At 62.2% G+C, this 41437-nt stretch carries 38 protein-coding genes and 1 pseudogene; 20 read left to right on the top strand and 19 right to left on the bottom strand.

Features of this window, described 5'->3' with window-relative positions; all coding sequences use genetic code 11:
* Positions 1 to 544: 544 nt before the first annotated feature.
* On the top strand, positions 545 to 904 hold the full coding sequence (gene arsC, locus KHO23_RS33185; RefSeq protein ID WP_211617096.1) for an arsenate reductase (glutaredoxin): 360 nt from the start codon (positions 545 to 547) through the stop codon (positions 902 to 904).
* A 26-nt stretch (positions 905 to 930) separates the two neighbouring features.
* Here arsC and KHO23_RS33190 read toward each other — a convergent pair whose 3' ends face one another.
* The gene (locus KHO23_RS33190; protein ID WP_211617098.1) at positions 931 to 1914 is read right to left on the bottom strand and encodes a sulfonate ABC transporter substrate-binding protein; all 984 of its coding nucleotides are present in this window, start codon (positions 1912 to 1914) and stop codon (positions 931 to 933) included.
* Between the two features lie 248 nt (positions 1915 to 2162).
* Here KHO23_RS33190 and KHO23_RS33195 point away from each other — a divergent pair, with 248 nt between their 5' ends.
* Together KHO23_RS33195 and KHO23_RS33200 are read left to right on the top strand one after the other, a co-directional pair.
* Positions 2163 to 3539 (top strand): GntT/GntP/DsdX family permease, encoded by a 1377-nt coding sequence (locus KHO23_RS33195; protein ID WP_211617100.1) that lies wholly within the window; start codon positions 2163 to 2165, stop codon positions 3537 to 3539.
* A gap of 138 nt (positions 3540 to 3677) precedes the next feature.
* Entirely contained in the window at positions 3678 to 3968 is a 291-nt protein-coding gene (locus KHO23_RS33200) for a DUF1272 domain-containing protein (RefSeq protein WP_211617102.1), read from the top strand.
* 96 nt (positions 3969 to 4064) lie between these two features.
* On the opposite strand, the gene KHO23_RS33205 is transcribed toward KHO23_RS33200, so the two are convergent.
* Both KHO23_RS33205 and KHO23_RS33210 read right to left on the bottom strand, forming a co-directional pair.
* Positions 4065 to 4268 carry a zf-HC2 domain-containing protein gene (locus KHO23_RS33205; RefSeq protein ID WP_211617104.1) on the bottom strand — a complete coding sequence of 68 codons (204 nt, stop codon included), beginning with the start codon at positions 4266 to 4268 and terminating at the stop codon, positions 4065 to 4067.
* Positions 4255 to 4863, bottom strand: coding sequence for an RNA polymerase factor sigma-70 (locus KHO23_RS33210; protein ID WP_211617106.1), 609 nt, complete (start codon positions 4861 to 4863; stop codon positions 4255 to 4257). The genes KHO23_RS33205 and KHO23_RS33210 overlap by 14 nt, the downstream gene beginning before the upstream one ends.
* Before the next feature lie 450 nt (positions 4864 to 5313).
* Here KHO23_RS33210 and KHO23_RS35515 point away from each other — a divergent pair, with 450 nt between their 5' ends.
* Positions 5314 to 5445: a hypothetical protein gene (locus KHO23_RS35515; RefSeq protein WP_256390494.1), complete on the top strand. Its 132-nt coding sequence runs from the start codon at positions 5314 to 5316 to the stop codon at positions 5443 to 5445.
* 487 nt (positions 5446 to 5932) lie between these two features.
* A complete protein-coding gene (locus KHO23_RS33215; RefSeq protein WP_211617108.1) occupies positions 5933 to 6487 on the top strand; it encodes an NADPH-dependent FMN reductase in 555 nt (184 codons plus the stop codon).
* Positions 6488 to 6569: 82 nt separating this feature from the next.
* Here KHO23_RS33215 and KHO23_RS33220 read toward each other — a convergent pair whose 3' ends face one another.
* The 3 genes from KHO23_RS33220 to KHO23_RS33230 form a co-directional block, all read right to left on the bottom strand.
* Positions 6570 to 7589: a hypothetical protein gene (locus KHO23_RS33220; RefSeq protein WP_211617110.1), complete on the bottom strand. Its 1020-nt coding sequence runs from the start codon at positions 7587 to 7589 to the stop codon at positions 6570 to 6572.
* A 239-nt stretch (positions 7590 to 7828) separates the two neighbouring features.
* The gene (locus KHO23_RS33225; RefSeq protein WP_211617112.1) at positions 7829 to 10117 is read right to left on the bottom strand and encodes a hybrid sensor histidine kinase/response regulator; all 2289 of its coding nucleotides are present in this window, start codon (positions 10115 to 10117) and stop codon (positions 7829 to 7831) included.
* 129 nt (positions 10118 to 10246) lie between these two features.
* On the bottom strand, positions 10247 to 10558 hold the full coding sequence (locus KHO23_RS33230; RefSeq protein WP_211617114.1) for a hypothetical protein: 312 nt from the start codon (positions 10556 to 10558) through the stop codon (positions 10247 to 10249).
* A 238-nt stretch (positions 10559 to 10796) separates the two neighbouring features.
* Here KHO23_RS33230 and KHO23_RS33235 point away from each other — a divergent pair, with 238 nt between their 5' ends.
* The 7 genes from KHO23_RS33235 to KHO23_RS33265 all read left to right on the top strand — a co-directional run bounded on the left by KHO23_RS33235 (position 10797) and on the right by KHO23_RS33265 (position 17874).
* On the top strand, positions 10797 to 11165 hold the full coding sequence (locus KHO23_RS33235) for a response regulator (protein WP_211617116.1): 369 nt from the start codon (positions 10797 to 10799) through the stop codon (positions 11163 to 11165).
* Positions 11158 to 11781, top strand: coding sequence for a chemotaxis protein CheC (locus KHO23_RS33240; protein ID WP_211617118.1), 624 nt, complete (start codon positions 11158 to 11160; stop codon positions 11779 to 11781). The genes KHO23_RS33235 and KHO23_RS33240 overlap by 8 nt, the downstream gene beginning before the upstream one ends.
* Positions 11778 to 12716: a sensor domain-containing diguanylate cyclase gene (locus KHO23_RS33245; protein WP_211617120.1), complete on the top strand. Its 939-nt coding sequence runs from the start codon at positions 11778 to 11780 to the stop codon at positions 12714 to 12716. Before KHO23_RS33240 ends, KHO23_RS33245 begins: the two co-directional genes overlap by 4 nt.
* 247 nt (positions 12717 to 12963) lie before the next feature.
* The gene (gene hpnD / locus KHO23_RS33250; RefSeq protein ID WP_211617122.1) at positions 12964 to 13812 is read left to right on the top strand and encodes a presqualene diphosphate synthase HpnD; all 849 of its coding nucleotides are present in this window, start codon (positions 12964 to 12966) and stop codon (positions 13810 to 13812) included.
* A gap of 4 nt (positions 13813 to 13816) precedes the next feature.
* Positions 13817 to 15094, top strand: a complete 1278-nt coding sequence (gene hpnE / locus KHO23_RS33255) for a hydroxysqualene dehydroxylase HpnE (RefSeq protein ID WP_211617124.1) — start codon at positions 13817 to 13819, stop codon at positions 15092 to 15094.
* Complete coding sequence (gene shc / locus KHO23_RS33260) at positions 15091 to 17139, top strand: squalene--hopene cyclase (protein ID WP_211617126.1); 2049 nt, start codon at positions 15091 to 15093, stop codon at positions 17137 to 17139. Before hpnE ends, shc begins: the two co-directional genes overlap by 4 nt.
* A 3-nt stretch (positions 17140 to 17142) precedes the next feature.
* The gene (locus KHO23_RS33265) at positions 17143 to 17874 is read left to right on the top strand and encodes a phosphorylase (protein ID WP_211617128.1); all 732 of its coding nucleotides are present in this window, start codon (positions 17143 to 17145) and stop codon (positions 17872 to 17874) included.
* Between the two features lie 391 nt (positions 17875 to 18265).
* Here KHO23_RS33265 and KHO23_RS33270 read toward each other — a convergent pair whose 3' ends face one another.
* Both KHO23_RS33270 and hpnN read right to left on the bottom strand, forming a co-directional pair.
* The gene (locus KHO23_RS33270) at positions 18266 to 19240 is read right to left on the bottom strand and encodes an MlaA family lipoprotein (protein ID WP_211617130.1); all 975 of its coding nucleotides are present in this window, start codon (positions 19238 to 19240) and stop codon (positions 18266 to 18268) included.
* Between the two features lie 2 nt (positions 19241 to 19242).
* On the bottom strand, positions 19243 to 21858 hold the full coding sequence (gene hpnN / locus KHO23_RS33275) for a hopanoid transporter HpnN (protein WP_211617132.1): 2616 nt from the start codon (positions 21856 to 21858) through the stop codon (positions 19243 to 19245).
* A gap of 212 nt (positions 21859 to 22070) precedes the next feature.
* On the opposite strand from hpnN, the gene KHO23_RS33280 reads away from it, so the two are divergent.
* Positions 22071 to 22676 carry an MlaC/ttg2D family ABC transporter substrate-binding protein gene (locus KHO23_RS33280; RefSeq protein ID WP_211617134.1) on the top strand — a complete coding sequence of 202 codons (606 nt, stop codon included), beginning with the start codon at positions 22071 to 22073 and terminating at the stop codon, positions 22674 to 22676.
* A gap of 99 nt (positions 22677 to 22775) precedes the next feature.
* Here the strand turns inward: KHO23_RS33280 and hpnH are convergent, their stop codons facing one another.
* Together hpnH and ispH are read right to left on the bottom strand one after the other, a co-directional pair.
* Positions 22776 to 23936, bottom strand: coding sequence for an adenosyl-hopene transferase HpnH (hpnH, locus tag KHO23_RS33285; RefSeq protein ID WP_211617136.1), 1161 nt, complete (start codon positions 23934 to 23936; stop codon positions 22776 to 22778).
* Positions 23937 to 23946: 10 nt separating this feature from the next.
* Entirely contained in the window at positions 23947 to 24891 is a 945-nt protein-coding gene (ispH, locus tag KHO23_RS33290) for a 4-hydroxy-3-methylbut-2-enyl diphosphate reductase (RefSeq protein WP_211617138.1), read from the bottom strand.
* Positions 24892 to 25289: 398 nt separating this feature from the next.
* Here ispH and KHO23_RS33295 point away from each other — a divergent pair, with 398 nt between their 5' ends.
* A complete protein-coding gene (locus KHO23_RS33295) occupies positions 25290 to 26462 on the top strand; it encodes a glycosyltransferase (protein WP_211617140.1) in 1173 nt (390 codons plus the stop codon).
* Between the two features lie 74 nt (positions 26463 to 26536).
* Here KHO23_RS33295 and KHO23_RS33300 read toward each other — a convergent pair whose 3' ends face one another.
* Entirely contained in the window at positions 26537 to 27106 is a 570-nt protein-coding gene (locus KHO23_RS33300; protein WP_211617142.1) for a hypothetical protein, read from the bottom strand.
* A gap of 142 nt (positions 27107 to 27248) precedes the next feature.
* The gene (gene hpnA, locus KHO23_RS33305) at positions 27249 to 28259 is read right to left on the bottom strand and encodes a hopanoid-associated sugar epimerase (RefSeq protein ID WP_211617144.1); all 1011 of its coding nucleotides are present in this window, start codon (positions 28257 to 28259) and stop codon (positions 27249 to 27251) included.
* A 176-nt stretch (positions 28260 to 28435) separates the two neighbouring features.
* On the opposite strand from hpnA, the gene KHO23_RS33310 reads away from it, so the two are divergent.
* Entirely contained in the window at positions 28436 to 28729 is a 294-nt protein-coding gene (locus tag KHO23_RS33310; RefSeq protein ID WP_120293712.1) for an acylphosphatase, read from the top strand.
* A 25-nt stretch (positions 28730 to 28754) separates the two neighbouring features.
* Here the strand turns inward: KHO23_RS33310 and egtD are convergent, their stop codons facing one another.
* Entirely contained in the window at positions 28755 to 29738 is a 984-nt protein-coding gene (gene egtD, locus KHO23_RS33315; protein ID WP_211617146.1) for an L-histidine N(alpha)-methyltransferase, read from the bottom strand.
* A 598-nt stretch (positions 29739 to 30336) separates the two neighbouring features.
* On the opposite strand from egtD, the gene rarD reads away from it, so the two are divergent.
* Entirely contained in the window at positions 30337 to 31233 is an 897-nt protein-coding gene (gene rarD, locus KHO23_RS33320; RefSeq protein ID WP_211617148.1) for an EamA family transporter RarD, read from the top strand.
* Between the two features lie 66 nt (positions 31234 to 31299).
* Here rarD and KHO23_RS33325 read toward each other — a convergent pair whose 3' ends face one another.
* Positions 31300 to 31839, bottom strand: coding sequence for an Mpo1 family 2-hydroxy fatty acid dioxygenase (locus KHO23_RS33325; RefSeq protein ID WP_211617150.1), 540 nt, complete (start codon positions 31837 to 31839; stop codon positions 31300 to 31302).
* 91 nt (positions 31840 to 31930) lie between these two features.
* On the opposite strand from KHO23_RS33325, the gene KHO23_RS33330 reads away from it, so the two are divergent.
* Entirely contained in the window at positions 31931 to 32653 is a 723-nt protein-coding gene (locus tag KHO23_RS33330; RefSeq protein ID WP_211617152.1) for a Crp/Fnr family transcriptional regulator, read from the top strand.
* A gap of 360 nt (positions 32654 to 33013) precedes the next feature.
* On the opposite strand, the gene KHO23_RS33335 is transcribed toward KHO23_RS33330, so the two are convergent.
* From KHO23_RS33335 to KHO23_RS33355, 5 genes are all read right to left on the bottom strand, one after another.
* Positions 33014 to 33898, bottom strand: a complete 885-nt coding sequence (locus tag KHO23_RS33335) for a 4-hydroxy-tetrahydrodipicolinate synthase family protein (protein ID WP_211617154.1) — start codon at positions 33896 to 33898, stop codon at positions 33014 to 33016.
* A 2-nt stretch (positions 33899 to 33900) separates the two neighbouring features.
* Positions 33901 to 34242, bottom strand: a complete 342-nt coding sequence (locus KHO23_RS33340; protein ID WP_211617156.1) for a hypothetical protein — start codon at positions 34240 to 34242, stop codon at positions 33901 to 33903.
* A gap of 195 nt (positions 34243 to 34437) precedes the next feature.
* Positions 34438 to 34809: a hypothetical protein gene (locus KHO23_RS33345; protein WP_211617158.1), complete on the bottom strand. Its 372-nt coding sequence runs from the start codon at positions 34807 to 34809 to the stop codon at positions 34438 to 34440.
* A 189-nt stretch (positions 34810 to 34998) separates the two neighbouring features.
* Positions 34999 to 36390, bottom strand: coding sequence for an aspartate aminotransferase family protein (locus KHO23_RS33350; RefSeq protein ID WP_211617159.1), 1392 nt, complete (start codon positions 36388 to 36390; stop codon positions 34999 to 35001).
* Between the two features lie 123 nt (positions 36391 to 36513).
* Positions 36514 to 37986, bottom strand: coding sequence for an aldehyde dehydrogenase (locus KHO23_RS33355; RefSeq protein WP_211617165.1), 1473 nt, complete (start codon positions 37984 to 37986; stop codon positions 36514 to 36516).
* A gap of 486 nt (positions 37987 to 38472) precedes the next feature.
* Between KHO23_RS33355 and KHO23_RS33360 the strand changes: the two genes are divergently transcribed.
* From KHO23_RS33360 to KHO23_RS33370, 3 genes and pseudogenes are all read left to right on the top strand, one after another.
* Entirely contained in the window at positions 38473 to 39807 is a 1335-nt protein-coding gene (locus KHO23_RS33360; RefSeq protein WP_211617161.1) for a glutamine synthetase family protein, read from the top strand.
* Between the two features lie 97 nt (positions 39808 to 39904).
* Positions 39905 to 41038, top strand: coding sequence for a polyamine ABC transporter substrate-binding protein (locus KHO23_RS33365; protein ID WP_211617163.1), 1134 nt, complete (start codon positions 39905 to 39907; stop codon positions 41036 to 41038).
* 219 nt (positions 41039 to 41257) lie between these two features.
* A pseudogene (locus KHO23_RS33370) lies at positions 41258 to 41437 on the top strand (polyamine ABC transporter ATP-binding protein); the annotation flags it as partial.

Genomic DNA, 41437 nt, shown 5'->3' on the forward strand with positions numbered 1-41437 from the left:
GCTCAGGATCGGGTTTCACTCGTTTGTTGCGTTTCGCTACGGTCATCGTCGCTCCTGTTACTGACAGTCTCCTGCCAAATGACCGTTTACACAAAACTAATTACACCCTCGACCACTCGCGAGCTCCACGAGTCATTTCCCGCAGACACCTTTATGCGCATAAACCCTTCGGGCCTTGTCGCATCGAGTCGCCGCCGCAGTGGTGAATTGACCACGTGGATGGTGATCCTGTCGGCACGGCACGGCACGGCACCCTGGGACTGGGACTGTCCCACGCTGGCACTGAGCAAGCTCCACACTATGAGCCGAAGCGTCTCGCAGAGTGACCGCGCCATCCCAGGTTACGTGGCGACAACCTCCCACAAGCGCTTTATGCGCATAAACCGAACGATCCCATCGCAAACAGACAAGGCCCAGTCTTCAACCAATCGAAACTTGATCGCCCTCCCATCTCGTCGGGGCACCCCACCCTATCCCCGACACCCGCTAAAATCCCCGCAAAATACCTCTGCAACCCAATACAAACATCGTCTACCCAATAACCATGATCACCATCTACCACAACCCCCGCTGTTCAAAATCGCGAGCGACGTGCGACCTGATCGACAGCACCTACAACAGCGCAAACGAACCAATAGAAATTGTCGAATACCTGAAGCAACCGCTCACGCTTGCGCAGTTAAAGCAACTCAACGCGCAGCTAGGCTGCACAGTCCGAGAAATGATCCGCGACACAGAAGCCGAGTACAAAGCACTCGAACTCTCCGACGTCACACTAAACGACGCTCAGTTATACGAAGCATTGGCAAAACACCCCGTCCTTTTGCAACGACCGATCGTCGTGCGAAATGGGCGAGCCGTGATTGGCCGCCCGCCGGAAAACGTCGAAGCCCTATTCAGGTAGGCGTCGAAACATCACGGCCTGCTGACCTAGGCCTTGGCAGGCAATGCTGCGTCCTTCGTCACGATCTTTGTCGGGATGATGCGCAGCTCGCTGAACGTGTCGGCAATACGTTGTTGTTCTGCAAGGACGTTCGCGTCGACGGGTTGGTAGATGTGCGCGTAGTGCCGCAAACCCGCTTCGATCACGCCTGCATCGAGCCCCTGGATCGGCGCGAGCTGTGCGGCTGCTTCGCCGTAGTGGCCGCGTACCCACGCCCCCTCTTTACCGACCTCGTCCATCACGGTCGCGAGCACGTCGCCATATTGCTGCGCAAACGGCCGCGCGCTCAGGAAGAATTGATGGTGACTCACGATACCTTCCGCGTCCGCAAGCAAGCGGGCATTCGACTGGCGTTTTGCCGCTTCAAGGAACGGGTCCCAGATCGCCCATGCGTCGATCGCACCGCGTTCGAAGGCCGCGCGCGCGTCGGCCGGCGCCAGAAAAACGGGTTGGATATCGCTGTATTTCACGTCGCTCTTCTGCAGTGCGGCGACCAGAAACCAGTGAACGTCCGAACCTTTATTGAGCGCGATTTTTTTGCCCTTCAGATCGGCGAGCGTTTTGATCGGCGCGTCCTGATGCACGAGGATGCCTTCGGCATGCGGCGTCGGCGTTTCGTAAGCGGTATAGACGAAGTTTGCGCCAGCCGCCTGCGCGAACACAGGCGGCGCCTCGCCGACATAACCGAAGTCGATCGCGCCCACATTCAATCCTTCGAGCAATTGCGGCCCGGCGGGAAACTCAGTCCACTTAACCGTTATTCCAAGCGGCGCGAGGCGCTTTTCGAGCGTGCCGTGCGCCTTCAGCAATACGAGCGTACTGGCCGCCTTCTGATAACCGATTCGAAATTCTTTCGCATGCGCATTCGCGGCGAAGACGGACGTGGAGACAACGGGCAAGGCCGCGGCGGCCAACGAGGCGCCCACGCCGGCGATAAACGCCCGGCGGTTGAGCAGCGGATGACGGGACATAAAAGTGCTCGTTAAAAGGACGGCCGCAAAACGGACCGATTGGCTTCGACAATAATTCGTCTGCAAGCCTGGACGAACCGATAAATTCGCATAAGCAAATCACGCTGGCAGGGACGGAACGGGACGGGATACGCACGGCACACACCGGCGTTCTTATCTGCGTATCTGGCTGCGTTAGGCCGTTGGCCCCCGCTACAATCCGTCATCCGCGCGCAGTCGCGGTTGCGTCAGTCGATCAAAGGGACATCGTGCATCTAACGACAACACTCGCGCCGTGGTCATCCCACGACACTCAACTGATCTTGTCGTGCGTGCTCGGGCTCGCACTGATCATCGTGTTTATCAGCGTGCTGAAACTCGCACCGTTTCTGTCGATTCTGGTCGGCACGTTCGCGGCGGGTTTTTCGGCCGGCCTGCCGCTGGAAGCAGTAGCCAGCGCATTCAGCAAAGGCGCGGGTGCATTGCTCGGCGACGTCGGCATCATCATCGCGCTTGGGGCGATGCTCGGTGCGCTGATGGCGGAGTCAGGGGCTGCCGACCGGCTCGTCTCGACCATCCTCAAACATTCCACGCCACGCACGCTGCCTTGGATGATGGCGCTGGTGGCGATCATTGTCGGCTTGCCGCTCTTCTTTGAAGTCGGTCTGGTGATGATGGTGCCGATCATCTTCGTCATGGCGCGCCGCGCGCAACAGCCGATCCTGCGGATTGCGATTCCCGCGCTCGCCGGTATGACCACGCTGCACGCACTGCTGCCGCCGCATCCGGGTCCGCTGATTGCGGTGAGTGCGCTGCATGCCGATCTCGGACTGACGCTCGGCCTCGGCCTGATCGTCGCGATTCCGGCGGTTATTCTCGCGGGCCCGGTCTACGGCATCTGGTTGTCGAAACGCATGCACGTGGTCGAGCCCGAAGAAATGGGCAAGCTTTTCACCTCGCATCAAACCACCGGCGAGCCGCCGAGCTTCGCGATTTCACTGATCACGATCCTGTTGCCCGTGGTGTTGATGCTGGGCCGCACGGTTGCCAAACTTCTGCTTCAACCCGAGACCTTCCTCTTCAACGCACTCAATTTTCTGGGTGAGCCATTGGTCGCGCTCGGCCTCACCGTGCTATTCGCGGTGGTGGCGCTGGGGTGGTCGCGTGGCATGGCGCGCGACCGGGTCGGCGGCATTCTGCGCAAGAGCCTGCCGCCAATCGCCGCGCTGCTGTTGACCATCGGCGCAGGCGGTGGCCTCAAGCAGGCGCTCGTGGTGGCCGGCATCAGCACGACGATCGGCAAGATCTCCGTCGGCGCGCACATGCCGCTGATTCTGCTGGCGTGGCTGATCGCCGTCGCGCTGCGGCAGGCCACCGGTTCCGCGACGGTTGCGACCACCACGACCGCAGGTATCGTCGCACCGGTCGTCGCGGGTCTCAGCACGACGCACAATTCGCTGATGGCGCTCGCGATCGGCGCTGGTTCCGTGTTCTTCTGCCACGTGAACGACGCGGGCTTCTGGATGGTCCGCGAGTACTTCGGGCTGCAATTGAAGCAGACGGTGATGGTCTGGTCGGTGCTGCAGACGATCGTATCCGTCGTCGGCCTGGTATTGACGTTCGTGTTGTGGACCGTCCTGACCTGAGTCCTGCAACGGGAATCGCAAACGGTGGCAGGAATTGACGCTTAGGTGTCAATTCCGCACAGCATTAGACGCTTACACTGCTTCGGCATGGGCGAGGAGCAGTCCCGCACCTCGCTCCCCTGCCAACGCGGAGCCACCATGCTTGAACTGAGACCGTCCTGCGAAGGATGCGGAAAATCACTGCCGCCGAACGCGCCCGACGCGATGATCTGCACGTACGAATGCACCTTCTGTGAAGTGTGTGCGCTCAGCACGCTGCGCAACGTGTGTCCGAATTGCGGCGGCAATTTCCAGCATCGGCCGATCCGCACGCGCGCGCAGCTGACCAAACATCCGGCTCGCGTCGAAGCGCATCCCGTCTCTATCGATGAAGCGTCGCACGCCGGCTTCTTCGAGCGTTACCGCAACACGCCGCCCGGCGAGCGCTAAAGCAGCCATTCGCAGCGTGGCGTCGTTCAAGGCGACGCGGTTCGCAGCAGGCCACAAGCCCACCGTCCGACGGCCCGCGCACCCCCCGACGCCACCTCAATCCTCGCTGCCGCCCGTTTCCGGTGTCGCAATCCCGCTCACCGTGCGCGCAGCCACGCGCAGCAGGCGAATCTGTTTGCGGTAATTGCGGCAGCCGCTACAGGTCGGCAGATGCAGCCGGATCGCGACCCATTCGCTAGTCGTCAATCGGCGGTCGAGCGCGTCCGACAACAGGCGCGTGATGTGCTTACACTTCCCCATTCGCATCCTCTCTGGATAGGCCCTTTTCGCTCAGGCAAGTGCGCAAGCGCAGCCGCGCGCGGTAAATCAGCACGCTGCAGTGATTGGCGGTCATCTGCAGTTCGGCGCAGATCGCTTCGGTTTCCAGATCGAGGAATTCGCGCATCATGAACACGCGCCCGATGTGCTCGGGCAGGTGTTCCAGACACATCTCGAACAAGGTCCAGAATTGTTGCTGACGCAGCGCGGTCTCCGGCGTCGGCCACGGCTGCGGCTTGGTCTCGCGCGACCAATGGCCGTTATCTTTGAAGAGTTCGCGATCGAGCAGCGCCTCGCCGTCGATTTCGGATTCGAGCGCCGACAGGTTCACCGTACGCTGCCGGGCGCGCAAGGTGTCGACAAGCTTGTGCCGCAGGATGCCGAACACCCACGTCTTGTGCTCCGATTGCGCGGCAAACCGGTCGGCTTGCGTCCAGGCGGCGGCGAGAGCCTCCTGCACGGCGTCTTCGGCGGCTGCGGCGTCGCGTAATTGCAAACGGGCGAAGCGCAACAGGTCGCGCCGCAGTTGCGTCAGATAGACGGGATCGTCGAGCGCCGGCCCGCTTACTTGCGCCATGACATGCTCCGTCGCCGCGCTCGCGGTTGCCGCACGCTTTCTTCTGAATCGTGGTGGTTCATAGGCGGGTGAGTCTCCTCGCGCAGTTCCCGGAAATGTGCGCCATTCTGCCGCACGTTCCTGCGCAAGCGAATCAGTATTGAACATGTGCCCGCCAGCAAGCGATGACCTGATCACCTTAGTCGTGCCGCAACGGGGTTTATGACAGAAAAATACATTATTGCGCAAAATGAAATCAACGCTGTAACGGCAAATCTTCACCCTGAGCGCATAGGCAAAGACACGCTGTCAGGCACGTCTCAAACCCGCCCTAAATACCCATCCGGATTCTTTCACTATTCGAAAAAATGTCTTCCTGTCTTCGGTATTTTTAGGCGGACACTGAATCGTTACTCTTCAGTCCATCGATCACACCAGATCGCAAACCGAACGCTGAAGAGGAGTTGCACCATGAAACGCATTCTTACCGCCCTGATCGCTTCCGTCGCCCTGTTTGCCGCCGCTTCGGGCGCAGCTGAAGCAGCAGCACCGGCCCAATGCAACGGCCCGGCATCGTACTGCAACGTGTTCTTCGGCAACTGATCGTCTGCAGGACGCAGCCGGACACAGGTCTGGCGCGGGTCTGCTGACGAGACGGGTTCCCGAAGTCAAAAAAGGGCGTCGTTAAAGACGCCCTTTTTGCATTTGATCCAACACGTTTGACGTGCTTCTGAAAATGCCGATGTTGCCCGACTGTTTGCCGAGACTTAGGGCTGGCAGCGTGTGAATGGCAATTTCGCCATCCCGGAATGACAGCAAAAAACACGCTTGTGCCTAAAAACGTCCTAGCCCGAAAGCATGCTTGATTGACAAGGCAAAAGTACCAGTTATCCACAAGGTTATTCAGTGATTCTGTGGATAACTTTGGGTGCTACCGGGTTATCCACCGGTAGCAACTTCCGCGATGGAAGCCCGCGCAGCCCGAAGCGGGCGTTTTTGTCCCCGCTTCCGCCATCTCCTATGGCTTTTGCCTATGATGGACAGTTCGTACCCTTTTGCGCGTCGAGCGCCTCACCTCAAGGAAACGAATATGGCCTATCACATCGCAGTCGTTGTCGGCAGCCTGCGCCGCGAGTCGTTCAACCGCCAGTTGGCGCAAGCGGTGATTTCACTCGCACCCGCCGACTTCACGTTCGAATTCATCGAGATTGGCTCGTTGCCGCTTTACTCCCAGGATTACGACGCCGATTATCCCGAAGTCGCCAAACACCTGAAGCAGCGCGTCGAAGCCGCCGATGGCCTGCTGTTCGTCACGCCCGAGTACAACCGCTCCATGCCGGGCGTCCTGAAGAACGCGCTCGACTGGGGCTCGCGGCCGTGGGGCACCAATTCGTGGGCCAACAAGCCCGGCGCGGTGATCGGCACATCGCTCGGCGCGACCGGCACGGCGCTCGCGCAACAGCATCTGCGCAATGTGCTCGCGTACCTCGACGTCGCCACGCTCGGCCAGCCCGAAGTGTTCATCAAGCACGACGCGGCGGCCATCAACGAGAAAGGCGAGATCGTCAACGACGGCACTCGCAAGTTCCTGCAGACGTTCGTCGACCGCTACGTCGTGTGGGTCAAACGCCAGACCGCCGCCTGACGCCAATTCACGGACACACCCACGCTGGGAGCGCCGCCGTTGCCACGACCTCATGGCACGCCGGCGCGGTCAGCGCGTCCGCCTATACGTGGTGATGCCCTGTCACCCTTTCCCAGCCATGGCGCACGGCGAGCTTGAAGCGTTCCCACGTGCTGTCCGGCGAGGTGGTTTCCCAGTGACGCCGGGCTTCCGGCTCGACGTCGTCCCATGGCTTGTCGCGATAACGTGCGTCCCGACCGATCTCCGCGCCGTAGCGATAGGCCGGCACGTAATCTTCGTAGCGCGCGTGCTCGGCCGCGTATTGCTCGTCGTAGTGCGTGCGGAAATCCTCTTCGTATTCCAGATACTCGTTCGGAATCTGGCCGCTTGAGCCCGCGGCCGGCTGCGCTGCTTCCGGGACGGGTTCCGGCGGCTGCATGATTGCGCCCGAGCCGGGCATCGAACCGGCAGCGATCGCAGTACGTCCCGCGTCGCCGACCAGCGGGTCGGCGTTGGGCTCGTTGACCGGGTCGCGCACCGGCCGCTCGCCTGGCGGTGGTGGGACGAACCGCTCGGCGTCGGTATCCATGGTCGGCGGCGGATAGGGGGAATCGGCCGGGGTTGCAGGCCGCGTGGTTGACCCCCGCGCCGCTACGCCGGGCGTCGTTACGCTTGATGTATGCGGTGTGCCGGGCGTCACTGCGCCAATGCCGAGCTCGTCGAGTATCGAATGTTCGCGGCTCGATTCCGACGGCGTGTCCCAATCGGGCGAGCGTTCACCAATGTCGGCCGCGCCCAGCCTCTTCAAGGTATTGCGAGCGAGTTCCGCGTGCGATGCGCTTGCCGCATTCACGCAGACCAGCACGGCGCCCCGCCGCACGGCTTCGGCGTAGCGGGCTGTTTCGGACGCGCGCGGGCCGGTCGCAAACAGGCTCGAGAGAAAGCGCTCGATATTGGCGAGCACGCTGGAACTGGCAACCTCATCGCTCGCGGAGCCGACGGAGGGTTCCGGATTCGCCTGCAACTCGATCGTTTCGCGTGCAAAGCCGGTCTGCACAAGCGTGTCGCGCGCGGCTTCCGCTTGAGAATAGGTGTCGAATAAACCAATCACAGTGTGTCGCATGACCGTCTCCCGGCGTATCTGGGTGGAGCGGATGGCGCAAGAACGCGCCGGCCTCCTTCCCTTAAGAAACACCGCAACGATCATGCCGGGGCCGGCGCGATACGCCCGCATCCCCCACTGCAGCCTGCCCGGGCCGGTTGGGCCAGTTTGGCGCCCCGGGTCACGCTGGAAACGTGGCAAACCGCTGCTGCGCTTTTACAACCGCCTGTAATTGGCGGCGGCGCTGACAAGGCAGGGCGTTAGCCGGCCGGATGCGCCGCCGCAGCCGGATCGGCCCCCGTCTGCGCGAGGTCGCGCTGGATTGCTTGAAGGAGCGTTTCCAGCAACGCAATATCGAAAGGTTTCGACAGCACGCGCACATTCACATGTCGCGCACGGTCGAGTTCTTCCGCGTAGCCGGTGACCAGAATGACCGGCAGCCGGGTGTCGAAAGCCTGCACGGCTTCGGCCAGGTCGATGCCGTTCATCGTGCCCGGCATGTGGATGTCCGACAGCACCAGATCGAACGGCAGCGGCTCGCCGGTGCGCGCTTGTCTCGCGTGGGCGTCGTCGAACAGGCGCAACGCGGTATCGGCGTTGAACACGCACGTGACCTGGTGACCCATCATCTGCAACAGGGCTTCCGTGCCGGCGGCGACTTCATCGTTGTCCTCGACCAGCAGGATGCGTAAGCCGTGCGGCGCGCCGCTTTCCTCGACGGTCGGCTCTGCCGGCAATTCGGCCTCAGGCGCGGCCGTGGCGCGCGGCAGGTAGAGTCGTACCGAGGTGCCCGCGCCGATTGCGCTGTCGATCGCGGCAAGTCCGCCGGAGCGCTCGCAGAAGGCGAAAACCTGCGGCAGCCCGAGGCCCGTGCCCATGCCTGTCGGTTTCGTCGTGAAAAGCGGTTCGAAGGCGCGTGCGAGCACGTCGGGCGGCATGCCGCCGCCGGTGTCCTCAAGCGACAGTTGCACGAAATCGCCCGTCAGCGGAAAACCGTCCTGGTGGCGGAAGTTGATATTGGCGGTTCGAACCGTGAAGCGGCCGCCGTTGGGCATGGCGTCGCGCGCATTGACGGCGACGTTGATCAGCGCCAGTTCGAGCTCGGCGACGTCGACCCGCATGGGCCAGATATTGACGCCGATGTCCATCACCAGCGAAATCTTTGCGCCGAGCGACGCGCGCAGCAGTTCGCGGCATGCCGGCAGCCAGCGTTCGAGCGCCAGCGTCTCGTTGCGCAACGGCTGCTTGCGGGCGACGCCCAGCAATTGCCGGGTGAGCGATTGACCGCTCTTTAGCGCCCGCTCCATCGCCGACAACTCGCGATCGAGTCCTGGCGTGCCGCGCCGCCGGGCGATCTGTACGTTGGCCGAGACGATCATGAGCAGGTTGTTGAAATCGTGTGCCACGCTGCCGACCAGATTCCCAAGCGCCTCCATCTTGCGCGACTGGCGATACGCGGATTCGATCGAGCGGCGCATCGAGGCCTCGGCCTGCCAGCGCTCCCAGGCTTCCTCCTCGGCGCCAAGGCGGCGCAGCGACAGCCAGATCACGCACCACAGCACGATGGACGGCGTGAACATCGACAGGATCAGCACGCTCAGATGCCGGTACCACGCGGCCCAGATCGCCGAGGTGCGATAGGCGCACGACACGTACACCGGATAGGCGCCGACGCGCCGGAATGCGAGGATCACGTCGTCGCCGTCGAGGTCGGAATGCATCCGTACGACGCCGGCTCGCCGCCCTTGCGCCAGTGCCTCGGCCAGCGGCGAAGCCGGCGCCATCGCTGCCGGCTCGCGCAGGCGGCGCGGGAAATGCGCAAGGATCGCGCCGTCGGCGCGGAGCAGGCTCATGGTCATCGGCGTGCCGTCGCTGCCGCCGAGCAGCTCCCGATAGAACGCGTCGAAATAGCTGGGCCGCAGTGCGACCGAGACGACCCCGGCAAACGAGCCGTCGGTGGCGAGGCGCTCCACGCCGGTGTTGAATACCTGCTCGCCCACAACATGTCCCGCCATGACCTTTGAGACATGGTCGAGGCTCTTGCCGCCACGAATGCCGACGAAATCGTCGCGATCGGCAATCGACAACACCGGCGCAGGATAGAAACGGCTGGTGGCAAGCAGATCGCCTTCACGGCCGAAAATCGAGACGGCCGCCACCTGAGGGTAGCCGCCCCCCATGGTGCGCAGCTTCTCGTGAATCTCGGCTTCTTGGGCGCGAATGCCGTTGTCGTCCAGACCCTGCGTCAGATCGACGATGCGCGCGTCCAGCGTCTCGTTCATGTCGAACACTTTCAGCGCGTGTTCTTCCGCCACGCGCACGGTGCGCAGCGTCACGTCGGTCGCATCGGCCATGCGCCCGCGCAGATCGTTGAATGCCATCGCCGCGACGTACACGCACGGCAGCACGATGGCGGCGATCAGCAGCGCGATCAACGTGATGCGCCGAACCTGGAAATTCTGTTCCGGCACGGCCGGGAACCGCGCCTCGTCCTGGCGGTTAGCGGAACGGCGGCTCGCTTCAGGTGGGTCGAACCGGTCTGGTGTCATGGTCGATAACGCTAAGGTCGTTCGGGACGAAAGGGCCAGGCGTCGGCCTCATACGAAAAGCATAGACATGCAGCGGCGGCACTGGTTACTGTGACAAATGGTCGGCCCGTGATTTGTCTACTGTTTAAATCAGTGACGAATCGAGAAGCGCAAACGTACACAAAAGTATAAATGTAAAAGAAAGCCTTCCAAATCTACCAAATTATTTTCAAATACGGTACTTGGCGGGAAAATCTCTTTAATCAAAGCGAAATTGGCGAGTTGCCTTTCCGCCGTTTTACTTCGAAAATCAACGCCATCACAAAAAATGTATCCGCCATGTTCGGATGCATCTGCCGCGAGGGCCGCCAGACAACGCGCACAACGCGTGACCGAAGGCGCTCGCGGAAACTGGCGCGCGGCAAGGGGACCAGCCCGATCCGTGAAGCCGCGCGGATTCATCTACGGGGTAGGCTTCGAACATGCCGGTCATAGCCGTCGTCCACCGTGCTCGCACGCATCCATGCGCGCCCACGGCTTCCGTCAAAAGCGCCTCGCTGCGCGCTCCTCCCGCTCGTTTGCAAGCTGCATTCTCGCAAGCTTCCGCCCGCTTTGCCCCTGGTCGACAGACCGCGCGCTAAAGAAACCGACTCTACCCGCCGTTAACGCGCAAGAGCTAAATCCGCTTACCGACCCGCCCATGTCTTTGCCTATTGTGATCGCCGACGATTCGTTGCTTGCCCGCAAGGTGCTCACCAAGGCATTGCCGCCGGACTGGGATGTCGACGTGTCCTACGCGGCAAACGGGCGCGAAGCGCTCGGCCTGTATCGCGAAGGCAAAGCGTCGGTGATGTTCCTCGACCTGACGATGCCGGACATGACCGGCTATCAGGTGCTGGAAGCATTGCAGCATGAGGACCTGAACACCTTCGTCATCGTCGTCTCCGCCGATGTTCAGCCGATGGCCCGATCGCGCGTGCGCGCGCTCGGCGCTGCCGCATTCATCGCCAAGCCCGTGACACCCGAGGCGGTACTGCCCATCCTCAAGGAGTACGGGTTGTATGTCTGAGCCAGTTCTCACCGAAGATCAGCGCGACGCGCTGCAGGAGGTCGCCAATCTGGCGATGGGCCAGGCCGCGACGCGTCTCGCGCATCTGCTCGATGCGTTCATCGAATTGTCGGTGCCGCGTGTGAAGGTGGTGGCGGTGAGCGACGCGGCAGAGGCGCTGCGCGAGATGACCGGGATCGAGGACACGGTGAGCGCGGTGCGCCAGGGCTTTCGCTCCGACATCAAGGGCGAAGCATTGGTGATCTGTCGCAGCGACAGCATCGACCAGTTGTGTTCGCTCGTGAGCGATCCGTACTCGCGCTCGAGCTACGAGGCGGTGAGCCAGAAGGAACTCGTGTTCGACGTCGCGAACGTGCTGACGGGCGCGTGCGTCTCGTGCATTCTCGACCAGCTTGGCCGCACGCCGGTCTTCTCCGCGCCGGGCCTGCTCGGCGAAGCGATGACACTCGACGAGGTGTTCCAGCCAGGCGTGCTGCAATGGGAAGTCGCGCTGCTGGTCGAAGTGAATTTCGCGCTCGAGGACCAGAGCTTCCGCGCGCACCTCGTGATGCTGATGGCCGAAGAGTCGATTCGCCATATGAACGAGGCGCTCGACGAGCTGTTGTCCAGTCTATGAATGTGCCCGTGGACTCGTTGAGCGATCTGGTTGTCGAACGCGTCGGTTTCGGCATCTTCGTGCTCGATCGCGAGATGAACGTGCTCATGTGGAATCGCTTCATGCAGGATCACAGCGGTTTCTCGCCGGAACAGATGGTCGGCAAATCGCTATTCACGCATTTTCCGGAGTTGCCGCGCGTGTGGCTGTCGCGCAAGATCGAAAGCGTGTTTCAGCTCGGCAGTTTCGCGTTCAGTTCATGGGAGCAGCGCCCGTATCTCTTCAAGTTCGACCATGACCGGCCGATTACCGGCGGCGTCGATTTCATGCAGCAGGACTGCACGTTCATGCCGCTCATGCGCGATCGCGAAGTGGTGGCCGTGTGCGTGACCATCTCCGATGTCACGCATGTCAGCATCGTGCAGCGCGAGCGTGAAGAGGCGGTCGCCAAGCTGCAGGAATACGCGGACCGTGACGGTTTGACGGGCATCGCCAACCGGCGTTACTTCGAAGCGCGCCTGCGTGATGAATACACGCGCTGGCAGCGCTACGGCGGCGAGATGTCCGTGCTGCTGTTCGATCTCGACCACTTCAAGAAAATCAACGACCAGTTCGGCCACGGCGTCGGCGATACCGTGTTGCGCGTGATGGCGCAGCGGGTCGCCGAGGTGGTACGGGCGCAGGATACCTTCGGGCGTTTCGGTGGCGAGGAGTTTGCCTTGCTGTTGCCGTGCACGCCGCTCGACGACGCCATGCGGGTCGCGGAAAAGATCCGCTGCACGATCGCCGACACGCCGGTCGAAGTGCAGGGCACGAGCGTGCCGGTGACAGCCAGCGTCGGCGGCGCGGCGGCGCGCGCGGGCGTGCCGGCGTACGACGTGCTTATCAACGAAGCCGACGCGGCGCTGTATAGCGCAAAGCGGCAAGGGCGCAACCGCTCGGTGGCTTTCTCCTGAGCCTGGCTCGTCAAGCCGGCGGACAGAGCACGTGGTCACGCTTCCCAGATCTTCCTTCCGGCCCCTTATTCGCCCTCGAAACTGCGGCATCTCACAAAGGTTGTTATACTTTTCGCCGTTTCCGGCATCCCTGCCGGGTGTTTCGTGCGTGTCCGCGCGCGCGGGCCGCGTGCCCTGCGCTTGTCTCGCGGGTAGGCATTAAACCTTCTTGAACGCCTTTCAGCGGGCGCCTCCAGCGGAGATCGTCTTGGCTGTTTCCAATCTTGTCGTGGACGATACAGAAATCGACGCTGCTGCCGCCACGTCCGGCAGCTCGTTTTATCTCGCGATGCGGATCCTGCCGGCCGCGCAGCGCGATGCGATGTATCAGGTCTACGCCTTCTGCCGTGCTGTCGACGATATCGCCGACAGCGACATGCCGCGCGCCGAACGCGCCGCCGCGCTCGAGCGCTGGCGCGCCGACATCGACGCGTGCTATGCCGGCGCACCGCGCGCTTCCTTGCGCGCGCTGACGCGGCACATTCATACGTTTCATCTGCAACGCGAAGATTTTCACGCGATGATCGACGGCATGGCGATGGACGCCGCCGCCGACATCTGCGCACCCGACGAAGCCACGCTCGACCTGTACTGCGACCGGGTCGCGAGTGCGGCGGGCCGTCTATCGGTGAGGATATTCGGGATGCAGGAAGCGCCGGGCCGTTTGCTCGCGCACCATCTGGGCCGCGCGCTGCAACTGACCAACATCCTGCGCGATATCGACGAAGACGCCGGTATCAACCGCTGCTATCTGCCGTACGAATTGCTGGCGCGAGAAGGCATCGCGGTGACGGACCCGGCGCAGATCGCCGACGATCCGTCGCTGCCGCGCATCTGCGCCACGCTTGCCGAGCGGGCCAAGGAACACTTCGCCGCCTCCGACGCGATCATGAACCGCGAGCCGCGTAACCACGTGCGCGCACCGCGCATCATGTCGGGCGTGTATCGCGTGCTGCTCGACCGAACGCTTGAGCGCGGCTTCGACATTCCGCGTACGAAGGTCAGCAAGCCGAAACTGCGCATGCTGTGGATCGTCGCGCGGTACGCGCTCTTCTGAGCTGATGCCGAAGCTCATTCATGTGATCGGCGCCGGCCTCGCCGGCCTGGCCGCAGCGGTGCAATTGCAGCGCCGCGGCGCACAAGTCGTGTTGCATGAAGCGGGGCCCCAGGCGGGTGGCCGTTGCCGTTCGTATTACGACCCGAAGCTGGGCGCTACCATCGACAGCGGCAATCACATGGTGCTGTCGGGCAATTTCGCCACGCTCAACTATTTGCGCGCGATCGGTGCCGCCGACGAACTGGCCGGCCCGGCCCAGCCCGACTATCCGTTCGTGGATCTGGCGACGCGCGCGCGCTGGACCGTGCGCATGTCGCCGGGCCGTCTGCCGTGGTGGGTCTTCGACCCGAACGCGCGTGTGCCGAACACCGGGCCGGGCGACTATCTGGCGCTTGTGCCGCTGCTGTTCGCCAAGCCCGGGCGCAGTGTTGCGCAGACCATGCGCTGCAATGGCCCGCTGTGGGACCGCCTGCTGCGGCCGCTGTTTCTCGCCATGCTCAATGTCGAGCCGCGTGAAGCGTCGGCGGAGCTGACGTCCGCAATGGTCAGGGAGACGCTGGTTGCCGGTGGTCTGGCGTGCCGGCCGCTGGTGGCGCGCAACGGTCTGGGCAGCGCCTTTGTCGACCCGGCGCTGCGCCTCTTGCAGCATGGCGGCGCGGCCATCCGGCTCGGGTCGCGTCTGAAAGACATCGTGTTTGCCGAGACCGGCCCCGGCCCCAGCCGCGTGTCGGCACTGAATTTTGCGGACGAAAGCATCGCGATCGGGGCCAACCAGGCCGTGGTGCTCGCGGTGCCGCCGGACGTGGCACAGACGCTCGTGCCCGGCTTGCGCTCGCCGAGTCGCTTTGCGGCGACGCTCAATGTGCATTTCGGCGTTGAGCCGCCGTTCGGCATGGCGCCGATCACAGGGTTGCTGAATGCGACGGCCGATTGGCTGTTCGCCTTCGAGGGCCGCGTGTCGGTGACGGTCAACGCCGCGGAGCGCCTGCTCGACACGCCGCATGAAGCGCTCGCGAAAACCATCTGGGCCGAAGTGGCTCAGGCTGCCAACTTGCCAGCCGAGCCGATCCCGGCCTGGCAGGTGGTCATGCAAAAGCGCGCGACATTTGCCGCTTTGCCGGACCAGGAAACGCTGCGCCCCGGCACGCGCACTCGCTGGAACAACTTGATGCTCGCGGGCGACTGGACAGCCACTGGCCTGCCCGCGACGATTGAAGGCGCAATCCGCTCCGGCCAGAAGGCCGCGGACACGCTGCTGAATCAACCGATGGAACGCCGATGAACGACTTATCTCAAGCCCAGCCGCTGGACGCCGTCCTGCCCGAATTCGCCGATGCGGCACCGACTGTGCCAGAAGCGGCCCCGAGCGCTGCGCCGGTTGCCGCGCCGCAAGCGTCCGCGGCCTCGCTCGACGCCGCGATCACGCGCGCCACCGACGCGATCCTCGCCGCGCAGAAGCCGGACGGCCACTGGGTCTACGAACTCGAAGCCGACGCGACGATTCCCGCCGAATATGTGCTGCTGGTCCACTATCTCGGCGAAACGCCGAACGTGGAACTGGAGCAGAAGATCGGCCGCTATCTGCGCCGCATCCAGCTGGCGGATGGCGGCTGGCCGCTCTTCACCGACGGCGCGCTCGACATCAGCGCCAGCGTGAAGGGGTATTTCGCACTGAAGATGATCGGCGACTCGCCGGATGCCGAGCACATGGTTCGCGCGCGCGAGGCGATTCTGGCGCACGGCGGTGCGGAAACAGTGAATGTGTTCACGCGGATTCTGCTTGCGCTGTTCGGCGTGGTGTCGTGGCGCGCCGTGCCGATGATGCCCGTCGAAATCATGCTGCTGCCTCAATGGTTCCCGTTCCATCTGTCGAAGGTGTCGTACTGGGCGCGTACCGTGATCGTGCCGTTGCTGGTGCTGAACGCGAAGCGGCCGGTGGCGCGCAATCCGCGCCGTGTACGTATCGACGAGCTGTTCCGCGGCGCGCCGGTCAATACCGGCATGCGCGACCGGGCGCCGCATCAGCACCTCGGCTGGTTCCGCTTTTTCCGTGGCGTGGACGTGATGTTGCGCATGATCGACGGCCTGTTCCCGAAGGCGACACGCGAGCGTTCGGTGCGCGAGGCGGTGCGCTTCGTCGACGAACGGCTGAATGGCGAAGACGGCCTCGGCGCGATTTTCCCGGCCATGGCCAACTCGGTGATGATGTACGACGTGCTCGGCTATCCGGCCGATCATCCAAATCGCGCGATTGCCCGTCAGTCGATCGAAAAGCTGCTCGTCATCAAGGACGACGAAGCCTATTGCCAGCCGTGCCTGTCGCCGGTGTGGGATACCTCGCTCGTGGCGCACGCGCTGCTCGAGACTGGCGAAGCGCATGCCGAGCAAGCGGCTGAACGCGGGCTCGCGTGGCTGCGTCCGCTGCAGATTCTCGACGTGCGCGGCGACTGGATTTCACGCCGCCCGAACGTGCGTCCTGGCGGCTGGGCGTTCCAGTACAACAACGCGCACTATCCGGACGTCGACGATACGGCGGTGGTGGCGATGGCGATGCAACGCTCGGCGGCGCTGACGCAATCGGATGTCGATCGCGAAGCCATTGCGCGGGCGCGCGAATGGGTGGTCGGCATGCAAAGCAGCGACGGCGGCTGGGGCGCGTTCGAACCGGAAAACACCCAGTACTACCTGAACAACATTCCGTTCTCCGATCACGGCGCGTTGCTCGATCCGCCGACCGCGGATGTGTCGGGCCGCTGCCTGTCGATGCTCGCGCAACTCGGCGAATTCCCGCAGGGCAGCGAGCCGGCGCAGCGCGCGTTCGATTACATGCTGAAGGAACAGGAATCGGACGGCAGCTGGTATGGACGCTGGGGCCTGAACTACATCTACGGCACGTGGACCGCGCTGTGTTCCCTGAACGCCGCGGGTCTCCCGCACGACGATCCGCGCATGAAGCGCGGCGCGCAGTGGCTCCTGTCGATCCAGAACGAAGACGGCGGCTGGGGCGAGGGCGGCGAGAGCTACAAGCTCGACTATCGTGGCTATGAGCGCGCGCCGAGCACGGCTTCGCAAACCGCGTGGGCGCTGATGGGCCTGATGGCGGTGGGCGAGGTGAATCACGAAGCGGTGGCGCGCGGCGTCGAGTATTTACAGCGCGAACAGCGCGAGCATGGTCTGTGGGACGAAACGCGCTTCTCAGCGACCGGTTTCCCACGCGTGTTCTATCTGCGCTATCACGGGTATCGCAAGTTCTTCCCATTGTGGGCGTTGGCTCGCTTCCGTCATCTGAAACGCAACGGGCTGACGCGCGTCGCGGTCGGGATGTAACGGATGGCGTTTTCGACAACGCCGGCGGCCCACGCCGGCCACAGCACGTTGCCGGTGATCGTGGTGACGGGGATGGCCTTTGAAGCGCGCATCGCGCGTGGCAAGGGTGTCGAGGTGGTCTATGCGGCGCGTGCCGATCTGCTTGAGCGGGCGTTGAGCGCGGCGGTTGCGCGCGGCTGCTCAGGGATCGTCAGCTTCGGGACGGCCGGTGGGTTGGCGCCCGATCTTGAGCCGGGCGGGCTGATCGTCGCGGAGGCTGTTGAAGGGCCGTTTGGGCGGCTCGAGACCGATCGGGCATGGGCTGACAGGCTCGCTGCCGCGCTGTCGACTGGGCCGCTTGTGGCGCGGCTGCGGCGTGGGTTGATGGCGGCTGTGACTGCGCCTTTGGTGACTGCTGAGGATAAGCGTGTGTTGCATCGTTCCACCGGGGCTTTGGCTGTCGACATGGAGTCGCATATTGCCGGGGCGACGGCTGCCGCTCATGGTTTGCCGTTTGCAGTGTGCCGGGCGATTGTTGATCCGGCATGGCGGACGTTGCCTTCTGCCGCTACCGCGGGTTTGCGGGATGATGGGACTACGGCGTTAGGGCCGATTTTGCGGGAGTTGTTGCGGCAGCCGGCGCAGATTGGCGCGCTGATTCAGGTTGCTGTCGATGCGCGGGCGGCGCGGATGTCGCTGGTGCAGGCTCGGCATGCTATGGGGGAGGCGGGGGTTTTGAGGTTGGGGAGGGGCTAGGTTTTTGGCCTTTCCTTGTTTTGTTAGTGGTCTATTTGCGTTGCCCCTGTGCGGGGCGGCACCTACTTTTCTTTGCCTGCCGCAAAGAAAAGTAGGCAAAAGAAAGCGGCTCACACCGCTAGCTCATAAGCGGGGCCCTCGCGCAGCCACGGTAGTGGTGCATCTGGAATCCGTGCTCTCGCACATTCGGCGTGAGTGACAAGGGCGTCATACTTCCGGCGGCGCTGCGCGCGCCGACGCGTATTTCATAGATCCATCTGCTCGGTTTTGCGCGCGGGCCTTACTTCATGCCGCGGCCTTGCCGTTTCTTGTGCCAATCTCCCCGCTCGTTATTCAGTACCCCGCACGCTTTGCGGGTCGGGGTACCTTATTTCATCCCTTATTTCATCCCTTATTGGGTCGCTGGTGCGGCTTCCTGCGGTTTCTTGTCCGTCGGCGCCGGTGTCATTGCGCCCGATGCTGCATCGGGTGCCGCCGCTGGGGCGGTCGGTGTGTCGCCTGGGTCAGTGTAGTTCGGTACGCCTGCCGGGGTGCCCGTGGCGCTTCCTGATGCCGCGTTGGGGGCCTCCGCTGCGTCGCCAGGGTCCGAGTAGTTCGGTACACCTGCCGCCGCGTCCGAAGCACCCTTGGCAGGCGCGGCCGCGCCGGAGTCGCCCTGGTCGTCGTAATTCGGGAGCGGCGCGGCGTTGTCGCCCGTACCACGCAGACGCGCCTTACGCTGCTGTGTATAGGCGTCGCGAACGAACGAATACTTGTCCAGCGCGGCTTGCTCCAGCAAGCTGGATGCGCCCAGCAAGTCGGAACGCACGCTCACGAATTGCAGCACGTACAGCGGGTTGCGCACCGCCGGCTCAATGTAGTTCAACGGGTTGAACTTCACATCCACCACCAGACCCGCGCTGTCACGCACCGTGCTCGGGCCGAAGAGCGGCAACACAAGGTAAGGACCCGACGGGATGCCCCAGTGGCCCAGCGTCAAACCGAAATCCTGGTGGTGCTTCGGCAGGCCGGCCGGCGTCGCCCAGTCGATCAGACCGCCGAGTCCAAAGGTCGAGTTGAGCGCGAAACGCACGAGATCCTCGGTCGCGTCTGTGATCTTCAGTTGCAACAGGTTGTTGGCGACGTTGGTCAGGTCGCCCAGATTCGAGAAGAAGTTACTCACCGCCGTGCGCAACGGCTGCGGTGTCACCTTTTGATAACCCTTGGCGACCGGAACGGCGATGAAGCGGTCCACGCCGTCATTGAAATTGAAAATCACGCGGTTTGCCGGCTCGAACGGGTCGCCCGGCTTGCGGTCGGGACCGGTCGCGCAGCCAGAAATCAAACCGGTGACGGTAAGCGCCAGCACAGTGGTTCGCAGCTTCATGCTTATATTCCTTTGTGCTTCGCGCGACGTGGGCGCGGCTTGCCCATCAGTACAGGTTGGAACACCACCGCGCCGATCAGGGTGCAAAACAGCGAGAGCGCCAGCAAGCGTCCCATACTCGACGTCCCCGGATGGTGCGATAGCCAAAGGCTGCCGAACGCCGTCGCCGTGGTCGCCGCACTGAACAACACAGCATGCGTGAGACTCGACTGCAAAAGGCTGGTCTGGCCGTGGCGCCACGCCATCACGAAGTAAATCTTGAATGCCACGCCGACGCCCAGCATCAACGGCAACGCAATGATATTCGCGAAGTTCAGCGGCATGCCGAACACCACGCACAACTCCAACGTTACCAGTGCCGACACCAGCAGCGGAACCAGGGTGCGCAGCATATCGCCAAGCCGCCGCAGCGCAATCCACAGCAGAATCGCAATCGACAGCAAAGCCCAACCGGCGGCCTGCAGGAACGCTTTGATGATCGTGTCCGCGGAATGCAGGATCGAAATCGGGCCGCCGATCGCACCCGGCTCGGCTTTCTTCACCGAATGCGCAAAGCTCGCGAGCGCCGTGTCGTCGCTCGGATCGGCGCCGGGTTTGACCTTCGGCGCGATGTCGACGAGCGCGCGGCCGTCCTTCGAGACCCAGCTCGCGGAGATCTCCTTGGGCAGGTTGTCGCGGGTAATCTCGGTCGGCTGTAGCAGATCCGCCAGTTGCTTCAGCGCGATGCGCAGCGGCTCGGACATCGCGGTTTCGGCACGGTCCCGCGTGGCGGCGTCGGTGGCGGCCAGCTTTTGCAGCGTCGCGGACAGATGCTGGGCTTCGGCGGCGCCCGGGCCCGGGTGGTCGTCGGCGGCGAGCGAGAGCTGGTTCGACGCGCGCTTCAATGCGGCGACGCGCACGGCGTCTGTGGCTTGAGGCGCGGGCTGCTGCAGGAGCGCGGGCAAGAGTTGCTGCGCTGCACTTGCAATCAGCATCAGCTTTTGCTGCTGCTCGGCCGGAACGAAGGTGTCCAGCGTGGTCACGCGGCCCACTTCCGGCAAGGCGCGCAGACGTGCGGCCTTCTGATCCGCGTCGGCAAGCGTGGGCGCCAGCACACTCACGTTGTTGACCGCCGCTTCCGGTGAATCCTTCAGCGACAGCAGCGTTGCCATCGATTCCGTATGCGGATCCTTCAGATGCAACGGGTTGAAGTCGAAACGCAAATGCGTGAGCAACGGCGCCGCACCGATCACGACGATGAGCGTACCGATCAGCACCGGCCGGCGGTGACGATCGAGGAAATCGTCGACGGGGGCGAGTTGCTTGAAGCCGGGCGAAACGGGCTCGGCCGGCGGGTTGAAGACTTTCAGCAGCGCCGGCAGCAGCGTCATGTTGGTGAAGTACGCGACGAACATGCCGACGCCTGCGATCTCGCCCAATTCCGACACGCCGCGGTAAGCCGTCGGCAGGAACGAGAAGAAGCTCAGCGCGACCGCCACGGCAGCGAGCGTCAGCGGCACGCCAATGCTGTGCGCGGTATGCATGAGGGCGGCGGAAAGACGATTGTCCCGATTGCGCTCCTCACGATATTTGACGCCGAACTGCACGCCGAAATCGACCCCGAGTCCCACGAACAGCACCATGAAGGCGACCGAAATCATGTTCAGCGCGCCGACCAGCAGCAGGCCGAGCGCCGCGGTGATCGCGAGCCCGACGAACAGCGTGATGAACACGGCGACGATCATGCGGCCCGAACGCAGCGCCAGCCACAGAATGACCAGCACGACGATGAAGGTGCCGATGCCGTTGAGTACGGCGCCGTCCTGAACCGAGGCGAATTCCTCGTCCGCGAGAGGTTGTTCGCCGGTCAGGCGGACCGATGCGCCATAGCGCGTATCGAGGTGCAGCGAGGCGGCGGTGTCGCGGATCGCTTTCGACGCGGTTGCCCCCGGCTCCAGCGCGTCGTAGTTCACAACCGGCTGCACCGTGACGAAAGCGCGCGCCGGCTCCGTGGCGGCGCTCTTATCGACCAGTGCGCGCCACGAGAACGCCGCCGGTTGGCCGGCCAGCACGCGATCGAGCGTGGTTGCGCTTTGCGACAGCAAATGACTCATGTCGGCCAGCTTCACCTGACCGAGTTGCAGCGGCAGCAACAGGCTCGTGGTGAGCGTGCCGGCGAGGCCGGTCAGGCTTGGATCGTGCGCGAGGGCATTGACGAGCGGGCGTGACTGAACGAGTTGCGACGTGGTCGAGAGGACTTCATCGGTCGACGGGAACAGCAGACCATTGTGTTCGAAGAACGGACCGCCGGCCGGCTGCGAAACCGCGACGAACTCCTTCGGATCGGCTTTGAGCGCGGCCGTCAGGGCATTGGCGCCAGCATCGGCAAACTCCGGTGCGCGGGCTTCGACCACCACCAGCACGGTTTGACCGCGATCGGGGAAGGCCGCGTCCATGGCATTTTCGAGCGACGACCATTGCTTGTCGGTTTCGACAAGACGGCTGATATCCGTGTTGATCTTGAAGTTGTAGACGACATAGAAGCTGCTCAATACGGCGAGCACGAGTGACAGGGCGATGATCCGTGACGGATGACGCACCGAATAGGCGACGAGACGGACAATAGATGACTTCAGCATGTAGGCGGAGGTGGCCTTATCACGGACGGTGTTTTTGACGAAAGTGCACAAGTATACAGAGCCGGAGCCACTCGGCTCCACTTCAGTAGCAAGGCCGGTTCCCCGGCGGCGCGGCGGGGGCGGGAACGCAATATCGGTATACTGGTCTATCCTGCTTCCGCTGCGGGCTCGCGAGCCCGCCGGCGCTTACTTCTTGGGGTTTAGGCGAGCGTATGAAACGTTATCTTTCTGCTTTTCTGGCTGCGGCCGTGGTGTCCACTGCGGCATATGCGCAAAGCGCGCCTGATGCGGTCGTGAAGAGTGCTGTCGAAGGCACCGTTGCCGCGATGAAGGCCGATCCGCAAGCGCGCGGCGGCGATATGGCGAAGATTACCGACCTGGTTCAATCGCGATTTGTGCCGGCTACCGATTTTCAGCGGACCACGCGGATCGCGGTGGGGAAGGCATGGAGCACGGCAACCCCTGAGCAGCAGAAGCAGTTATACGACCAGTTTACGCTGCTGCTGGTACGCACCTACGCGGCATCGCTTTCGCAGTTGCGGGATCAGGACGTGAAGTTCAAGTTTTTGCCCGTCAATGCCGCGGCCGGCTCCAAGGACCTGGTTGTGCAGTCGCACGTGATCAGCAATGGCGGCGATGATGCCATCGATTACCGCCTGACCAAGGGCGCCAACGGCTGGAAGATTTACGACATCAACATGATGGGCGCCTGGCTGATTCAGGTCTATCAGACGCAATTTTCCGATCAGATTTCCAAAGGCGGCATTGATGGTCTGATCAAGTTCCTGACCGCGCATAACGCACGAAGCGCAGGCTGAGTTCACGCAAAAAGAAAAAGCGCGGTGGCAATCAGGCCACCGCGCTTTTTTTCTGCAGCATGCGCATCATGGGGCGGATGAAGCCGCCCCAACGAGAGCTTAGTGTGCGGAAGCGGAAGCCGCCGTCTGCACCTTCTTGCCCTTACCCGCGCGACCAATCTCTTCGAGCTTGATCTCGACGTGCCGCGAGAACACGTACTCGGCGGGACGCTGCTTGTCCAAAGCAATATCCTTGGTGAAGGCGCCGGAAGTCTTCGGGCCGCGCAGGCTAACCCTCAAAGCCTTCAACGGATGCGCCACCGTGTCCATCACGGCAGTCGCTTCGAAGCCGCAGTGCACCATGCAATCCGCGCACTTCTCATAGTTGCCCGTGCCGTACTTTTCCCACTCCGTGGTTTCCATCAGTTCCTTGAAGGTCTTCACGTAGCCTTCGCCGACCAGATAGCACGGCTTCTGCCAGCCGAACACGGTACGCGCCGGGTTGCCCCAAGGCGTGCACTCGTATGTCTGATTGCCGGCCAGGAAGTCGAGGAACATGCCCGACTGGCTGAACGACCAGTTCTTGCCGTTGTTGCCGCGCTTGAAAATCTCGCGGAACAGGTGCTTGGTCTTGTCGCGGTTCAGGAAGTGCTGCTGATCCGGCGCACGCTCATACGCATAACCCGGCGAGACGGTGATGCCGTCCACACCCATCGGGCCGAGCGTGTCGAAGAACGCGGCAACGCGTTCCGGCACGGCGTCGTTGAACAACGTGCAGTTGATGTTCACGCGGAAACCACGGCGCTTCGCTTCCTTGATGGCGGCGACAGCCTTGTCGTACACGCCTTCCTGCGACACCGAGTGATCGTGCGCCTGCTGGTCGCCGTCCAGGTGAACCGACCAGACGAAGTACGGATTCGGCTCGTAGTCGTCCATCTTCTTTTCCATCAGCAACGCGTTCGTGCACAGGTACACGAACTTCTTGCGCGCGATGATGCCCTTCACGATCTGGGGCATTTCCTTGTGCAGGAGCGGCTCGCCGCCGGCGATCGACACAACCGGTGCGCCGCATTCGTCGACTGCGCCAAGGCATTCTTCGAGCGACAGACGCTGATTCAGGATGGGATCCGGATAATCGATCTTGCCGCAGCCATTGCAGGCAAGATTGCAGCGGAACAGCGGCTCCAGCATCAATGCGAGCGGGTAGCGTTTGGTGCCAGAGAGATGCTGACGCATGATGTAAGCGCCAACCCGGACTTTCTGTAGCAGCGGAATAGACAAGATGTCCTCCTTAAACTTCGCGTGCAGCGAGTGGTTGCATCAGTTTCGATGGCAACTTGAATTCGACTTTCTCTTCACGGCCCGCCATCGTCGTGACATCGACGGGCCCCAATGCGCGCAGCGCATCGATTACGTTCTTCACCATCTCTTCCGGCGCCGAAGCACCGGCCGTGATGCCGACAGTCTGCACGTTGGCAAACCACTCCGGCTTCACTTCCGAACCGTCGGCGACGAGATAACTCGCCACGCCGCTTTCGCTGCCGATCTCGCGCAGCCGGTTCGAGTTCGAACTGTTGGTTGCGCCGACTACCAGCAGCACCTCGACCTCTTTGCTCAACTCGCGCACCGCGGCCTGGCGGTTTTGCGTGGCGTAGCAGATGTCGCGCGTGTCGGGACCGACCATGTCGGTGAAACGGCGCAGCAGGGCGTCGATGATGCCACGTGTGTCGTCGACCGATAGCGTGGTTTGCGTGACGTACGCAAGCGGCGTATCGAGCGGCAGGTCCAGATGCGCGACTTCAGCCTCGCTCTGCACCAGCAGCACCTTGCCGGGAATCTGGCCGATCGTGCCTTCCACTTCCGGATGGCCCGCGTGGCCAATCAGGATCAGGGTGCGGCCTGCCGCCACATATTGGCGCCCTTGCACGTGAACCTTGGTCACGAGCGGGCAGGTCGCGTCGAGCACGTCGAGGCCGCGTTGTTCGGCGTCACGTTCGACAGTCTGCGCGACACCATGCGCGCTGAAAATCGCCACAGCGCCTTGCGGCACCTCGTCGAGTTCCTCGACAAAGCGCGCCCCCTTCTGGCGCAGGTTATCCACCACGTGGCGATTGTGAACAATCTCGTGGCGAACATACACGGGCGCACCGTGTTGCTGTAACGCGCGATCGACGATCTCGATTGCGCGAACAACACCCGCACAAAAGCCGCGGGGCTGAGCAAGGATGACTCGCATAAATTGGCGAACTCCGACTGACGCGGGTTTCGAAGAAGTCGGTAAATATGACTTTATCGCCGCGACCATCTATTTAGTTGACGTCTTGAGCCCCGGCGACGAGCCGGTACAGCAAAACCAAACGCGCATTCTAACGCTATCAGCCCGGCTTTGCTCTGGTGCCCCGCCAAGGTGTTGGGACAGCGCCGCGCCGTGGGCTCGCCGGCCCGCGCCGCGTCCATGGAGCATGCGCGAATGCTTGGGTGGCAATGCGTGGTGGCAATGCGTGGTGGCAATGATTACACGCTGCACCTGTTTGGCGGAACCCTTAAACTACGTGGTCCTGCGGCGCACGTACGCGCGTCACATTACAGAATGGTTTCAAGACTCGCCGGATGTTCACTCGAGGGTAATGCTTAATGGCGGTGGCTCTGTTTCTTCTTTCGTGTCTTTCACTGCTTGTGTGGTGCGTGTTGCTGTTCGCCCGTGGTGGTTTCTGGCGGGCGCGCCCCGCTGCGCCGCTCACGCTCGAACCGCATAAAACGTGGCCTGCGGTTGTCGCTGTGGTGCCGGCACGCAATGAGGTCGATGTCATTGCACAAGCGGTCACCACCTTGCTCGAGCAGGACTATCCGGGCGAATTCCACGTCGTCGTCGTCGACGACCACAGCACCGACGGCACCGCCGACGCCGCCCGCGCGGTCGCGTTGCAACTGCATTGCCCCGACCGCCTGACGGTTTTGAGCGCGAAGCCGCTGCCGCCGGGCTGGTCCGGCAAGGTGTGGGCGCAGTCGCAAGGAATCGAAGCGGTGCGCACGCTCGGCCTGCCTGCCGATTTCCTGCTGCTCACCGACGCGGACATCGGCCATCCCGCCGACGCCGTCGCGCAACTCGTCGCCCGTGCGGACGCGGAAAAGCGCGACCTTGTCTCGCTGATGGTCCGTCTGCGTTGCGATTCGTTCTGGGAGAAGGCGCTGATTCCGGCCTTCGTGTTCTTCTTCGCCAAGCTGTATCCGTTCTCGTGGGTCAACAACCCGCGCAACCGCACGGCCGCGGCGGCGGGCGGCTGCATGCTGGTCCGGCGCAGCGCGCTCGAAGAGGCGGGCGGCATCGAGTCGATCCGCGCGGAGCTGATCGACGATTGCAGTCTCGCCGCACGCATCAAGCATCGCGGCACGGGGCGTCATCCGATCCGTCTGGATGTGGCGGCGCGCAGCGTGTCGCTGCGTCCTTACGATAGCTGGCGTGACATCTGGAACATGATTGCGCGCACGGCCTTTACGCAGTTGCGTTACTCGCCGCTGCTGCTGGCGGGCACGCTTCTGGGCATGACGATCATCTATCTGCTGCCGCCGGTGGCCGCGCTGGTGCTCGGCCCGCAGGGCGCGCCCGCGTGGCTTGCCTGGGCGCTCATGTGCTGCGCTTATGCGCCGATGCTCAGCTATTACCGCCGTTCGCCGCTGTGGGCGCCGTTTCTGCCGCTAGTGGCGTTGTTCTATGTCGGCGCGACGTTTGCGTCGGCGGTACGCTACTGGCGCGGCAAGGGCGGCCAATGGAAGGCGCGGGTGCAGGCACCGGTGCAGGAGCGCTGAGGCGCTCGGCCGGAGATGTGTTGGACGAAAAAAACGGCGCTCTCAGGCGCCGTTTTTTTACATCGACCTTTACATCAGCCCTTGGTGAGCATCATGTACATCTGGATCACCATGTCGGGCGAGAACGTGAACGGCACCCAGCCGTGGCCGGTGTGACGCATCACCAGCAGACGGTCGCCATTCGACTGTTTCTGCACGGCCATCACGGGATTCTTCGTCGAGACGAAGCGCCAGCCCGACGGAATGCCCGGCGGCGGTTCCGGCGTCATTGAGGCACGCGCGTTCGACAATTCCTCGATCAACTGTCCGATCTGCTCGGCACGCAGCGCGACCGTCTGGCCGCCAATGGTCATCGTGATCTCGTTTTGCGCGGGGCGGTTGATTTCGAGCGTGGGCTGCAACTGGGCAGCCGTCTCTTCGCCGGAGGCCGGTGCCGGCTCCGCTGTTTCTACCGCGACCGCCGCTGCTTCAGGCGCCACGTCTTCCGCTGTCGATCCGGACGCGACGTGATTCGCCACCGGCACTTCCTGCCCGGCGGTTACTGCGGGTGTCTCGGGGATGTTTTCGGCCTGCGGGGCCACGACAGCCTGGATGAGCTGATCGACGCCCATTTCCAGCGCGCCGAGCTGTTCGTGAAGATTCATGCGAGGTTTCTCTGGTAAGACCCACGATTTTACCTGCTGCGCGTAGGCTTTTACCTGTCGCAAACACAGTGACGTTGTAACAAAGTGCATGCAGGCCACACCGGATCGCCCGGCGCGGCCTGGCCGGACCGTCATGCACGCATCAGGACTTCAAATATCCGGCTTGTTTGAACCATTCGATCGCATCGCTCAAGCCCTCGCGATAGGGCCGCGCGCGATAGCCGAGCTCCCGTTCCGCTTTCGCTGACGTGAAGTACATCTTGTTCTTCGACATTTTCAAACCGTCGACGGTGAGGAACGGTTCGCGCTTCGTGATCTTGGCGACCGCTTCGGCGCCCGCGGCGAGCGGATAGAGTGGCCAGCGCGGCAAACTCAAGGTCGGCGCCTTGCGGCCGGTCAGCGCCGCGATATCCGCGAGCATCTGTTGCAGCGGCAGATTTTCGCCGCCGAGAATGTAGCGCTCGCCGATCTTGCCACGTTCGAGCGCGAGGAAATGGCCGGCGGCCACGTCATCCACATGCACGAGGTTCAGCCCCGTATCGACGAACGCGGGAATCTTGCCGAGCGCCGCTTCGACGATGATGCGCCCGGTCGGCGTCGGCTTGACGTCGCGCGGACCGATCGGCGTGGACGGATTGACGATCACGGCCGGCAGGCCGTCCTCGGCGATCATGCGCTCCACCGCGCGTTCGGCCAGCACCTTGCTGCGCTTGTACACGCCGATCGCCTGGTCGGCTTTGAGCGGCGAACCCTCGTCCGCTGACTGGCCGGAGCTGGTGACTTTCAACGTCGCCACGCTGCTCGTATAGACGATGCGCTCGACCCCTTCCTTCAGCGCGGCGCGCATGGTTGCCTCGGTGCCTTCGAGATTCGAGCGCTCGATTTCGCTCGGGTCCGGCGCCCACAGGCGGTAGTCGGCAGCGACGTGCAGCAGATAACGCACGCCGCGCAGCGCGTTGCGCATCGACGCTTCGTCGCGCATGTCGCCGACCACGATTTCCGCATCCAGCGCCTCGACGTTTTTGCGCGGACTGGTGGCGCGCACCAGCACGCGCACCTTGAAACCCTTCTGCTGCGCGATGCGCGCCACCGACGAGCCGACGAAGCCGGAAGCGCCGGTCACGAGCACGAGATCGCGATTCTGTTCGGTCATTCTGTTTCATTCCCTGCGTGACAGTCGACGGATTGTACGTGTCGCGCGCGCCGCGTGTCGCGCCGGGCGGCTCAGGTGTGCAGGGGAACTGAGATACCGCCGAGCATTCTCGTCACGACGCGACTAGAATGCCGGCTTGAAAGATTTACGTTGCATGGGATAGAGGAGAGGACGGCATGGCCCCGGATCTGGATCAGCGGATCGAAACGTATTACGTGCGGGTGCGCGGCACTGTGCAGGGCGTAGGCTTTCGCCACGCCACTGTGCGGCAGGCCCACGCACTCGGTATCAAAGGATGGGTGGCGAATCTCGACGACGGCTCCGTTGAAGCGATGTTGCAAGGCTCGGCCAACCAGGTCGACCGGATGCTGTCATGGCTGCGTCACGGGCCGCCGGCGGCGCGCGTCACCGAGGTGACCGGTGAAGAGCGCGCGACGGAAAAGCGTTTTGAGCGTTTTGAGCAGCACTGAGGTGGCACTGCGGTGGCAATGAGCGCTAGCGCGCCACCAGCAAACTCTCCGCAAAGCCCCATCCGTCTTCGATCCACTGATGGCTGCACACGAAGCCGGCGTCGTCGGCGATCGCGGGCACCTCGTCGGCGCGATATTTGTGGCTGCTCTCGGTCCAGATCGTTTCGCCTGCTTTGAGCGAGACCGTCAATTGCGCGGCGCCCACGTGCGCCGTGACATCGCGCTTCGCCCGCAGATGCATCTCGATGCTGCGCGCGTCCGGATTGAAGCGCGCGACGTGCTCGAACGCATCGAGCGGAAAATCGCCTTCGAGTTCGCGATTGACGCGCGCCAGCAGATTCAGATTGAACGACGCGGTCACGCCGATCGCATCGTCGTAGGCAGCCACGAGCACCGGCGTCGGCTTGATCAGGTCCGTGCCGAGCAGTAGCGCATCGCCGGGCGCCAGCATGTTGCGGATATCGCGCAGAAAACGCGTCGCCGCGAGTCTGCCGAAATTACCGATCGTACTGCCAAGGAACAGCACGAGTAACCGTTCGTCCGCCGCGCGGCTCTTGCTCACCTCGGCCAGTCCCGCCAGGTAATCGCGTTCATAGCCAACGATCGAGATCCGCTCGATGTCGCCAAGCTCGCGCCTGCATAACTGCAACGCGCTGCGCGAAATTTCAATCGGGCAGTAGGAAGTGGGGCGTTTTTTACACAACGCTTCCAGAATACGCCGCGTTTTGCGCCCGCTGCCGCTGCCCAGTTCGGCGACAGTCACGTCGTGCGGCAGATGCGCGACGATATCCGCCGCGTGCTTCGCAAGCAGCCGCTCCTCGGCGCGCGTCACGCCGTATTCGGGCAGTACGGTGATCACTTCGAATAGTGCGGAGCCGACTTCGTCATACAGATACTTCGACGGCAGTTCTTTTTGCGGTGCGTGGGTGAGTCCGGCGCGTACTTCGGCGGCGAAGGCGGCGCGTAGCAGATCGGGCGATGCGTCGTGCGAGAGGGCTGGCTGGGTCATGCTGGCTCCAGTAGTCACATTCGATGAGCGGGGTTGCAGGCCAGGCGGCGGCATGCGCGATGAAATGCAGTTGATGCATGCCGCGAGCAAGAAGGGCTGGCCCGGTCCGCGTGGACTGTCTTGGCCGGCCCGGCGTATTGATGCTGCAGGCGACGATTGAAAATGTTCGTTGCAACGGAGATCGAGGACGTCTCGGATGACGTTGCAAACGGTGTCGCCAGACTTCGTAGCAAGATTCGCGCTTGAACAACTGCACGGGAGGTTGCCGGTGTTGCAGTTGCGGATTCACCTGGCGCGCGTGAAGTTATGTTCTAGTGCATCGGCGAGCGATGTGCACGGGAAAAATTGCTGCTCTTTGCAGGGACCGCGCGGGCACCTTGGCCGGGAACCCGTCTAGAATGCCCGCTTGCATCGCCTATCGAAGATAAAAACGCAGCGCTTGAACCGTACGGTCAGCCGCACTGCCAATCTGTGAGACTTCACTTCTAATGAGAACAACTCGAGGCGCGCAGCCGTATGCTGCGCCGCACACGCCCGCATCTACATCCGCTCGCGCATCTGCACCGCTTGCCAAACCGATTGCACCACGGGTCGCGCAATGAACCAGTATGACCCAAAGCGCGGGATCGCGTTGTCGGTCGGCGCGTCGGCAATGTTCGCTTTACTGTCCGCTTACGCCAAGCTGCTTGCGCCGCTGAGCGGCCTCGACATTTTCGCGTGGCGCGTCGTGTGGACCGTGCCCGGCGCGCTGTTGCTGATCGTGCTGCGCAAACGCCTGCCGATTCTCCGGCAGCTTCTTTACCGCATGGTGACGGAGCCGAAGCTCGGCGCGGCGATGGTTGTCAGCGCGGTTTTGCTTGGCGCGCAGCTATGGGTGTTTCTATGGGCGCCGCTGCATGGGCGCATGCTTGAAGTCTCGCTCGGCTATTTTCTGCTGCCGCTCGTGATGGTGCTGGTGGGCCGCTTCTATTATCACGAGCGCCTCGACGGTCTGCAGTGGCTCGCTGTGATATTCGCCGCTTTGGGCGTCGCGCACGAACTGTGGATGACGGGTGCCTTTTCGTGGCCCACCTTGCTCGTCGCGCTCGGCTATCCGCCGTACTTCGTGCTGCGCCGCAAAATCAACCAGGATTCGCTGGCCATGTTCACAGTGGAAATGGCGCTGCTGTTGCCGGCGGCGGCTGTGTTCGTCGTCATCGGCGGGTCGCTCGCGGAGATCGGCGGCCGTATCGACATGTGGTGCTTGCTGTTGCCAGGGCTCGGCGCGCTCAGCACCATTGCGCTGGCTTCGTATCTGAAGGCGAGCCGCTTATTGCCGATCGCATTGTTCGGCATCCTCGGGTATGTCGAGCCGGTGTTGCTCGTGTTTGTCTCGATCACGTTGCTCGGCGAGACGCTCAGCACGACACAGTTGGCCACGTATATTCCGATCTGGATCGCGGTTGCGCTGACGGCGTTGCACAGTGTGCGGCTCGTTGGGTTTGCGCCGCGCTAAGCCGTGTTGGTTGAGTTGGGGCGGTGCGCAGTATTGAGCTTTGCCCGCTGAATCACGCGCCGCGGTTCAGCGATGCGCTGCCGCGCGATCCGCATTGATACGCGTCGCACCGACCTGCGCCTCGATCGCTTCGCGCAGCGCCGGCCGCCAGCCAAAACCGAACAACGCTTCAGCGAGCACAAATGGCGGCCCGATCAACAGGCCGATCACATCGTCGACAAAGGCCGGCTTGCGATGTTCGTAGGCGACATGGCCGATGAACTGAAACACCCAGCCGACCACGAAAAGTCCAATGCCCGAGGCAAGCCAGGTGAGCGTCGTTTGCGCGGCGAGCCACTGTCCGCATGCAACGCACACTACCGATACCACGGCCATCATCACGCCGAGCGGCACGTCGAGCACGAGGTAATAGACGGTCGCCGCGGCGAACAGCACCCACGCGAGCGATACGGTAAGCGGCAGCGCACCCAGGCTAAAAGCCGGCCGGCTCAACAACACCGCCAGCGCCAGCACGATCATCGGAATGCCAATGAAATGCGTGGCGATATTGCGCCGGTCGCGATGATAGGCCGCGTATTGCGTAAGCTGTTGCGTCAGCGTTCTCATGGATGCCGCTCCTCAATCAAAGTCAGCATAATCGCGGGCAGTGAAATATGAAACCATCGGGTAACCGACAATCGGGCAAGAATACCGTTCTATGACCGCGCGTCTTTCATCACAGGAGCTTGCCACGCGGCTCGAGCGCAGCGCGTGGTTCCGCTCGGCGCCGGCCGCCATGCAGGCGCAGTTGATCCAGGCGGGGCGTGTTGAGCGCCTGGCGGCCGGCGAACGGCTCTTCACGCGCGGCGATTCCGACGACGGCCTCTACGCCGTGCTCGACGGTCTGGTGCGAATCGGTGCCGCAAGTTCGGCCGGCAAGGAAGCGTTGCTTGCGGTCATCGAGCCGGTCAACTGGTTCGGCGAAATCGCGCTGTTCGATAACCGCCCGCGAACCCACGACGCGTATGCCGAACGCGATTCCGAGTTGTTTCATGTACCGCGCGCCGCGCTTGCCACGCTGCTTCAACGCACGCCCGAGTATTGGCACGTTTTCGGTTTGTTGTTGACGCAAAAGCTGCGCCTCGCTTTCGATGCGATTGAAGAAGCCGCCTTACTTCCCGCCGCGCCGCGCGTGGCACGCCGGCTGCTGTTGATGGCAGGCGGCTACGGCGAACCCGGCGCACTGCGGCGTGTGCTCAAAGTGCCGCAGGAGGACCTGGCGATGATGCTGGCTTTGTCGCGGCAGACGATCAATCAGGTGCTCAAGCAGTTCGAAACGCAGGGCGCGTTGAAGCTAGGCTATGCGGAAATCGAAATCGCGGATGTGCAGAAGCTCAGCGCGCTAGCCGATCTGAATCCGGCAGGAGATGGATCGAACTGAGTCGCGCTGAGGTTACGCGCGAGCACACATCTTTATAAGCATTTTACGGCGCACCCCTATTTCTTTGGCGATTCGCTACACCAAGCCCGGTAAGGTCGATGCACCCCGGTCAGGAAGCGAACCTATGCATGGAAATAGCGCTCTGGATGGTGTGCAAACACAACGAAACCTTAAGCCGAAGTCCGGCTTGAAGGTCATGCATCGCGGCGATGCTCTTCTCGCTTGCGGCGGCATCGCAAGCCGCCGACGCGCAGTCGGTGCTGGCCGCGCCAACTGCGGCGCCTGCACGTAACTGTGCGACGAATGATGAACCGATTCGTGGCGCAGTTACGTGCACATTGAAGTGCAACCTGCTATTCGTTAGCTCATCGCCCCCGCAAACTCGGCCCGCAGGTCCTGCAACCTGTCGCGCGCGGTGCTCAGCCGCTCGACGAGTTGTGCGGACGCGCGCGCAATCGGCATGCGCGTCTCGTCCGTCATCGAATGATCGAATGCCAGCATCGCCTTGATCGCGGATGGATTAGGCGCCGAGAACAGCAGACGCAACACGGGCAGCAAGCTGGCGAACAGATTGCGCGCCTCTGCGTCGCGATCGGTTGCGATTAATTCCTGTACCGCAACAAGAAGATCCGCGCAAACATGCGCGCTTGCCAGGATGCCGCCTGTGCCGCCGTTGTTCAGACAGTCGTCCAATGCTTCGTCGGTGCCACATAGCACGTTGATCGGCAGGCCGCGCAACTTGCCGAAGTGCTCCTTCACGCATTCCTTGATCGCGACGATGTTTCCGTGCTCGACGAGGCGCGCAACCGTGTCCGGCTCGATCGTTACGCCGGTTCGATGCGGCACGTTGTACAAAACGATAGGGCGTTCGGTGGCGAGTGCGATCTGTTCGAAATGCCATTGCACACCGGCCTGATCCGGACAGACGTACGACGGTGCAGACACCAGGTAGCCCGCACAGTCCCGGCGCTCGTAGCGCTGAATATCGTGCAGGACGTCGCGCGTATTGGAGCCGCCGACGCCGATCAGCATCGGCAAACGGCTGCCGATCACATCCGTCAGCGCCTGCAGCACGGTGAGGCGCTCGGATTCCTGTAACAAAGCGGCTTCGCCGGTCGTGCTCAAGGCGACAAAACCGCTGATCTCCGTACGCAGGGTATTGTCCGCGAGGCGCTGTAACGCGTCGACGTCGACTTCTCCGTTACGCAACGGTGTAACGATGGGCAGCCAGATACCTGAAAACATGATTAGCGCCCCTTTGCGACGGTGTGGCGGCGCTTCAGTGGTCCAATCATTGCCGCGGGCAGCGTCGAAATCAGCGTATGCAAGGTGAAGTCGAGGTCGTCGAGCGCAATGTCGAGTTGCACGCGGACTTCTTCGCGCACGGCCTCCGTGCTGACCACATACACGCCGAGCGGAGAACGAAGCAGAGTGCGGAGCTGCGTGCCGGGAAGATCGTGCGAGGGGTGGGGCAGGGTCACCTGCAAGCGGGCGCGGGCCGTGGGGAAGGGAATGACATTGTTGCGCCGGACCGGCGGCGTGCTGAGCGGCTGCGTTTCGAAGCTGTCGATTGATTGCGTGAGTGCCATTTAATGCGGCGTTCGTTGACGCCATGGTTGATCAAGACAGTTCGAGATTAGACGTCCGCGAGTAAACGCAGTGCAAAAATTGGGGTGTCAAAGGAAAAAAAGGCGAGTCATCAGACTCGCCCTCCCTGAACGGCACAGTTCGGCTTCGATTAACTACGCATGCGTGGCCGATGCGTGCCGAAAGCCGATCACGTGTTATTGCGTTTTCGTCGTGTCGGTCTTTGCGCCGTCGGCTTTTGCCGGGGCAGTGCTGGCCTCTTTCGCGCTGTCCGTCTTGGTCTTGCTTGCGCTGGTGTCGACAGTGGCCTTCTTGGTGGCTTTATGGGCCTTTGCCGTGTGGCTGGTGGAAGCCTTCTTCACGTGCGACTTCGTCGCGGCTTTGGTCGGCGCTTTCGTGGCGCTAGCGCCTTCTTCCGTTGCGCTGTTTTGCACGGCGGTGCTCGCCTTCAGATTGGCTTGACCGGCGGGTTGCGTTTGGGCGGGTTGCGCGGCCGACGGCGCAGCGGTTTGTGCGAATGCGGTCGACACGACGAGAGCGGATGCGAGAGCGGCGAAAAGCGTCTTCATGATGTAACTCCTGGTTTAACCGGTGGTTCTTTGTGTCGCGGCTGAAATGTTTCAGCGCTGCCGGTTTAACGCAGGCGGGAAGACAACAGTTGACGGTGCTCTGGTGACAAAACGTAACGGCGGATACATATTGCCAGGCGCAATTCGACCGCCCGCGGCTTCACGGGCGGTCGATCACACCGAACAGGATCAACGGGTACTGCCGAATACCTTCTGTGCAGTCGCATCGACGGCCTGCTGCATCTTGTCGACCAGTTCGTCGATCTGCGCGTGGTCGATCACGAGCGGCGGGGCGACGATCAGACGGCCGTTCGTCGAGCGCACGATGGCGCCCAGTTCGAAGCCGACAGTCCGGCTATGCCAGGTCAACTCGGCTTCGTCGCTAAAGCGCTCGCGCGTGGCCTTATTCTTCGTGAGCTGTATCGCGGCCACCGCGCCCACACCCTGGATCTCACCGATCATCGGATGACCGGCGAATGCATCACGCAAAGCATTCTGCAGATACGGGCCGGTGTCGTTCTTCGTGCGCTCGACAAGATTTTCGCTCTGGAGGACATCGAGGTTGGCCAGCGCGACCGCCGCCGCGACCGGGTGACCTGAATAGGTCAATCCGTGCGCGTAGACACCGCCTTTTTCCACAAGCGCTTCGCCGATCTGCCGACTCATCACCAGGCCGCCCATCGGCACGTAGCCCGACGTCAGACCCTTCGCAATACAGATCAAATCCGGTTCGAAGCCGAAATGCCGGTGCGCGAACCATTCTCCGGTTCGCCCGAAACCGCCAATCACCTCGTCCGCGCACAACAGCACGTCGTACTGACGGCAAATGCGCTGGATCTCCTGCCAGTAGCCGTCCGGCGGAAAGATCATGCCGCCCGCCCCCTGAAACGGCTCGGCGACAAAGGCGCCGACCCGGTCCGCACCCAGTTCGAGAATCTTCTTTTCGAGCGACAACGCGGCTTGTTTGCCGAATGCTTCGGGGCTCAGATCGCCACCGTTCGCATACCAGTACGGTTCGTCGACGTGCGTCACATTCGGAATCGGCAGGTCGCCCATCTCATGCATGAAGGCCATGCCGCCCAGCGACGCGCTGCCGACGGTCGACCCGTGATAGCCATTGATTCGCCCAATCAGAACCTTCTTACCGGGCTGGCCCATGATGCCCCAGTACCGCCGCACCGTACGAATGAGCACTTCATTCGCCTCAGAGCCGGAGTTCGTGTACACGACATGACTAAACCGATCGCCCAGCAATGAGAACAGCCGCTCCGACAATTCAATCACGGCGGGATGCGTGGTGTGAAAGAACATGTTGTAGTACGACAGTTCCTTCATTTGCCGTGAAGCGGCGTCGATCAGTTCCTGACGGCCGTAACCGACGTTGGTGCACCAGAGGCCAGACATGCCGTCGATGTAACGGTTGCCGTCGTTATCCCAGAGATAGACACCTTCGCCTCGAACCATCACGCGCGGCCCTTCGTTATTCAGGGCTTTCTGATCGACGAAGGCGTGCAGGTGATGGGCTGCATCGCTCTGTTGGTAATCGCGGGTGGCGCGGTGCGGAAAATTGGGCGCATTCATGTTCAAGGTTCCAGTTGTGTAACAGACGGATTTCGCCTTTCACGTCCGGCGCGGCGGGTGGGCTGCACCTGGACTGTGCTCTCAGGCTGGGTACAGGTTGGTTTCAGGCAGTCGATCGCCGGATCAGTAGGTAATCCACGTCGTCTTGAGCCCCGTGTATTTGTCGAGTGCATGTAACGACAGATCGCGGCCGAACCCCGATTGGCGGAAACCGCCAAACGGGGTCTGCGCGCTGAGTGCGTCGACGGTATTGACGGAAACGGTGCCGGCACGCAAGCGCGACGCCACGCGATGTGCGCGTGACAGGCCGCCTGTCCAGACCGATGCGGCGAGTCCATAGATCGAATCGTTGGCGAGCGCGATCGCCTCGTCTTCGGTATCGAATTTGAGAACCGACAGGACCGGCCCGAAGATTTCCTCTCGCGCGATCGGATCGTTTGCGTTGACATCGACAAAGATGGTCGGCTCGACGAAATAACCCTTGCCGTCGACAAGCCGCGTTCCGCCGCCGGTCGCCAGCGTCGAGCTCGTGCGCCCCCGCTCGATCCATCCTTTTACCCGGTCAAACTGCGCACGGTCGACGATCGCGCCCATGCCGCTGGCAGGATCAAGCGGGTCGCCCGGCATGAAGTCGAGCGAATGGGTGATCAGGCGATCGACAAATTCATCATGGATCGAGCGATGCACCAGCAGTCGTGAATTAGCCGAACACACCTCGCCCTGGTTGAAGAAGATGCCGAAGCACGCCTTGCGGGCCGCAAGATCGAGATCCTCCACATCGTCGAAAACCAGATTCGGACTCTTGCCGCCGCATTCGAGCCAGACCTGCTTCATATTCGATTGCGCGGCGTATTCGAGAAACTTTTTGCCGACGGCTGTCGATCCCGTGAAGGCCAGGACGTCGACGTCCGGATGCAATCCGAGCGCGCGTCCTGCGGTCTCTCCGAACCCGGGCACGACGTTCAGCACGCCCGGTGGCAGTCCGGCCTCGAGCGCGAGTTCTGCGAGACGCAGTGCGGACAGCGGCGATTGCTCCGCGGGCTTGAGCACGACGCTATTGCCCGCCGCAAGTGCGGGTGCAATTTTCCAGGCCACCATATCGAGCGGGAAATTCCATGGCACGACTGCGCCGACCACGCCGAGCGGCTCTCTCGTGACAACAGCGAGATTGCCCGGATCGGTCGATGCAACCTCGCCGTTCACTTTGTCTATCGCCTCGCCATACCAGCAGAACAGGCTGCTTGCGGCCGGCACGTCGATCTCGAAGGCGTCGGCCACGCGTTTGCCCATGTTGAGCGAGTCGAGCAGGGCGAGCTCTTCGCCGTGGGACGCAATCAATGCACCTAACCGGCACAGGACGCGCTTGCGTTCCGCCGGCGGACAGCGCGACCAATGCCCTGCATCGAACGAAGCACGGGCCGCACGAACGGCTTCGTTCACATCTGCCATGCCGCAGGATGCAACGTGGGCAATCACCTTCTCGGTCGCCGGATTGATCGCCTCGAAGGTCTCGCCGTCTCGAGCGTCTGTGAAGCGACCGTCAATGTGTGCCTGCGCTCGTGGGAGAACTTCTGCGGCCAGTCGCCGCCAGTCCATAGGGTTGTGGATATCAGCTGAAGAATGACTCAAGGAATAACTCCGGTCTGGAAATGGGCAGGACTACCCGCCCATCTCGTGTATCGATGATCGAGACAGCGACTGCTCTGACACCCTACTGTCGATCAACAAAAAGGGACCGGAAAGAACATATTTGCTCTTCATTGCATCTGTTTTTCCTATTCATTTCCAAAGTTGCATTTCTTTCCGGTCTCTTTCGATGTTTCGTTGCTCGAACGCGGGAACAGATTGTGAACACGCATTGATAGGCGAGGAAAAGTCGGGATGATTTTGCATCTAAAAAAACTATCCACAAGGTAGGAAAACTATTTTTATTCAATAAATGCGCGATGCTACGCTCCATCCGTCGTTAGCCGCAGTCCCCTTGCATCTGGAGGATCCGTGGTACCAGGAACGACATGTTGTAAGAGCCGCGCGCACAGAAAACGCTGTGCGTTGCGTCGGTGGGGAGACGGATAAAGAGCCATGAACGAGATCGACGAATTCCTGAAGAAGAACCGCGTCACCGAGATCGAAGCGATCATTCCGGATATGGCCGGGATCGCACGCGGCAAGATCATTCCGCGCAGCAAGTTCGAATCCGGCGAGTCCATGCGCTTGCCGCAGGCGGTGATGATCCAGACCGTCACAGGCGACTATCCGGAAGACGGCACGCTCACCGGCGTCACCGACCCGGACATGGTGTGCGTGCCCGACGCCAGCACCATCCGCATGATTCCGTGGGCAGTCGATCCGACCGCCCAGGTGATTCACGATTGCGTTCACTTCGACGGCACGCCCGTTGCGATCTCGCCGCGCCGTGTGCTGCGCCGCGTGCTCGAACTCTACAAGGCCACGGGCTGGAAGCCGGTGATCGCGCCCGAACTCGAGTTCTATCTGGTCGACATGAACAAGGACCCGGATCTGCCGCTGCAACCGCCCATCGGTCGCACGGGCCGTCCGGAGACCGGACGCCAGGCGTATTCGATCGAAGCGGTCAACGAATTCGATCCGCTGTTCGAAGACATCTATGAATACTGCGAGGTGCAGGAACTGGAAGTCGACACGCTGATTCACGAAGTCGGCGCCGCGCAGATGGAAATCAACTTCATGCACGGCGATCCGCTGAAGCTTGCCGACAGCGTGTTCCTGTTCAAGCGCACGGTGCGTGAAGCCGCGCTGCGTCACAAGATGTACGCGACCTTCATGGCCAAGCCGATGGAAGGCGAACCGGGCTCGGCCATGCACATGCACCAGAGCCTCGTGGACGAGGAAACCGGCCACAACCTGTTCACCGGTGCGGACGGCAAGCCCACGTCGCTCTTCACCGGTTATATCGCCGGCCTGCAGAAGTACACGCCGGCACTGATGCCGATTTTCGCGCCGTACATCAACTCGTATCGCCGCCTGTCGCGCTTCATGGCTGCGCCGATCAACGTGGCATGGGGTTACGACAACCGCACGGTGGGTTTCCGGATTCCGCATTCGGGCCCGGCCGCGCGCCGCATCGAAAACCGCATTCCGGGTGTGGACTGCAATCCGTATCTGGCGATCGCAGCGACGCTGGCGGCCGGCTATGTTGGCATGACGCAAAATCTGCAGCCGACCGAGCCGCTGCTCAGCGACGGTTACGAGTTGCCGTACCAGTTGCCGCGCAATCTGGAAGAGGGGTTGACGCTGATGGGCGCGTGCGAACCGATGGCCGAGATTCTCGGCGAGAAATTCGTCAAGGCCTACCTGGCACTGAAAGAAACCGAATACGAAGCGTTTTTCCGCGTGATCAGTTCGTGGGAACGCCGGCATTTGCTGCTGCACGTTTAAGGCCACGCCACAACCCGGCTTGTCTCAACGCCAATTTCGTCCGGCAAGAGCACTGAGAGACGCTCGCACCGGCTTCTTTATTTACTAGGGGAACATCATGAGCGCTTGTCATTCTGGACGTCGTCTACACCGTGCAGCCACGGGGGCTGCGCTACTCGCTGTCACCAGCCTCTGCGCGCTGTCGGTCACGCCGGCGCTTGCAGCCGACACGGAACTGAATGTCTACAACTGGTCGGACTATATCGCCAAGGACACGGTTGCGAACTTCGAGAAGCAGGACGGTATCAAGGTCAAGTACGACAACTACGATAGCGACGACACGCTACAGGCCAAACTGCTCGCCGGCAGTTCCGGCTACGACATCGTGGTCCCGACGTCGAACTATATGGCCAAGCAGATTCAGGCTGGCGTGTACCAGAAGCTGGACAAATCGAAACTCCCGAATCTGGCCAACCTGGACCCCACGTTGATGAAAATCATCAGCGAGGCTGATCCGGGCAACCAGTACGGTGCGCCCTACGCGTACGGCACCGACGGCATCGGCTACAACGTGCAGGCCGTCCAGAAAGCCCTGGGCGCGGATGCTCCCGTTGACAGCTGGGCACTGGTGCTTGATCCGGCGTACATCTCCAAGTTGAAGAGCTGCGGCGTGTCGTTCCTCGATCAGCCCGTTGACGTGTTCGCCGCCACACTGCAATACATGCACAAGGATCCGAACAGCACCAATCCGGGCGACTATCAGGCCGCCTTTGACGTGCTGAAGAAGGTCCGTCCGTACATTACACAGTTCAACTCGTCGGGTTACATCAACGACCTCGCGAACAACGACATTTGCGTCACGCTCGGCTGGTCGGGCGACGTCGGCATCGCTCACCGCCGTGCGCAGGAAGCCAGGCGTTCATACGAGATCAAGTTTGGCAATGTAAAGGAAGGCGGCCTGGTGTGGTTCGATGTGATGGTGATTCCGAAGGATGCACCGCACCCCGAAGCGGCACTCGCATGGATTAACTACATCGAGGACCCGAAAGTTAATGCGGCCATTACCAACGAGGTTTTCTACCCGACCGCCAATGTCCCCGCGCGCCAGTTCGTCACGCCAGCGGTTTTGCATGACCAGGGTGTGTACCCGCCGGCGGATGTGCTGAAGAAGATGACCCTGTTGAAGCCCTTGCCGACTGACATCCTTCGCCTTGAAAACCGTCTTTGGGCCCAGCTGAAAACAGGGCACTAAACAGTTACCCACAGCCAATAAGCTCATCGATACCTTCGCAGCAGGGGGCGCTTGATCCCTGCTCGCCTGAAAGAAGCAGCACAGTAGTCAGCCTGCGCGCTATCAGGGTCCCACCTGCGCGCAGTCCCATGTTTCCCGATCGCAGCACACCTCGCAAGTCGCTTATGGCGTCTGGCACGGGACCGCTCACGTCTGCGATCCGCAAGGAATGTTTACGCCATGAAATCGACGCCCCTAAACAGCACTACGCCAGTGGCCCGTCAAACGGCCAAAGCTAAAACAAAGTCCGACGAATTCGTCCGCATCGAAAACGTCGTGAAGAAATTCGGCGACAGCACGGCTGTCGACAACGTCAGTCTGAACATCGCCAAGAACGAACTGTTCGCACTGCTCGGCAGC

It is taken from the genome of Paraburkholderia haematera (assembly GCF_905220975.1).
Taxonomy (GTDB): Bacteria; Pseudomonadota; Gammaproteobacteria; order Burkholderiales; family Burkholderiaceae; genus Paraburkholderia; species Paraburkholderia haematera.

Coding starts and splice junctions, on each gene's coding strand:
- arsC (WP_211617096.1), top strand. CDS start 545: ATGATCACCATCTACCACAACCCCCGCTGTTCAAAATCGCGAGCGACG.
- KHO23_RS33190 (WP_211617098.1), bottom strand. CDS start 1,914: ATGTCCCGTCATCCGCTGCTCAACCGCCGGGCGTTTATCGCCGGCGTG.
- KHO23_RS33200 (WP_211617102.1), top strand. CDS start 3,678: ATGCTTGAACTGAGACCGTCCTGCGAAGGATGCGGAAAATCACTGCCG.
- KHO23_RS33205 (WP_211617104.1), bottom strand. CDS start 4,268: ATGGGGAAGTGTAAGCACATCACGCGCCTGTTGTCGGACGCGCTCGAC.
- KHO23_RS33210 (WP_211617106.1), bottom strand. CDS start 4,863: ATGGCGCAAGTAAGCGGGCCGGCGCTCGACGATCCCGTCTATCTGACG.
- KHO23_RS35515 (WP_256390494.1), top strand. CDS start 5,314: ATGAAACGCATTCTTACCGCCCTGATCGCTTCCGTCGCCCTGTTTGCC.
- KHO23_RS33215 (WP_211617108.1), top strand. CDS start 5,933: ATGGCCTATCACATCGCAGTCGTTGTCGGCAGCCTGCGCCGCGAGTCG.
- KHO23_RS33220 (WP_211617110.1), bottom strand. CDS start 7,589: ATGCGACACACTGTGATTGGTTTATTCGACACCTATTCTCAAGCGGAA.
- KHO23_RS33225 (WP_211617112.1), bottom strand. CDS start 10,117: ATGACACCAGACCGGTTCGACCCACCTGAAGCGAGCCGCCGTTCCGCT.
- KHO23_RS33230 (WP_211617114.1), bottom strand. CDS start 10,558: ATGAATCCGCGCGGCTTCACGGATCGGGCTGGTCCCCTTGCCGCGCGC.
- KHO23_RS33235 (WP_211617116.1), top strand. CDS start 10,797: ATGTCTTTGCCTATTGTGATCGCCGACGATTCGTTGCTTGCCCGCAAG.
- KHO23_RS33240 (WP_211617118.1), top strand. CDS start 11,158: ATGTCTGAGCCAGTTCTCACCGAAGATCAGCGCGACGCGCTGCAGGAG.
- KHO23_RS33245 (WP_211617120.1), top strand. CDS start 11,778: ATGAATGTGCCCGTGGACTCGTTGAGCGATCTGGTTGTCGAACGCGTC.
- hpnE (WP_211617124.1), top strand. CDS start 13,817: ATGCCGAAGCTCATTCATGTGATCGGCGCCGGCCTCGCCGGCCTGGCC.
- shc (WP_211617126.1), top strand. CDS start 15,091: ATGAACGACTTATCTCAAGCCCAGCCGCTGGACGCCGTCCTGCCCGAA.
- KHO23_RS33265 (WP_211617128.1), top strand. CDS start 17,143: ATGGCGTTTTCGACAACGCCGGCGGCCCACGCCGGCCACAGCACGTTG.
- KHO23_RS33270 (WP_211617130.1), bottom strand. CDS start 19,240: ATGAAGCTGCGAACCACTGTGCTGGCGCTTACCGTCACCGGTTTGATT.
- hpnN (WP_211617132.1), bottom strand. CDS start 21,858: ATGCTGAAGTCATCTATTGTCCGTCTCGTCGCCTATTCGGTGCGTCAT.
- KHO23_RS33280 (WP_211617134.1), top strand. CDS start 22,071: ATGAAACGTTATCTTTCTGCTTTTCTGGCTGCGGCCGTGGTGTCCACT.
- ispH (WP_211617138.1), bottom strand. CDS start 24,891: ATGCGAGTCATCCTTGCTCAGCCCCGCGGCTTTTGTGCGGGTGTTGTT.
- KHO23_RS33295 (WP_211617140.1), top strand. CDS start 25,290: ATGGCGGTGGCTCTGTTTCTTCTTTCGTGTCTTTCACTGCTTGTGTGG.
- KHO23_RS33300 (WP_211617142.1), bottom strand. CDS start 27,106: ATGAATCTTCACGAACAGCTCGGCGCGCTGGAAATGGGCGTCGATCAG.
- hpnA (WP_211617144.1), bottom strand. CDS start 28,259: ATGACCGAACAGAATCGCGATCTCGTGCTCGTGACCGGCGCTTCCGGC.
- KHO23_RS33310 (WP_120293712.1), top strand. CDS start 28,436: ATGGCCCCGGATCTGGATCAGCGGATCGAAACGTATTACGTGCGGGTG.
- egtD (WP_211617146.1), bottom strand. CDS start 29,738: ATGACCCAGCCAGCCCTCTCGCACGACGCATCGCCCGATCTGCTACGC.
- rarD (WP_211617148.1), top strand. CDS start 30,337: ATGAACCAGTATGACCCAAAGCGCGGGATCGCGTTGTCGGTCGGCGCG.
- KHO23_RS33325 (WP_211617150.1), bottom strand. CDS start 31,839: ATGAGAACGCTGACGCAACAGCTTACGCAATACGCGGCCTATCATCGC.
- KHO23_RS33330 (WP_211617152.1), top strand. CDS start 31,931: ATGACCGCGCGTCTTTCATCACAGGAGCTTGCCACGCGGCTCGAGCGC.
- KHO23_RS33335 (WP_211617154.1), bottom strand. CDS start 33,898: ATGTTTTCAGGTATCTGGCTGCCCATCGTTACACCGTTGCGTAACGGA.
- KHO23_RS33340 (WP_211617156.1), bottom strand. CDS start 34,242: ATGGCACTCACGCAATCAATCGACAGCTTCGAAACGCAGCCGCTCAGC.
- KHO23_RS33345 (WP_211617158.1), bottom strand. CDS start 34,809: ATGAAGACGCTTTTCGCCGCTCTCGCATCCGCTCTCGTCGTGTCGACC.
- KHO23_RS33350 (WP_211617159.1), bottom strand. CDS start 36,390: ATGAATGCGCCCAATTTTCCGCACCGCGCCACCCGCGATTACCAACAG.
- KHO23_RS33355 (WP_211617165.1), bottom strand. CDS start 37,986: ATGGACTGGCGGCGACTGGCCGCAGAAGTTCTCCCACGAGCGCAGGCA.
- KHO23_RS33360 (WP_211617161.1), top strand. CDS start 38,473: ATGAACGAGATCGACGAATTCCTGAAGAAGAACCGCGTCACCGAGATC.
- KHO23_RS33365 (WP_211617163.1), top strand. CDS start 39,905: ATGAGCGCTTGTCATTCTGGACGTCGTCTACACCGTGCAGCCACGGGG.